31 protein-coding genes and 1 pseudogene (1 of these 32 running past the window's edge) are annotated in these 57,671 nt (G+C 70.9%); 19 read left to right on the forward strand and 13 right to left on the reverse strand.

The window, feature by feature from the left end; all coding sequences use genetic code 11:
* Window positions 1–80 precede the first annotated feature (80 nt).
* Complete coding sequence (locus G6048_RS08945; RefSeq protein WP_165338923.1) at window positions 81–1,322, reverse strand: ROK family transcriptional regulator; 1,242 nt, start codon at window positions 1,320–1,322, stop codon at window positions 81–83.
* A 169-nt stretch (window positions 1,323–1,491) separates the two neighbouring features.
* Between G6048_RS08945 and G6048_RS08950 the strand changes: the two genes are divergently transcribed.
* The 7 genes from G6048_RS08950 (at window position 1,492) to G6048_RS08980 (ending at window position 12,594) form a co-directional block, all read left to right on the forward strand.
* Window positions 1,492–2,841 carry an extracellular solute-binding protein gene (locus tag G6048_RS08950; protein WP_165338924.1) on the forward strand — a complete coding sequence of 450 codons (1,350 nt, stop codon included), beginning with the start codon at window positions 1,492–1,494 and terminating at the stop codon, window positions 2,839–2,841.
* Entirely contained in the window at window positions 2,838–3,845 is a 1,008-nt protein-coding gene (locus G6048_RS08955) for a carbohydrate ABC transporter permease (protein ID WP_165338925.1), read from the forward strand. Before G6048_RS08950 ends, G6048_RS08955 begins: the two co-directional genes overlap by 4 nt.
* Entirely contained in the window at window positions 3,842–4,741 is a 900-nt protein-coding gene (locus G6048_RS08960; protein ID WP_165338926.1) for a carbohydrate ABC transporter permease, read from the forward strand. The genes G6048_RS08955 and G6048_RS08960 overlap by 4 nt, the downstream gene beginning before the upstream one ends.
* A 34-nt stretch (window positions 4,742–4,775) precedes the next feature.
* Complete coding sequence (locus G6048_RS08965; protein WP_165338927.1) at window positions 4,776–6,305, forward strand: glycosyl hydrolase family 28 protein; 1,530 nt, start codon at window positions 4,776–4,778, stop codon at window positions 6,303–6,305.
* On the forward strand, window positions 6,302–9,634 hold the full coding sequence (locus G6048_RS08970; RefSeq protein WP_165338928.1) for an alginate lyase family protein: 3,333 nt from the start codon (window positions 6,302–6,304) through the stop codon (window positions 9,632–9,634). The genes G6048_RS08965 and G6048_RS08970 overlap by 4 nt, the downstream gene beginning before the upstream one ends.
* Window positions 9,635–9,662: 28 nt before the next feature.
* Entirely contained in the window at window positions 9,663–10,907 is a 1,245-nt protein-coding gene (locus G6048_RS08975) for an alginate lyase family protein (protein ID WP_165338929.1), read from the forward strand.
* 94 nt (window positions 10,908–11,001) lie between these two features.
* On the forward strand, window positions 11,002–12,594 hold the full coding sequence (locus tag G6048_RS08980) for a carboxylesterase/lipase family protein (RefSeq protein ID WP_165338930.1): 1,593 nt from the start codon (window positions 11,002–11,004) through the stop codon (window positions 12,592–12,594).
* On the opposite strand, the gene G6048_RS08985 is transcribed toward G6048_RS08980, so the two are convergent.
* Both G6048_RS08985 and G6048_RS08990 read right to left on the reverse strand, forming a co-directional pair.
* On the reverse strand, window positions 12,476–14,350 hold the full coding sequence (locus G6048_RS08985) for a glycoside hydrolase family 127 protein (RefSeq protein ID WP_165338931.1): 1,875 nt from the start codon (window positions 14,348–14,350) through the stop codon (window positions 12,476–12,478). The genes G6048_RS08980 and G6048_RS08985 overlap by 119 nt on opposite strands.
* Complete coding sequence (locus G6048_RS08990) at window positions 14,347–15,468, reverse strand: LacI family DNA-binding transcriptional regulator (protein ID WP_165338932.1); 1,122 nt, start codon at window positions 15,466–15,468, stop codon at window positions 14,347–14,349. Before G6048_RS08990 ends, G6048_RS08985 begins: the two co-directional genes overlap by 4 nt.
* Window positions 15,469–15,758: 290 nt before the next feature.
* Between G6048_RS08990 and G6048_RS08995 the strand changes: the two genes are divergently transcribed.
* The 3 genes from G6048_RS08995 (at window position 15,759) to G6048_RS09005 (ending at window position 17,915) form a co-directional block, all read left to right on the forward strand.
* On the forward strand, window positions 15,759–16,868 hold the full coding sequence (locus tag G6048_RS08995) for a maleylacetate reductase (protein WP_235989549.1): 1,110 nt from the start codon (window positions 15,759–15,761) through the stop codon (window positions 16,866–16,868).
* A gap of 81 nt (window positions 16,869–16,949) precedes the next feature.
* Window positions 16,950–17,378 (forward strand): protein kinase domain-containing protein, encoded by a 429-nt coding sequence (locus tag G6048_RS09000; protein ID WP_165338933.1) that lies wholly within the window; start codon window positions 16,950–16,952, stop codon window positions 17,376–17,378.
* A gap of 210 nt (window positions 17,379–17,588) precedes the next feature.
* Window positions 17,589–17,915: an STAS domain-containing protein gene (locus G6048_RS09005; protein ID WP_165338934.1), complete on the forward strand. Its 327-nt coding sequence runs from the start codon at window positions 17,589–17,591 to the stop codon at window positions 17,913–17,915.
* A gap of 47 nt (window positions 17,916–17,962) precedes the next feature.
* Here G6048_RS09005 and G6048_RS09010 read toward each other — a convergent pair whose 3' ends face one another.
* From G6048_RS09010 to G6048_RS09020, 3 genes are read right to left on the reverse strand one after another with little or no spacing between them, the layout of a single operon-like run.
* Complete coding sequence (locus G6048_RS09010) at window positions 17,963–18,820, reverse strand: ABC transporter ATP-binding protein (protein ID WP_165338935.1); 858 nt, start codon at window positions 18,818–18,820, stop codon at window positions 17,963–17,965.
* Window positions 18,821–18,823: 3 nt separating this feature from the next.
* A complete protein-coding gene (locus G6048_RS09015) occupies window positions 18,824–19,936 on the reverse strand; it encodes a FecCD family ABC transporter permease (protein ID WP_165338936.1) in 1,113 nt (370 codons plus the stop codon).
* A 2-nt stretch (window positions 19,937–19,938) separates the two neighbouring features.
* A complete protein-coding gene (locus G6048_RS09020; protein WP_165338937.1) occupies window positions 19,939–20,964 on the reverse strand; it encodes a FecCD family ABC transporter permease in 1,026 nt (341 codons plus the stop codon).
* 189 nt (window positions 20,965–21,153) lie between these two features.
* Here G6048_RS09020 and G6048_RS09025 point away from each other — a divergent pair, with 189 nt between their 5' ends.
* The 3 genes from G6048_RS09025 (at window position 21,154) to G6048_RS09035 (ending at window position 41,805) form a co-directional block, all read left to right on the forward strand.
* Window positions 21,154–39,924, forward strand: coding sequence for an amino acid adenylation domain-containing protein (locus tag G6048_RS09025; protein ID WP_408056125.1), 18,771 nt, complete (start codon window positions 21,154–21,156; stop codon window positions 39,922–39,924).
* A gap of 61 nt (window positions 39,925–39,985) precedes the next feature.
* Window positions 39,986–40,213 carry an MbtH family protein gene (locus G6048_RS09030; RefSeq protein ID WP_165338939.1) on the forward strand — a complete coding sequence of 76 codons (228 nt, stop codon included), beginning with the start codon at window positions 39,986–39,988 and terminating at the stop codon, window positions 40,211–40,213.
* 5 nt (window positions 40,214–40,218) lie between these two features.
* Window positions 40,219–41,805, forward strand: a complete 1,587-nt coding sequence (locus tag G6048_RS09035) for an amidohydrolase (protein ID WP_165338940.1) — start codon at window positions 40,219–40,221, stop codon at window positions 41,803–41,805.
* Between the two features lie 167 nt (window positions 41,806–41,972).
* Here G6048_RS09035 and G6048_RS09040 read toward each other — a convergent pair whose 3' ends face one another.
* From G6048_RS09040 to G6048_RS09055, 4 genes are all read right to left on the reverse strand, one after another.
* Window positions 41,973–43,040, reverse strand: coding sequence for an iron-siderophore ABC transporter substrate-binding protein (locus G6048_RS09040; protein WP_165338941.1), 1,068 nt, complete (start codon window positions 43,038–43,040; stop codon window positions 41,973–41,975).
* The gene (locus G6048_RS09045; RefSeq protein ID WP_206341370.1) at window positions 43,040–44,902 is read right to left on the reverse strand and encodes an ABC transporter ATP-binding protein; all 1,863 of its coding nucleotides are present in this window, start codon (window positions 44,900–44,902) and stop codon (window positions 43,040–43,042) included. The genes G6048_RS09040 and G6048_RS09045 overlap by 1 nt, the downstream gene beginning before the upstream one ends.
* Before the next feature lie 38 nt (window positions 44,903–44,940).
* Window positions 44,941–46,650, reverse strand: coding sequence for an ABC transporter ATP-binding protein (locus tag G6048_RS09050; RefSeq protein ID WP_165338943.1), 1,710 nt, complete (start codon window positions 46,648–46,650; stop codon window positions 44,941–44,943).
* Between the two features lie 153 nt (window positions 46,651–46,803).
* Window positions 46,804–48,186 (reverse strand): lysine N(6)-hydroxylase/L-ornithine N(5)-oxygenase family protein, encoded by a 1,383-nt coding sequence (locus G6048_RS09055; RefSeq protein WP_165338944.1) that lies wholly within the window; start codon window positions 48,184–48,186, stop codon window positions 46,804–46,806.
* A gap of 85 nt (window positions 48,187–48,271) precedes the next feature.
* Here G6048_RS09055 and G6048_RS09060 point away from each other — a divergent pair, with 85 nt between their 5' ends.
* Entirely contained in the window at window positions 48,272–49,219 is a 948-nt protein-coding gene (locus G6048_RS09060) for a methionyl-tRNA formyltransferase (RefSeq protein ID WP_165338945.1), read from the forward strand.
* A 266-nt stretch (window positions 49,220–49,485) separates the two neighbouring features.
* Window positions 49,486–50,598, forward strand: coding sequence for a Gfo/Idh/MocA family protein (locus G6048_RS09065; protein WP_165338966.1), 1,113 nt, complete (start codon window positions 49,486–49,488; stop codon window positions 50,596–50,598).
* A gap of 5 nt (window positions 50,599–50,603) precedes the next feature.
* Here G6048_RS09065 and G6048_RS09070 read toward each other — a convergent pair whose 3' ends face one another.
* Complete coding sequence (locus G6048_RS09070) at window positions 50,604–51,605, reverse strand: glycoside hydrolase family 43 protein (protein ID WP_235989552.1); 1,002 nt, start codon at window positions 51,603–51,605, stop codon at window positions 50,604–50,606.
* A 162-nt stretch (window positions 51,606–51,767) separates the two neighbouring features.
* Between G6048_RS09070 and G6048_RS48590 the strand changes: the two genes are divergently transcribed.
* The 4 genes and pseudogenes from G6048_RS48590 to G6048_RS49320 all read left to right on the forward strand — a co-directional run bounded on the left by G6048_RS48590 (window position 51,768) and on the right by G6048_RS49320 (window position 54,494).
* A complete protein-coding gene (locus G6048_RS48590) occupies window positions 51,768–51,926 on the forward strand; it encodes a hypothetical protein (RefSeq protein ID WP_206341366.1) in 159 nt (52 codons plus the stop codon).
* Between the two features lie 269 nt (window positions 51,927–52,195).
* Window positions 52,196–53,524: an enolase C-terminal domain-like protein gene (locus tag G6048_RS09080; protein WP_165338947.1), complete on the forward strand. Its 1,329-nt coding sequence runs from the start codon at window positions 52,196–52,198 to the stop codon at window positions 53,522–53,524.
* 261 nt (window positions 53,525–53,785) lie between these two features.
* Window positions 53,786–53,923 (forward strand): annotated as a pseudogene (locus G6048_RS51765) (DUF6531 domain-containing protein); the annotation flags it as partial.
* 31 nt (window positions 53,924–53,954) lie between these two features.
* Entirely contained in the window at window positions 53,955–54,494 is a 540-nt protein-coding gene (locus G6048_RS49320) for an RHS repeat domain-containing protein (protein WP_165338948.1), read from the forward strand.
* Window positions 54,495–54,501: 7 nt separating this feature from the next.
* On the opposite strand, the gene G6048_RS09090 is transcribed toward G6048_RS49320, so the two are convergent.
* Together G6048_RS09090 and kstD are read right to left on the reverse strand one after the other, a co-directional pair.
* Entirely contained in the window at window positions 54,502–55,839 is a 1,338-nt protein-coding gene (locus G6048_RS09090) for a PP2C family protein-serine/threonine phosphatase (RefSeq protein ID WP_165338949.1), read from the reverse strand.
* Between the two features lie 286 nt (window positions 55,840–56,125).
* Window positions 56,126–57,671, reverse strand: the 3' portion of a protein-coding gene (gene kstD, locus G6048_RS09095) for a 3-oxosteroid 1-dehydrogenase (protein WP_165338950.1). 263 nt of this gene lie beyond the right edge of the window; the window shows 1,546 of its 1,809 coding nt (coding positions 264–1,809); its start codon lies beyond the right edge, outside the window; the stop codon is at window positions 56,126–56,128.

Here is a 57,671-nt window from a genome sequence, read left to right on the forward strand (position 1 = left end):
ACGATGAAGTGGGTGTTGATGATGCCGGAGACCGACATCCAGCCGCGCGCGATCTCCTCCACGCACAGCGCGTAGGCCCTTCACGCCGTCGCCCCCTTGGCCGCCACCTGGTTCAGGGCCGCCGCCAGGTCCGGAGTCTCGCTCAGGACCAGGGCCGCGCCGCCGAGCGCGCCGACTCGGGCGCCGAGGCCTGACTCGGGTGGCACGTCGCGGCCCAACTCCGCCTGGACCACGTCCACTTCGCGGACCAGGGCGAGGGCGTAGCGGCGGATCGCCGTGCGTATCGGGGTGAGCAGGAGTTCGCCGGCGCGGGACAACTCGCCGCCCACGATGATGCGTTCGGGGTTGAGGAGGTTGCACAGGTTGGCCAGGGCCTGGCCAACCACGGTGCCCACGTCGGCGAGCACCCGCTCGCCCGCGCGGTCTCCGGCGAGTGTGCGGTCCAGCATCTCGTCGAGGGTCAGGGTCTCGCCGAAGACGGGGCGCAGAGCGGCGAGTACGGCGGGGATGCCGGCGCGCAGTACGAGGCAGCCGCGGTTGCCGCAGCGGCAGGCGGGGCCGTTGACGCTCACCGAGACATGGCCCAGCTCGCCCGCGGCGCCGACCGCCCCGCGGTACAGGCGTCCGTCGAGGATCAGCCCTGAGCCGATGCCGCTCGACAGGCCGAAGTAGAGCAGGTTCGCCACCGAGCGGCCGGCGCCCCAGCGGGACTCGGCGACGCCTTCGAGGCGGGTGTTGTTCTCCACGGTGACCGGCAGCCCGAGCGCCCGCTCGAACTCGTCGGCGGCGTGCACATCCGACCAGGGCTGCCCCGGCAGGGAAACCCCGACCACTCCGGTGCCGCGGTGAATGGGCCCCGGGACTCCGACGCCGACACCGAGGACCTGCCCTCGGCCCAGACCCTCCTCGTCCAGAAGCCGCTCAAGGATCGACGCACCGGCCGCGATCCGCTCGGCCGGCCCGGTGTCGGGATCCAGAGCCGTACCGGCACTCGCGACCTCCCGCGCGGCGAGGTCGCCGAGATGCACCCACACGCCGTCGAAGGTGTGGTTCATTCCGGCCACGACCGCCGCACGCGGATTGACCGACAGCAGATCACCGGCACGTCCGTCGAGGTCAGCAATCGGTTTCCGCTCGGTCTTCGCGACCAGACCGCGCTCCAGCAGCTCGTGGGTGATCGTCGACACCGTCGTACGGGACACGCCCGCCAGCCGCGCCAGGGCGGCCCGATGCAGGGGACCTTGATCGAGCAGCAACGCCAGGAGCTGCTCCTGGTTGGTTCGCCGCAGACTCCGGAGCGACCCTCCGGCCTTCTGGCTCATGTCGCCGAGGTTACCCAGTCTTTTCGAAAGTTCGTCAAGACTCTTGACGCAGATTCCAGACAGGAAGAAGCTCTGCCCACTGCTCATAGCAACCGGTTGTCCAGAGCCGCTCGGCTCCGTGCCGGCTCCCGTCGGCCTGCCCAACTCCCAGCAAGAAGGTGAGGCGTACATGCACGCACACCCTGGTGCTCCTCCCAGCCGCCGCCGATTCCTCGCCCTCGCGGCGGGCGGTGCCGCGGCCGGAGCGGCGGCCCTGAGCGGCTGCGCGCTGTCGACGGCGGGAGCCGCACCCGGCGGCAGCGAGAGCGTCACGATGATGGTCAATCTCGACGATGTCTCCCCTGAGCTGGTCAAGCAGGCTCAGAAGGAGATCGGCGTCAAGATCACCATCGTCGCGTACGACATCACCCGGCTGATCGCGATGCTCACCAACGGCAACCCTCCGGACCTGGTCCGCGGCCTCGGCGCCCTGGACGCGCCGTACTTCGCCGCCCGGGACGTGGCCGAGAACCTCGACCCGTACTTCGCCAAGTCGACCGTCCTCAAGGTCGACGACCTGGACCCGGCCAACGACCTGTGGCGGTTCGACGGCACCACGCAGGGCAAGGGCCCCCGCTACGGCATGGCCAAGGACTTCTCCCAGGACGCCATGTTCTGGTACAACACCGCACACTTCGACAAGGCGGGCGTCGACTACCCCTCCGACACCGATCCGATCACGTACGAGGAGTGGCTGGACAACGCCAAGCGGCTCGTCCAGCGCAAGAACGGCCAGACCACCGTCTACGGCGGCAGCTACAACGGCCTGGGCCTCGGCATCCTCTTCACCAACCTGACGGCCGCCGCCGGAGGCAGCCTCTTCTCCGACGACTTCAGCCGGGTCGACTTCACCAGCCCCGAGGCCCGCAGGGCCCTGACCTGGTACGTGGACTACGCCAAGACCAGGGTCGGGCCGAGCCTCATCCAGCCCAACCCGGACGCCTGGGACGGGCCCACCTACGTCGCGAGCCGGATGGCCATGTCCGGCAGCGGCTACTGGCTGGGCGGCATGATCAACGCCGAGGCGAAGGTGGCGGAGGTGTCGCGCCTCGCCCCGGCCCCGGTCTTCGAGGGCGGTCCTCGCATCAGTGCCTGCCAGGGCGGCACGGGCATGTGGATGCCGAAGAAGGCGCGGAACAAGGACGCCGCCTGGCGGGTCTTCGAGTGGTTCTTCGGCGAGGCGCCGGCCAAGGCCCGTGCGGAGGGCGGCTGGGGGATACCGACGCTCAAGTCGCTCCAGTCGCTGATGCCGGACAAGGAGGACTACCAAAAGCGGGTCCTGGAGGTGCAGAGGGCCGAGCTGAAGCACTTCTCGGTCACCCCCTTCACCCCCTACATCAAGACCGAAGCCATCGACGCCATCATCAACCAGATCATCCCGGCCGCGATGAACGGCCAGCTCTCCGTCGACACCCTCGCGGGACGCCTCAACTCGTCGGTCAACGAGCAGATGAAGCGCGGTAAGGAGCAGGTGGGATGACAGTCGGCCAGATCCCCGAGATCCCCCAGGTCACCGGGCAGCCCCGGAAGGTCGCGCGCACCGGCGCCGTACGCTCCGGTGACCTGCCCCGGACCTCCATGACCGCTCGCCGGCACCGGGCGTTCTACATGTTCACCTCGCCCTGGATCATCGGCTTCCTGCTGCTGACCATCGGCCCGATGGCGTACGCGCTGTGGCTGAGCTTCACCACATTCGACGGCATCTCCCCCAACTGGAAGTACGTCGGGTTCGGCAACTATCAGGAACTGCTCTCGGACTCGGTCACCTGGGACTCGCTCGGGCGCGCCGGCCTGTTCGCCATCACCTCGGTACCGCTGTCGATCATCGCGGGAATGGGGCTCGCGGTCCTGGTCAACCGGCCGCTCAAGGCGCGCGGCCTGTGGCGCACCCTGCTGTATCTGCCCGCCGTGGTGCCGCCCGTGGGTGCGGGCCTCATCTTCAAGCAGCTCTTCAACCGGGACTCCGGCGCCACCAACGGCGTCCTCAACATCTTCGGCATCGACGCCATCGCCTGGCTCGACGACCCGTACGCCCGCTACGTGATCCTGATGGCGGTGCTCTGGGCCGCCGGCAACATCATGATCATCTCGTTGGCCGGGCTCCAGGACGTGCCCCGTGAACTCCACGAGGCGGCCCGGATCGACGGAGCGAGCGCCTGGCGGACCTTCCGCAGCATCACCGTGCCGCTGCTCTCGCCGGTCCTGCTCTTCCAGGCCGTGACCGGAATGATCGCCTCGGTACAGACGATCATGCCCATGCTGCTCGCCGCGGACGCCAGCCCCAAGGGCGTCACCTCGATCCCGCAGTCCAACTACATGTACATGATGCACGTGTTCGCCGAGTACTTCGCTCTCGGCCGCTACGGCTACGGCTCCGCGCTCCTGTGGGTGCTCTTCGTCCTGATCCTCATCGCGACCGGTCTGATCTTCAAGTTCACGTCCGGTGTGGTGTTCTACAACGTCGACCCGGAGGCGAAGAAGTGACCGCCACTACCGTGACCTCCCAGGCCGCCCAGACCCCCGAGCCCCTCAACACCCCTGATTCCGGGGGCCGGGTACGGGTGCGCGCCTCCCGTCTCGTGCTCTACACCGTGCTGGTCGTGATCACCGGTCTGATGCTCGGCCCCTTCGGCTGGCTGGTCATCACCGGCCTGAAGACCACGCCCGAGCTCGCGGCCTCCCCGGTGCACTGGCTGCCTGAAACGTTCCAGTGGCACAACTTCGCCGACGCCTTCACCAAGATCGAGTACCTCGGCTACACCCGCAACTCCCTCATCATCTCCCTGATCTACGCCATCCTCGTCACCCTGAGCTCCGCCTGGGTCGGCTTCGGATTCGCACGCCTCAACGCCCCCGGCAAGAAGATCCTCTTCGGTGTGCTGCTCGGCTCGATGATGCTGCCGCAGATGATCACGCTCTTCCCGACGTACCTCATCTTCGCGAAGATCGGCATGGTCGACACGTACTGGCCGTGGGTCCTGTGGGGTATGGCCTCGGCCCCGTATCTCGTCTTCCTCTTCCGGCAGTTCTTCGCCGGGATGCCGCGGGAGCTGGAGGAGGCCGCGATCGTCGACGGCGTCGGCTACGCCGGGATCTTCTGGCGGATCTTCCTGCCGCAGTCCTGGCCGGTCCTGACCGCGAGCTTCGTGATCGCCTTCACCTGGAGCTGGGGCGACTTCATCGCCCCGATGCTGCTCCTGTCCAGCGACAAGACCACGCTCTCCGTCGCCCTCATGACCTCCTATGTGACAGAGGCCGGGATGCCGGTCAACAACCTGCTGGCGGCCGGCTCCGTGATGTACGTCGTCCCCATCCTGCTGATCTTCCTCGTCGCCCAGCGCGGCTTCGTCGCCGGGATGTCCACGACCGGACTGAAGTAGTCCCTCTTACCGAACCTTTTGCAAGGAGTTACGTATGAACGCGCCCCTGTCACGCCGAACCACCCTCCAGGCCGCCGGTGTCATCGCTGCCGCCGGCTTGGCCGGCAGCATCGGCGGCACCGTACAGGCTGCCGCGGCGGAGAACGGCGCCGCCGGCGACAGCGTGGTCATCCACCCGACGCTTCCGAAGGTGCCTGTCAACAACGCCTTCACCGTCAAGGTCCGGCCGCTCGGCGGCACTTGGCAGAAGCTCGGCGTCTACCTCGCCAAGCTCGCACTGATCGACCCGATCACCGGCAGCAACAGAGCCCAGAACTCCTCCTGGGCCGCCTTCGACTTCTCCGGCACCGTCGAGGTCGAGGTCGCATACAACCCGGGCGGCGGCGAGAAGGTCCGCATCCGCCCGGACTCGTACGGCATCAAGCCCGAGGTGCTCGGCAGCACCGCGCGCTTCACCCTGGACCGGCCCCGCAACCTCGTCGTCCAGATCGACGACAAGATCTTCGACTGCCTGCACCTGTTCGCGAACCCGATCGAGCAGGACGTGCCCGCCGAGGGCGACAAGAAGGTCATGTACTTCGGGCCCGGTCTGCACACCCACCCCGACCGGACCCTGAAGGTGCCCACCGGCACCACGGTCTACCTGGCCCCAGGCGCCGTCCTCACCTCCGCCGTGATCTTCGAGGGCGTGGAGAACTCCCGGCTGATCGGTCGCGGCGTGGTCTACGACTCCACCGGCGGCGCGGTCTTCGTCCGCAAGTGCGAGAACGTCACGATCGACGGCGTCACGATCCTCAACCCCCGGTACGAGAACATCAGGGTCGCCGAGTCCAAGAACCTCACCATCAAAAATCTGCGTGCCTTCAGCCACCAGGGCTGGGGTGACGGCATCCAGCTCTACTGCTCCGAGAACGTCACGATCGACGGCTGCTTCCTGCGCACCTCCGACGACAGCGTCGCCCTCTACACCCACCGCTGGGACTTCTACGGCGACACCCGCAACATCACCGTCAAGAACTGCTCCCTCTGGGCCGACGTCGCCCACCCGATCAACATCGGCGTGCACGGCAATTCCGACACCCCAGAGGTGCTGGAGAACCTGCGCTACGAGAACATCGACATCCTCGACCACCGCGAGCCGCAGGTGACCTACCAGGGCGCCATCGCCTTCATGGTCGGCGACAGCAACCTCGTCCGGGACGTCACGTTCGACAACATCCGCGTGGAGGACTTCCGCTGGGGCCAGCTCATCCACATGCGGGTCGAGTACAACCCGAAGTACAACACCTCGGCAGGCCGCGGCATCGAATCCGTCTACATCAAGGACCTCAGCTACAACGGCAAGAACGCCGACCTCTCGATCATCGCCGGCCTCGACGCGGAGCACGCGATCAAGGACGTCACCTTCGAGAACCTCCGCGTCAACGGCAGGGTGATCGCCGACAGCACGGGCAAGCCGAGGTGGTACCTGGCCTCGGACGGCGTGCCCATGTTCGTCAACGAGCACGTGACGAACCTCAAGTTCCTCACCACCGCCGAGGCCGAGGCGGCCGCCGCGTCATGATCACACCTGCTCCGAGCCGCCGGAACTTCCTCGGCGGCACGGCGGCCCTGCTGCTGGTGGCGGGCGCGAGCGGACTGCTCGCGCCCGGCACCGCCCGGGCGGCCGGCCACCAGACCAGTCGCACTCAGTTCACACACCCCGGCCTCCTGCATACAGTCGACGACATCGCGCGTATGAAGGCCGCCGTCGCCGCCAAGGAATCCCCGATCCACGACGGCTACCTCGCGCTCGCCGCCCACGCGCGCTCGAAGCCCACCTACGCCATCCAGAACGCCGGCCAGATCACCTCCTGGGGCCGTGGCCCCACCAACTTCCAGAACCAGGCGGTCGCCGACTCGGCCGCCGCCTACCAGAACGCCCTCATGTGGTGCGTCACCGGCGAGCGCGCCCACGCCGACAAGGCGCGGGACATCCTCAACGCCTGGTCGAAGTCGCTCACCGCGATCACCGGGGCCGACGGCCCGCTCGGCGCCGGACTCCAGGCGTTCAAGTTCGTCAACGCGGCCGAGCTGCTGCGGCACAGCGGCTACGACGGATGGGCGGAGGAGGGCATCGCCCGCTGCGAGCGGTCCTTCCTGGACGTCTGGTATCCGGCGGTGTCCGGATACATGCTGTACGCCAACGGCAACTGGGACCTGACGGCCATTCAGACGATCCTCGCCATCGGTGTGTTCTGCGAGGAGCCCACCCTCTTCGAGGACGCCCTCCGCTTCGCCGCGGTCGGCACCGGCAACGGCAGCGTCCGCAACCGCGTGGTCGCCGACTCCGGTCAGGGCCAGGAGAGCGGCCGCGACCAGGGCCATGAGCAGCTCGCCGTCGGCCTGATGGGCGACGCCGCGCAGGTCGCCTGGAACCAGGGCGTCGACCTGTGGGGCTTCGACAAGAACCGCATCCTCGCCAACGCCGAGTACGCCGCCCGCTACAACCTGGGCAACGACGTCCCCTTCACCGCCGACCTGGACCGCACCGGCAAGTACATCAAGACGACCGTCTCGGACCGCGTCCGCGGCAACATCCCTCCGATCTACGAGATGTACTACGCCCACTACGCCGGCGTCCGCGGTCTCGACCCCCCGAACACCAAGGCCGCCGTCTTCCGCGGCACCGGCGGCGCCCGCGTCGTCGAGGGCAGCAACGACGACCTGCCGAGCTTCGGCACCTTCGCCTACGCCGGCACCAAGGCACCCGCCCCGACCGCGCCCACGGCTCCGGCCGGTGTCACGGCGGTGGGTGAGGACAAGGCCGTCACCGTCAACTGGCTGCCGTCCGCCTGGGCGAGCGAGTACACCGTCCAGCGGGCCACGAGTCCCGGCGGCCCGTACGAGCGCGTCGTCTCCGGCCTCGACAAGCCGGTGTACACCGACAGCGACGTCCGCGCGGGAGACACGTACTACTACAAGATCGCCGCCTCCAACTCTCAAGGAAAGAGCGGCAGTTCGGGCTGGGCGTCGGCCGCCGCCGGCCTTCCCGAGCCCTGGTCGACCCAGGATGTCGGGGATGTGAAGCGCGCCGGTTCCGCTGTCTTCGACGGCGAACGGTTCGTCCTGGAGGCGAGCGGCACCGCCGACACGTACCGGCTCGCGCACCTGCCGCTGCGCGGCGACGGCACCATCACCGCGCGCATCGTGTACCCGCTCAGCTCGCAGTACTCCAAGATCGGTGTCACCCTGCGCGACTCCCTCGACGCAGGCGCCGCGCACGCCTCGATGCTCATCCAGGGGCTGCCCCTGCACACCTGGAGCGGTGTGTGGACGGTCCGCCCGAAGGCCGGGGCGTCCGTCTCCGCCACCGGCAGCACCCCCGTGCCGCCGACCCAGCAGCAGGCGATCACCACCGGCGCGGCGTTCCCGATCTCGAACCTCGGCACCCTGCCCGAGTCGGCGACCCCGCTCGAAGCCCCATACGTCGAGGGTGCGGGCGACGGCTACCGGATGCGCATGCCGTACTGGGTGCGCGTCACCCGCAAGGGCCGCCGCTGCACCGGAGCCATCTCCCCGGACGGTATCCGCTGGACCGAAGTCGGGTCCACGGAGGTGGAGTTGGGGCGCACCGCGTACGCGGGAATCGCCCTCACCTCCTCCCTCGGCGTCGACGAGGAGTACGCCGAGACTGGCACCGGCGCCTTCGACAACGTCACCGTGACCTCCAGCTCCGGTGAGGTCTGGTCCGTGCCGCGCTCCACCCGCACCGCCGGCGACCTGCGGGCGACCGCGGGCGCAGACGCGGTGGAACTGGCCTGGACCGACCTCGACCTCTCCGCCCGGTACAAGGTGCTCCGAGCGACCGACGCCGACGGCCCCTATGTGACCGTCGCGACCGCCGTCGGCCCGGTCGGCTTCGGCACCCGCATCCGGTACGCGGACGCCACCGGCCGGCCCGGAACCACGTACCACTACGCCGTCGCCAAGACCAACAGCGGCGGACGCGGCCCGCTGTCCGAGCCCGCCACCGCGAAGATGCCGCGTCCCTCGGTGCCGGAACTGACCTCCGCAACCGGCGCGTTCGCGAACAAGGGCGTCGCCTTCCGGTATCTGCTGCGGGCCTCGCACGAGCCCGTACGCTTCACCGCGAGCGGCCTGCCCGACGGTCTGCGCCTGGACAAGCGCACGGGCTGGATCTCCGGAACGCCCACCGAGACCGGCGAGTTCACCGTCACCACCAGCGCGGGCAACGCCGTCGGTGACGGGACCGGCACGCTCAAGCTCACGGTCGGCACACCGCCGCCCGGCCCCTGGACGTACGGCGACCTCGGTGACGTGGTCCTCGACGAGCGGGAGTTCGGGACATTCGGTGTGGTGGCCGTGCGAACCCCCGGCAGCACGGCGTACGAGGACGGGACCCTCGTCGTCCGCGGTGCCGGGACCGACCTGACCGTCAACAACCAAGGGATGACAGGTCAGTTCGTACGGCGGCCGGTCACCGGTGACTGCGAGGTCACCGCCCGGCTCGTCTCCCGCGAGGGCGCGAGTGCCGACCGGGTCGGGCTGCTGATGGCCAAGTCGCTGTCACCGTTCGACCAGGCGGCCGGAGCGATCGTCACGGGCGGGACCGCCGCCCAGCTGATGCTCCGTACGACCGTGGCCGGACGCTCGGCGTTCACGGGCAACGGCACGGTCACCGCCCCCTGTCTGCTGCGGCTGAAGCGCGCTGGGACCGCCTTCACCGCGGCCGTCTCCACCGATGACGGCGCCACCTGGACCGCCCTCGCCACGGGCGAGGTCTCCGGCTTCGGTGACGCCCCCTATTACGTGGGCCTCGTGGTCTGCTCCCGCGACCCCCTGGCCCGCAGCACCGCGCGATTCAGCGAGGTGAGCATCACCCCCCTGTAGATCCCCCACGGGATTGGAGATGCACCACATGAGCCGCACATCCCCCCACCAGCACCTCCAGCAAAAACCGGAAGTGAGCCGCCGCGGTCTCCTCAAGACCGCCGGCGGTCTCACCGCCGCCCTCGCCGTCGGCGCCTCGGCCACCGCCCTCACGGGCTCGGCCGAGGCTGCCCCGGCGACCTTCACCCACCCGGGCATGCTGCACGCCTACGGTGAACTCAACCGTGCCAAGGTACGGGTCCGCGAGGGCGCCCAGCCGTGGCTGTCCGGCTGGCAGCGCCTGACCGCCAACGGCCACTCCGCGAGCACCTGGCAGCCCAACCCGCAGGCCACGATCATCCGCGGCGGCGACGGCCAGAACTACGGGATCCTCTTCAACGACATCCACGCGGCCTACCAGAACGCGCTGCGCTGGCAGGTCGGAGGCACCCGGGACAACGCCGAGTGCGCCGTACGGATCCTCAACGCCTGGTCGTCCAGACTCACCTCGGTCACCGGCAACGCGGACCGCTTCCTGGCCGCCGGGATCTACGGCTACCAGTTCGCGAACGCCGCCGAACTCATGCGCGGCTACGGCGGGTTCGACCTCGAGCGGTTCAAGAGGATGATGCTCAACGTCTTCTACCCGCTCAACAACCAGTTCCTGACCAACCACAACGGGGCCTGCATCACCAACTATTGGGCGAACTGGGACCTGTGCACCATGAACTCGATCCTCGCGATCGGGATCCTGTGCGACGACGGCGCCAAGTACGACCAGGCCGTGAACTACTTCAAGAACGGCGCGGGCAACGGAGCCATCCGCAAGGCGGTGCCGTTCCTGCACCCCGACAACCTCGCCCAGTGGCAGGAGTCGGGCCGCGACCAGGGGCACACCATGATGGGCATCGGCCAGATGGGCGCCTTCTGCGAGATGGCCTGGAACCAGGGCGACGACCTGTACGGCTACGACGGCAACCGGTTCATGAAGGCCGCCCAGTACGTCGCGAAGTACAACCTCGGCGAGAACGTCCCCTTCACCACGTACACCTGGGGGACAGGGACGAACTGCGCCCAGCGGTCCCACACCGTGATCGCCTCCGGGGGCCGCGGCCACGTCAGGCCGGTGTGGGACATCCTCCACTACCACTACGCACGGCGACGGGGCCTGTCCGTTCCGTACATCACGCGCATGGCCGAGCGCGTCCGTCCCGAGGGAGGAGGCGGCGACTACGGCTCCACGAGCGGCGGCTACGACCAGACGGGCTTCGGCACGCTGATGTACGCCAAGTAGCCGCCCACCAGCGACGCACGCCGGAATAACCGGAGGAGGTGTGGTGCTCTGAAGTGAACGACGGTTCACGAGCGTGCGAGGAGCTGGTGCTCGGATGACGGCAGACCGGACGCAGCCAACGGTCAGGACCCCGTACGGGGACGTACGCGGCAGGTACGAGGACGGGATCGCCGTCTTCCGCGGCATCCCGTACGCCGCGCCGCCCTTCGGCCCCCGCCGGTTCCGGCCGCCCGTGCCGCCCACACCCTGGGACGGTGTGCGCGACGCGGGCGCGTTCGGGCCGACACCGCCGAAGCCCCCGTACTCGGAGGCCTTCGCCCGGCTGCTGTCCGACCCGGTCGTGCCGGGTGACGACTGCCTCAACCTCAATGTGTGGACGCCGGAGCCGGGCCGAGGGGCCCGGCTGCCGGTGCTGGTGTGGATCCACGGCGGCGCACTCACCCGCGGCTCCTCGGCCGTGCCCGTCTACGACGGACGGGCCTTCGCCCGCGACGGCGTCGTCATGGTCTCGATCAACTACCGGCTGGGCGTGGAGGGCTACGGCCTCTTCCCGGACACCCCGCCCAACCCGGGCCTGCGCGATCAGTTGGCTGCCCTGGAGTGGGTGCGCGAGGCGATCGCCGAGTTCGGCGGCGACCCGGACCGGGTGACCGTCTTCGGCCAGTCGGCCGGGGCGATCAGCACCGGAGCCCTGCTCGCCGCCCCGCAGGCACAGGGCCTTTTCAGACGGGCCGTCCTGCAGAGCGCGCCGCCCGAAGCCTTCGACCGAGACAAGGTACGGCGCATGGTGCGCAGGATGGCGGCCCGGCTGAAGATCCCGGCGACGGCCGAGGCCTTCGCCGCCGTCGACCGCGAGCTGCTGCTGCGCACCCAGGTCGAGGTAGGCCGACTGAGCAGCCCGGTCCTCGGCGGGCCCTCCTTCGGCATCGTCGTCGACGACGACCTCGTCCCGCGGGACCCTATGGAGGCCCTGGTCGAAGGGGGTGCCGCGGCGGGCGTCGAGCTGCTCATGGGCTGGACCCAGGACGAGTACCGGCTGTGGCTGGTGCCGGGCGGGCTCATGGAACGTGTCGACCGGCTCGGCCCGGTCGCCCTGGCCGGTGCCATGGCCCGCTGCCACTGCGGCTCCGAGGTCCCGCGCGGCTATCGCGCCCTCCACCCGGACGCCCGCCCCGCCGAACTCCTCGGCCAGATGGTCACCGACCACCTGCTGCGCATCCCGCTGCACCGGCTGGCCGACGCCCGCCCCGGCTCCTCGTACGTGTACGAGTTCGCCTGGCCCTCGAACCTCCCCGACCTCGGCGCCTGTCACGCCCTGGAGCTCGGCTTCGTCTTCGACACCGGGGACGTCCCGGAGTCGGCCAAGCTCGCGGGTGACGGAGCCCCGAAGGAGCTGGCCGACGCGATGCACTCCGCGTGGGTGCGGTTCGCCGCCGAGGGCGACCCGGGCTGGCCCGCCTGGGACGCCTCGCACCCGGTGCGCGTCTTCGGCGCGGACGGGCCGCCCGTGGTGCACGGTCCGCGTGACCGTGAACTCGCCCTGTGGGACGCCGAGTCGGCGGGAGAACTCACTCCTCGGGAATCCACACCCGCATTGCGCCCTCTTCCCGGTTCGCCCAGGCGTAGTACGGCACCGCTGTCAGCCGTACGCCGCTTCCGTCGCTCCGGCGGCGCCCGTCGGCCGTGACGACGGCGACTCCGCCAAGGAGCTCCGGCTCCTGAGCGACCGCCGGCTCGGAGCCGTACGGCAGGGTCACGTCGTCGAGCCGGACCCCGGGCTGCTGGTCGACGCCCTCCAGACAGTGCACGAGCGGGCCCCGCTCCACGGCCACACAGCCGCGGACCGCGTCGACGCGCGGGTCGGGCCGGGTCAGGCGGACGCTCATGTCGAGGTCGAGGGTGAGCGTGTCGCCCGCGGACCAGCGGCGGCGCGTCCGCAGCCAGCCGTCGCCCGTCTCGGTGGGGGCGCTCCCGTCGGGTGCCGAGGCCTCGAACTGCGTGCACCAGGACGGGATCCGCAGCGACAGCGACCAGTCACGGTCCGCCGGAGCCTCCTCGACGGTCACGGTGATCCGGCCGTCCCACGGATACGCGGTCTCCACGCGGACGACGCCCTCCCCGGCGGCGTACACCCCCGTCGCGTACTGGTGCAGCTGCAGACCCTCCGCGTCGCCGCTCGCCACATAGTGGGGGAGCGAGGCGAGCAGCCGCATCACGTTCGGCGGGCAGCAGGCGCAGCGGAACCACGGGGTGCGGCGGGCCGTCTGGTCGCCGCCGCGGTCGGCGTACTCCTCGCGGACCTGGAGCGGGTTGACGTACAGCCAGCTGTCGCCGTCGAGGCCGACGCCGGACAGGAAGCCGTTGAAGAGGGTGCGCTCGACGAGGTCCGAGTACTTCGCCTCGCCCGTCAGCAGGGCCATCCGCCACGACCACTGGACGGACGAGATCGCCGCGCAGGTCTCGGCGTACGCCCGGTCCGGCGGCAGCTCGTAGGGGTCGCCGAAGGCCTCGCCCTCGTGGCGCGAGCCGACCCCGCCGGTCACATACGTCTTGGTCGCCACCATGGCGTTCCACAGGCGCTCCAGCGCGGCCCGCAGTTCCGGGTCGCCGGTCTCCGCCGCCAGGTCGGTCGCCCCCGCGAGCAGATACAGCTGCCGTACGGCATGGCCCTCGACCGTGTTCGCCTCGCGCACCGGAACGCGGTCCTGCCAGTAGGCCTGGCCCATGTCGCGGTCGTGGCCGCGGTCGACGCCCGCGTTCAGCACGGCGTAGCCGCGCCGGTCGACGAAGTAGCCGGCGAGGTCCAGCCAGCGGCGCTCACCGGTCTCGCGGTACAGCTCGACCAGCGCCGTCTCGATCTCGGGGTGCCCGCACACCCCGTCGATCGCCTTCTCCTTGCCGAACGTCGCGTCGATGTGGGCCGCGAACCGCTCGGCCACCTCCAGGAGTTCACGCCGGCCGGTCGCCCGGTGGTGGGCCACGGCCGCCTGAATGAGATGGCCCGCGCAGTACAACTCGTGGCCCCAGCCCAGCTCCTGCCAGCGCAGCTCGGGATGCGCGACCTGGTAGTACGTCTGCAGATAGCCGTCCGCGTCCTGAGCGGCCCCCAGGAGAGCCGTCAACTCATCGATGTGTGCGGCCAGTTGGTCGTTCTCGGGGTTGTCGGCGAGCTGCCAGGACGCCGCCTCCAGCCACTTGTGCACATCCGAGTCCTGGAACTGGAAGTCACCTATGAAGGTGCCCTTGCCGTCGGCCGCCGCCCGCAGATTGGCGAGGTTGCCCGCCTCCTCCAGCTTCGACGGGCCCTGCGGGATGCTCACCTCGGCATTGGTCGACCGTCTGGCCGCCCAGAAACCGCCGGTGATCCGGGCCGCGGCCGCCGGGCGCAATGCCGTGTGCGCACCGTCGGTGAGGCGGATCGGACCGGTGTTGTTCGTTGTCACGTCAACCCTCCAGCAGGAGCTTGCGAGGAAACCCTGGCGCTTGCGTCCGGAACTAACTGCCCAGGCACCGCCGCCACCGAATCCCGCACCACCACATGCGTTCCCAGCAGGAGGTGCTCGTTCGGGGCGTCCGGTGTCCTGCCGAGGGCCGTGCGGACGGCGAGGCGGCCGAGTTCCTCGTAGGGGACGTGGACCGTGGTCAGCGGCGGATGCAGATCGCGGGCGAAGGGGATGTCGTCGTAGCCGACGAGGGAGACGTCGTCCGGGACGGACAGGCCCGCCTCGTGCAGGGCGGTGAGCGCGCCCGCCGCGACCATGTCCGTGGCGGCCATCACCGCCGTGAACTCCAGCCCTTGGGACAGGGCCTGGCGGATGCGGCGGTGGCCCGAGTCGCGGGTGAAGTCCCCCGCGAGGAGCAGCTGAGGGTCCGGTTCCTCGCCGCGTGCGCGGTGCGCGGCCAGATAGCCGCGCTCGCGGCCCTGGGCCGTGGTGTTCTCCGGCTTGCCGCCGAGGAACAGGATGCGCCGGTGGCCCCGGGCGAGGAGGTGGGAGCACAGCGCGTACGCCCCGCTCTCGTTGTCGTACTCGATCACCGTCACCGGGGTGCCCGGATCAAGCGGCGGCCGGCCGCACAGCACGAGCCGTGAGCCCGCCGAGGCCAGCGAGTCGGCGATACGGGACATCCGTGCGCGGTACTCGGCGGTGTCCGCGGTGCCGCCGACCAGGATCACGGCGGCGGCACGCTGGGCCCGCATCGTCTCGATGAACTCCAGCTCGTGCTCCGTGTCGCCGTCCGTGCTGCACACCAGGCACAGATGCCCGAGCCGGGTCGCCTCGCGCTCCACGCCGTGCGCCATGTGCGCGAACGACGGGCCGGTGATGTCGTCCAGTACGAAGGCGAGGGTCGGTGTGCCGACGCCCGCGATCGCCTTGGCCCGGGCGTCGGCGACATAGTCCAGCTCGCGGACCGCCCGCATCACGCGCGTACGCGTCGCCGTGCTCACCGGGTAATCGCCGGCCAGCACGCGCGACACCGTCGAGGCGGACACCCCCGCCCGGGCCGCCACGTCCCGGATCGTGCTCCGGCCCCCGCCGTCCCCGTTGCTCTTCCTCGTCATCCCCGCCCCTTCGACCGCTCAGTGGCTCGGGAACTGCGGCAACACTCGTGGCAACCGGTTCCCAGACCGGAGGCTAGCGGTGGGGTAACCGGTTGTCACGCCGTTTCCCACCGTAGAACCGCCCCGCACCACGCACATCTTCGCGGCCAACAGCGATTATCCGCACCCGGACGCGGTATTCGCAGGGAAGAGACGCAGTATGCGAAGAGTACGCGCAGGGAAGTGCAGCCAGCAGCCACGTCGTACGCACCCGCACACCCGGGAGCGCCCCTCATGAACGCCACGATGCCATGAACGCCACGAACAGCAGGAACGCGATGAATGTCCCCGATTTCTCTTACGAGAGCCGGCCGATACGGGTCGTCTTCCGGCCCGGTGCCGCGACGGCCGCGCCGGCCGACGAGGCCGTACGGCTCGGTCTGCGGCGGTTGCTGGTGGTGTGCGGCAGGCAGGGCGCGGTCACCGCGCGTGCGGTCGCGGACTCGCTGGGTTCCCTGTGCGCGGGGCTGCACGCCGAGGCCCGTATGCACGTCCCTGTCGAGGTCGCCGACCGGGCCGTCGAGGTGGCGCACGCGGCGGGCGCCGACGGCTGTGTCGCGGTGGGCGGCGGCAGCGCGATCGGCCTCGGTAAGGCGATCGCCCTGCGGACGGGCCTGCCGCTGATCGCCGTGCCCTCCACCTACGCCGGCTCCGAGATGACCTCCGTCTGGGGCCTCACCGAGCACGGCGTCAAGCGCACCGGACGCGCCCCGGCCGTCCTGCCCCGCAGCGTCGTCTACGACCCCGAGCTCACCCTGAGCCTGCCCCCGGCCCTCTCCGTGACCAGCGGCTTCAACGCCGTCGCCCACGCCGTCGAGGCGCTGTACGCCCCCGACACCTCGCCCCTCGTCGCGCTGATGGCCGAGGAAGGCGTGCGCGCGATGACGTCCGCGCTCCCACGGGTGGCGGCCGATCCGGAGGCCATCGGGCCACGCAGCCGTGCCCTCTACGGGGCCTGGCTCTGCGGCTCCTGCCTCGGCGCGACGACCATGGGCCTGCACCACAAGTTGTGCCATGTACTGGGCGGCACCTTCGGCCTGCCGCACGCCGAGACGCACACGGTCGTCCTCCCGCACGCCCTCGCCTACAACGCACCCGCCGTCCCCGAGGCGATCACCGTCCTCAACCGCGCCCTGGGCACGGACAACGCCCCGCACGCCCTCTGGGAGCTGGCCGGACGCCTCAGCGCACCCCGTTCCCTCGCCCGACTCGGCCTGACCGACGACGACTTGACGGTGGCAGCCGGGCAGACCGCAGCCGAGGCGTACCCCAATCCGCGGACGGTCACGATGGGCGGGGCCCTGGAGGTGCTGAGGGCGGCATACGCGGGCCGGTCTCCGCACACTGTGGCCGTGGCGTAGAACGCTCCGGCGCGTAAGCATCCTGGCCTGAGCGGCCGGGACTGGCGTGATCGGGACGGGTCCCGGAAGTCTCGCGTAACCATGTGCCCCTGGCGATCGGTTGAGCACGTCGTGTGTACGTGGGCTGATCACACGCGCTTTGAATCCTCCCCTCCCTACGGCATCGCCCACCGGATGGCGGGCAGCACGTCCCACACCCGGCCGCAGCGGGTGATCGGCACGCCCGGCTATCTCGCCCCGGAGCAGCTGTACGGGGGTTCGGCCACGCCCGCGTCCGACCTGTTCGCGCTCGGTACGACCCTGTATTTCGCCGTCGAGGGCAGGGAGCCGTTCGCCGAGGGGGCAGGCAGCGGCTACCCGCCGGCTCCCGCGCCGCCGCGCCGTGCCGGGCCGCTCGGCGAGGTGCTGACGCAACTGCTGTCCGCCTCACCCCTGCACCGCCCGGAACACGGCGCGGTACTGCGCCGACTGCGCGAGCTCACCGGAGAGACAGGCGGGACCCCCTCCTGACGCGGCCCTTTCCTGACGCACCGCCATGTGGAGCGAGCCGTTACGCCTGTGTGGGGCGAGGGGAGGGTTCGCGCAGCCGCGCGGCGCGCACTTCTGGCGGCCTGCGAGGTGGAGTAGCAAGGGCACCGCTGGCAAGCGGGATTACGGCGCTCGCACCGCGACACAAGCGCCACTTGGAGCACAACACCCTTGGAAATCACGGTCATACGGATGCGCCTGCTGGCGGAGGCGCCGTTCCGGCTGTGGATGGCGGTCAGCGGCACGCTGGGCGCCACCACGCAACGGCAGCTGAGACAGCGGCTGCACGATCAAGTCGACGAAGGACACCGGGAGTTCTTCCTCGACCTACAGGAACTCCGCTGCGCCGAGGGGCTCTCGGACGGCGAACTGCGCGCGCTGTTCCCCAAGGACCCCGCCGTGCGCTTCCACCTCATCGGAGCCCCCGAATGCATCCGCGAGTGCGTCGCCGGCGACCCGGCGTTCACCCTGTACGCCGATCCGGAATCGGCCTGGTGCCAGTGGGGCAGGGGCGCCTGATCCGGCTCGTACGCCTCCTTCTCATGTACGAGCCCATGTACGAGTTCTCACGTACGGGCCGGCTCACCCGCGTCGGCCCCGTGGTGGCGCCCCATCGGAATGACCAGGGGTGTGCCGCTGACCGGGTCCATGGTGATCTTGCAGTTCAGGTCGAAGACGTCCGCGACGGTCTCTGTGGTGATGACCTCGGCCGGCGGGCCCTCGGCGACGATCCGGCCGGACTTCATGGCGACGACGTGGTCGGCGTAGCGGCAGGCCTGGTTGAGGTCGTGCAGCACCATCACGACGGTGCGCATCTCGCGCCGGTTGAGGTCGGTGATCAGGTCCAGTACGTCGATCTGGTGGGCCAGGTCCAGATACGTCGTCGGTTCGTCGAGGAGCAGTACGGGCGTGCCCTGGGCGACCGCCATGGCGATCCAGGCGCGCTGGCGCTGCCCGCCGGAGAGCTCGTCGACGGGACGGTCCGCGAGGTCGGTCATGGCGGTGGCGGCCAGCGCCTGGTGGACGGCCTGTTCGTCGGCCTTGGACCACTGCCGCCACCAGGTCTGGTGCGGTGAACGGCCGCGGTTGACCAGGTCGATGACGGTCAGTCCCTCGGGGGCCACCGGGCTCTGCGGCAGGATGCCGAGGCGCTGGGCGAGTTCCCGGGACGGTATGGACTGCAGGGCCCGGCCGTCCAGGTGGACGGCGCCCTCACGGGGTGCGAGCAGCCGGGCCAGGGCGCGCAGCAGTGTGGACTTGCCGCAGGCGTTGGCGCCGACGATCGCGGTGATCCGGCCGGGCGGGACAGCGAGGTCGAGGCCGTCCACGACCAGGCGGTTGTCGTACGCCAGGCGCAGTCCGCTCGCCCGCAGGTCCGGGTCGCTCCCGGGCGAGGCGTCCGCCGACTTGGGTCCAACCGACATGGATCAACCTCCTGAACCCGCGCGGTTCACGCGGACGAGCAACCAGAGCAGGACCGGCGCGCCGAGCACGCCGGTGACGATTCCGACCGGCAGTTCCGGGCCGGGGACGAGCGTACGGGCGATGAGATCGCTGCCGAGGACCATCAGGGCCCCGGTCAGTCCCGAGGCGACCGGGGGCGGCCAGGCGGTGCCGGCCAGCCGCTGGGCGATCTGCGGCGCGGCGAGCGCGACGAAGGCGACGGGGCCCGCGGACGCGGTGGCGAAGGCGATCAGACCGACCCCGGTGAGCAGGATGGACAGGCGCACCAACTGCACCCGGGTACCGAGGCCGGTGGCCACGTCGTCACCGAGCTGGAGGGTACGCAGCAGCCGCCCGAGCAGCAGCGACGCCGGCAGCAGCACCGCCAGCACGATCGCGAGCGGGGCGACCTGGTCCCACGTACGGCCGTTGAGGTTGCCCACCAGCCAGCCGACGGCGGCCTGTGCCTCGAACCGTCCGCCCTTGGCCACCAGATAGTCGGTGGCGCTCGTGCAGATCCAGGCCACGCCGATGCCGATCAGGATGATCCGGTAGCCGGTGGTGCCGCGCCGCCAGGCCAGCGCGTACACGATCAAGGCCGTGGCCAGCGCGCCGAGCAGTCCGAGGGCCTGGGTGCCGAGGCCGCCGTCCCAGCCCAGCACGATGCCCGCGACCACGGCGGTGCCCGCACCCTGGGTCAGGCCGATCATGTCGGGGCTGGCCAGCGGATTGCGGGTCATGGTCTGGAACAGCGCGCCGGAGACGGCGAACGCGATCCCGGCCAGCAGTCCGACCAGGGCCCGTGGCAGCCGCAGTTCCTGGATGACGAGGACGGTGCCGGGGTCGCCGGCGCCGACGAGGGCGCGTACGACGTCGGCGAAGGCGATCGGGTAGTCGCCGATCGTCAGGCCCCAGCAGAACAGCAGGAAGGTGGCCGTGGCGAGCACCGCGTTCAGCGCCACCAGGCGGGGGCGGAAGATCCCGGAGACCGGCGGTGCGGCCAGCCGGAAGGTGCGGTAGGAGCGGACGCGTGCGGGGGCGGGCGAAGTTCCGGAGTCCAAGGGGGACTTGGTGAGGGTGGACTTCGAGTTGGCCATGGTCACACCTCCGCGAGCCGGCGTCGGCGGACCATGGCGATGAAGAACGGGCCGCCGATGAAGGCGACGACGATGCCCGCCTGGACTTCGGTCGGCCGTGCGACGAGCCGGCCGACGATGTCCGCGGCGAGCAGCAGGCTCGGGGCGAGGACAGCCGACAGCGGCAGCAGCCAGCGGTGGTCGGGGCCGATCCCCGCCAACTGGGCGAGGACCCGGGCGACATGGGGGACCACCAGGCCGATGAAGACGATCGGGCCGATGACCGCGACCGCGGCTCCGGTCAGCAGGGTGACCGCGGCGACGCCCTGCAGCCGGATCAGGCCGAGGCGTCGGCCGAGTGAGGCCGCGACGTCCTCGCCGAGGGCCAGGCTGTTGAGGGCCGGCGCGCAGGCCAGGGCCAGAATGAGGCCGGCGGCGAGGAACGGCAGGATCCGCAGCACCGTGGCGCCGTCCTGGTCGGCCATCGAACCGGCGGTGAAGAAGCGGTAGCGGTCCAGCGCGTCCGGGTCGGTCAGGACGATGGCGCTGGTGAGCGAGCTGAGCAGAAAGGTCACCGCGATACCGGCGAGCGCCAGCTTCACCGGCGTCTGGCCGGAACGCCCAAGGCCGCCGAGGAGGTAGACCACGACGCTCGCCGCGAGCGCGCCCGCGAAGGCGAACCACACGTACCCGTAGAAGGAGCCGAACCCGAACACCCCGACCGCCAGCACGATGGCGAAGGACGCGCCCGCGCTGACCCCCAGGATCCCGGGATCCGCCAGCGGATTGCGGGTCAGGGCCTGCATGAGGGCGCCTGCCAGACCCAGGGCGGCGCCCGCCGCGAGGCCGAGTGTGGTGCGCGGCACCCGTGCCGACCAGACGATGTTGTCCACGAACCGGCTCGGCGCGTCGCCGAACAGTGTCCGGATCACCTGGCCCGGCGGGACACTTGCCGCGCCCAGCGCGAGCGACAGCAGACAGAGCACCACCAGAACAGCGCCGAGCAGCGCCACCAGCAGTACGGGGCGAAGTCTCGTGCCCCGCTTCACCGTTCGGTCTCCACGGACCCGACTCCCTTAGGTTAGGCAGACCTTAATCCTAGTCGTGAGCTTGGCCGCCGCAGGGATTGGGTCTTTTGGTTAGGTAATCCTTACCTTAGTATGACCTGCGGTCCTCCGGCAGAGCCGGTTTCGCACACCCGGGAGGCACGGTCAGCTGTGTCCGGTTTCGTAGAGCGTGTGTCTGGCATCGACGACAACGAAGTACAGGCTTTTTGGAGTCGACGGCTCGACCCGCTCCCTCAGGAGACAGCCCTCCCGGTCGATTTCCCGTATCCCTTGCGGCCCGGCGGGGAACACGGGGCGGTGAGCCGCCCGTTGGGCACCGCGGCCGACGAGGCGACGCTGCTGTCCGCGTACGTCGCGGTGCTGCACCGCTACAGCGGCGCGCGGGACATCACCGTCGGGTACGACGGACTGCCGGTTCGCGTCGCCCTGGACGGCGGTACGGAGTTCACTGAGCTGGTGCGCCGGGTGGCCGAGGCCTGTGCGGAGGCCCGGGACCACCGGGTCGAACTGTCCACGCTCATCGCCCAGTTGCGTCCGGAGCCCACCCGTGGCGGCGGTCTGCTGTTCAACACGGGCTTTGGGGACAGCGGATCGGCCGGTCCGCTGGACGTCACGCTCGAAGTCACCGCCGGCGAAGTCTCCGCGGGTGAAGTCGCTGCGGGCGAAGTGCGCGTGACCTACCGTCAGGACCTGTTCGAGGCCGCCACCGCCGAGCGCATCGCGGACCACTACGCGACCCTGCTGGCCGACGCCCTCACTCGGCCGCACACTTCCATAGGCGAACTGGAACTGCTCGCCGCCGACGAGCGCCGGCGCATCGTCGAGGAGTGGAACGACACCGAGCACGACGTACCGGCCCGCACCTGGCCGGAGTTGTTCGCCGAGCAGGTGCGCCTGCGCCCGGACGCCGGCGCCCTCGTTTTCGAGGACACCCGGCTGACCTACGCCGAGCTCGACGAACGCGCCAACCGGCTGGCCCACGCCCTCATCGCGCGCGGCGCCGGACCCGAACGGGTCGTCGCGCTCGCGGTGCCCCGCTCGGCCGAGCTGATCATCGCCGAGGTCGCCGTGCTCAAGTCCGGCGCCGCCTACCTGCCGGTGGACACCGACTACCCGGCGGACCGCATCTCCTACATGCTCACCGACGCGGCCCCCGCCTGCCTGGTCACCACCACCGAGGCCGCCGCCGACATCCCGCCGAGCGACGGCGTGGACCGCCTGATCCTCGACGAGCCCGACACCGTACGGGAGTTGGGGCAGCGCCCGGCGCACGATCCCACCCCCGAAGCGCTGTCCACCGGCAACGCCGCCTACGTGATCTACACCTCCGGCTCCACCGGCCGCCCCAAGGGCGTGGTGCTCTCACACGCGGGCGTCGCCAAGCTCGTCGCGACACAGACCGAGCGCTTCGGCATCGGCCCGCACAGCAGGGTGCTCCAGTTCGCCTCGCCCAGCTTCGACGTGGCGTTCTGGGACCTGTGTCTCGGGCTGCTCTCCGGCGGCCGGCTTGTCGTCGTACCGGCCGAGCGCCGGGTGCCGGGCGCGCCGCTCGCTGAGTACGCGCACGCCCACGGCATCACCTTCATGATCCTCCCACCGGCCCTGCTCGCCGCCATGCCCGAGGACATCGAACTGCCGCCCGCCACCCTCCTCGCCGGCACCGAACGCGTCTCGCCCGAACTGGTCGGCCGCTATGCGCGCGGCCGGATGATGTTCAACGCGTACGGCCCCACAGAGGCGACCACCAACTCCACCCTCGGCCTCTGCGACCCCGACACCCCCGCCGGCACCATCGTGCCCATCGGCGTCCCCGACCCCGGCACCCGCGCCTACGTCCTCGACGCCCGGCTGAAGCCCGTCCCTGCGGGCGTGGCGGGCGAGCTCTACCTCGGCGGCGCGGGACTGGCCCGCGGCTACCTGGGGCGGCCGGACCTGACGGCCGAGCGGTTCGTCGCGGACCCGTTCGGGGCGCCCGGCGAGCGGCTGTACCGCACCGGCGACCTGGTGCGCTGGAAGGCCGACGGACGCCTTGAGTTCCTCGGCCGGGCCGACTCCCAGGTGAAGATCCGCGGCTTCCGCATCGAACCCGGCGAGGTCGAGTCCGTACTGCGCGGCCACCCGGCCGTCGACCAGACGGCGGTCGTGGTGCGTGAGGACCGGCCCGGCGACCGCAGGCTGGCCGCCTATGTCGTGCCTTCCCTGGACGCCGAGGCGGCCGGGGACGAGACCGAGCAGGTCCAGGAGTGGAAGGACCTGCACGAACTGCTCTACTCGGCGGCCGGATCCGAGGGCCGCCAGGACAGCTCAGCGGGCTTCCGCGAGAACTTCGCGGGCTGGAACAGCATGTACGACGGCCTGCCCCTCCCCGTCGACGAGATGCGCGAGTGGCGTGACGCCACCGTCGCCCGTATCGAGGAACTGACGCCCCGCCGGGTGCTGGAGATCGGCGTCGGCAGCGGACTGATCCTCTCCCGTGTCGCGCCCGGATGCGAGGCGTACTGGGGCACCGACCTCTCCGAGGAGGCCGTACGCGCCCTGCGCACCCAGGTCGAGGCGGTGCCGGAGCTGATCGACCGGGTCCGCCTGAGCGCCCAGCCCGCGCACGACACCTCCGGGCTGCCGAAGGGGTACTTCGACACCGTCGTCATCAACTCCGTCGCCCAGTACTTCCCGAGCGCCGACTACCTCGCCGAGGTCCTGGCTGCCGCGTCGGAGCTGCTGGCGCCCGGCGGTCGGCTGTTCGTCGGCGACGTCCGCAACGCCCGTCTGCTGCGCTGCCTGCGCGCGGCCGTGGAGACCCGCCGCGCCGCCGCCGCGGAGGACAAGCAGGCCCTGCGCACCGCCGTGGAGCGGTCGGTGGCCTGGGAGGGGGAGCTGCTGCTCGACCCCGACTTCTTCGCCGCGCTCGACGGCTTCGACGCCGACATCCGCGTCAAGCGCGGAGCCCATCACAACGAGCTGACCCGGTACCGCTATGACGTGGTGCTCACCAAGCGGGCCGCCGCCGCTCCTGCTCCGGCTGACGGCGACGAGATTGCGTGGGCCGACCTCGGTGGCCTGGACGGCCTCGACGCCCGCCTGAGCGAGGGGCCTGACGTGCTCCGGGTTGTGGGCGTACCGAACGTCCGGCTCGCCGAGGACCTGGCCGCGTTGGCCGCACTGGACGACAGCAGCCGCACCGCCGCACCTGCCGACGCGCCGGACCCGGAGGAGTTCCACACCCTCGGTTCGCGGCACGGGCATCGGGTCGCCGTCACCTGGAACGGCTCCGCCGACGACGGCAGCCTCGATGTGCTGTTCGCCCTCGGTGACGCCCCGTACGACGGCCGCTTGTACCGCCCGTCCGGCACGGCGGCGCACGCCAACCGCCCCGCGCCCTTCCGCGACGTGAACGCCCTGATGAGGGCGCTGCGTTCGTACGCCGCCGACCGGCTCCCGGAGTACATGGTCCCGGCCGCCGTCGTCCCCCTTGACCGTCTCCCGGTCACCCCCAGCGGCAAGCTCGACTCGGCCGCGCTGCCCACCCCCGACTACGGCGCCCTCAGCTCCGGCCGCCCGCCGCGCGACGCCCGCGAGGAACTGCTGTGCGCGGCCTACGCCGAGGTGCTCGGCCTGCGCTCGGCCACCATCGACGACGACTTCTTCGCCCTCGGCGGCGACAGCATCACCGCCATCCAGCTCCTCGTCCACGCCCGCCGGGCCGGGCTGCGGCTCAGCTCCCGCGACGTCTTCCGGCACCGTACGGTCGCGGCCCTCGCCGAAGCCGCCGACGTACGGACCGACACGCAGGACACCGAGCAGGACACTCCGCTACTCCGGCTCACGGAAGCCGAACTCGCCGAGCTGCAAGGTGAACACCCGGTCGGCGTCCAGGAGTTGCTGCCGCTGAGCCCGCTCCAGGAGGGCTTCTACTTCCACTCCCTCGTCGACGGCGCCGATCGCGACGCGTACGTCGTCCAGCAGGCCCTCGAACTGTCGGGCCCGGTCGACGGCGAGACCCTGCGCCGGGCCGCCCAGCGCGTCCTGGAGCGGCATGCCCCACTGCGCGCCTGCTTCCGCCCGCTCGCCGACGGCCGCCCGGTGCAGATCGTCGCCGACCGGCTTGAGCTGCCCTGGCGCGAGGTGGACCTGCCCGCGCAGGACGCGGACGCCCGGCCGACGCTCGCCGACGCGGTCGCCGCCGACGAACGTGCCCGGCGCTTCGACCTCGCCCGCCCGCCGCTGGTGCGCTGCGCGCTCGTACGGCTCGGCGAGAACCGCAGCCGACTGCTGCTGACGTTCCATCACATCGTCGCCGACGGCTGGTCCCTGCCGGTGCTGCACCGCGAGCTGATGGCCTGCTATGGGGACACGCCGGCCGAACTGCCCGAGGTCGCGCCGTACGACGCGTATCTGCGCCGCCTGGCCACCGCCGACCGCGACGCCGCCCGCGAGGCCTGGCGCACCGCCCTCGCCGGTCTCGACGAGCCCACGCGGCTGGTCGAGGCGCCCGCCGACGGTACGCCGATCGAACCCGCGCAGGTGCGTGTCGAACTGTCCGAGCAGGTCACCGCCCGGCTTGCGGCTCGTGCTCGGGAGCTCGGGGTGACTCTGGGCACGGTCGTGCAGAGCGCCTGGGGTCTGCTGATCGGGCGGCTGGCCGCCCGGCAGGACGTGGTGTTCGGCACCACCGTCTCCGGCCGTGACGCCGAGGTCGAGGGCATCGAGTCGATGGTCGGGCTGTTCATCAACACCCTGCCCACGCGCTTTTGCTGGGAGCCCGCCGACACCCTCGCCGAGCTGCTCGGCCGGCTCCAGGACGAGCAGGCGCGGCTGCTGGACCACCAGCACCTCGGCCTCGCGGAGCTTCAGCGGGTCGCCGGGCTCGCGGGCAGCGGCGAACTCTTCGACACCCTGGTCGTTTTCGAGAACTACCCGTCCGCGACCGGACTCACCGACCCCTCCGGCACCGTCCACGTCACGGGCCACGAGTTCCACGACGCCGTGCACTACCCGCTCGCCCTGATCGTGAAGCCGGGCCGCCGACTCGACCTGCGCCTCAAGCACCATGCCCAGCGGCTCGACGCCGAGAGCGTGCACCTGATCGCGGACCGGCTCACCCGGATCCTGGACGCCCTCGCCGCCGACCCCGGGCAACCGGCGGCCAACCTGGAACTGCTCTCCGCGGAGGAACTGTCCCTCGCCCACCCGGCCGGCGAACGACGCGACGTGCCCGAGACCACGCTGGCCGCCGCCTTCGAGAGCCAGGCCGCCCGCACCCCGCAGGCAACGGCCGTGGTGTACGAGGACGAGACGCTCACGTACCGCGAACTCGACGTCCGCGCCGAGGAGTTGGCGGCACGGCTCCGGGCCCGGGGCGCCCGCCCCGGCGCGGTCGTCGCGGTCGCCGTACCGCGCTCGGCGGAACTCATGGTCGCCCTGCTGGGTGTGCTCAAGTCCGGCGCCGCCTACCTCCCGGTCGACGTGGACTACCCGGCCGACCGCGTGACGCACATGCTCACCGACTCCGGAGCGGCGACGGTCGTCACCACGACGGCCACCGCTCCCCGGCTGCCCGAAGTCCCCGGGCTCACACCGTTGTTGGTGGACACCCCGGCCGAGTACGTGCCTGAAGCCGCGTCCGTCTCCGTTCCCGCGCGTCCCGACGACCCGGCCTACCTGATCTACACCTCCGGCTCAACCGGCCGTCCCAAGGGCGTAGTTGTCACCCACCGTGCCATCATCAACCGCCTGGCCTGGATGCAGGGCGAGTACCAACTTGCCCCCGACGACCGCGTGCTGCAGAAGACCCCGGCCAGCTTCGACGTCAGTGTCTGGGAGTTCTTCTGGGCACTGTGCGAGGGTGCCGCAGTCGTCCTCGCGCGCCCCGACGGACACCGAGACCCGGCGTACCTGGCCGAGCTGATCCGCGAACAGGGCGTCACCACCCTGCACTTCGTGCCCTCGATGCTCGAAGCCTTCCTGCAGTCGGAGGAGATCACCGCCGACCCGGCCTGGGCCGCCTCCCTGCGCCGCGTCTTCAGCAGCGGCGAGGCGCTGCCCGCCGCCGCCGCGTCCCACTGGCACGAGCTCACCGGGGTACCGCTGCACAACCTGTACGGCCCCACCGAGGCCGCCGTCGATGTCACGTACCACGCGTACGACGGCGCACCCGGTACCACCGTGCCCATCGGCCGCCCGGTGTGGAACACGGGCCTGCGGGTGCTGGACTCCTGCCTGCGTCCAGTGCCGGAAGGCACCCCTGGCGAGCTGTACTTGACCGGCGTTCAGCTGGCGCGCGGCTACCATGCCCGGCCGGGACTGACCGCCGAGCGGTTCGTCGCCGATCCGTACGGCGGGCCGGGCGAGCGCATGTACCGTACGGGCGATCTGGTGCGCCGCCGCGCCGACGGAACCGTCGAGTACCTGGGCCGCACCGACCGTCAGGTCAAGATCCGCGGCAACCGCATCGAACTCGGCGAGATCGAGGCCGCGTTGGGCCGACAGCCAACCGTCTCTCAGGCCGCCGTGACCGTCGCGGGCAGTGCACTGATCGCGTACGTCGTCCCCACCCGCGACGCCCGGCCGGAGCCCGCCGAACTCCAGGCCGCCCTCGCCGATTCGCTGCCCGCGCCCATGGTGCCCGGTGCCTATGTCGTCCTGGACGCCCTGCCGTTGACCCCCAGCGGCAAGCTCGACCGGGCCGCACTGCCCGCGCCCCAGACGGTACGCGCCGAGGTGCGGGCCCCGCGCGACGAGCGCGAGCGCGCCCTCACCGAGATCTTCGCGGCCGTGCTGAAGCTGGACGAGGTCGGCATCGACGACGACTTCTTCATGCTCGGCGGCGACAGCATCACCTCGATCGGCGTCTCCAGCCGCGCCCGCAGGGCGGGCCTGGAGCTCAACCCCCGGGACGTCTTCGAGCACCGCACACCCGCGGCCCTCGCCGCGGCGGCCGTCCCCGTGGCCTCGGCCCGCACGCTGACCTCCGCGTTCTCCCTGACCGCCGCGGAGACCGAACGCGTCCACCGGCTCAGCCCGTACCCCGTCGAGGACATCTGGCCGCTGGCCCCGCTCCAGGAAGGGCTGTTCTTCCACTCGACGTACGACGACAGCGCCCTGGACGTCTACACCGTCCACGAGTCGTTCGACTTCGCCACGCCCCTCGAAGCGGACCGGCTGCGCACCGCGGCCCGCGTCCTGCTGGAACGCAACCCCAGCCTGCGCGCCGGGTTCACCAGCGAAGGCCTGCGCCAGCCGGTGCAGTTCATCGTCCGCGACCCGGAGATCCCGCTCCACGAGGTCGACCTGTCCGGGTTGCCCGTCGTCGAACAGGACGTACGGCTGCGGGAGTTGATGGACGAGGAGCGCACCCGCCGCTTCGACCTGACCCGGCCGCTGCTGTTCCGGATGCTTCTCGTGCGGCTCGGCGAGGAGCGCGGTGACCGTCTGGTCGTCGGACGCCATCTGCTGCTGTGGGACGGCTGGTCGGCTTGGGTCTTCCTGGACCAGCTCTTCGCCCTGTACGAGTCCGGGGGCGACGCGAGCTCCCTGCCCGCGCCCGGCTCGTACCGCGACTACCTCACCTGGCTGGAGGCCCAGGACACCTCCGTCGCCACCCGTGCCTGGCGCTCGGCGCTCGCCGGTCTGGACGAGCCCACCCTGCTCGCCGCCGCCGACCAGGGCCTGGAGCCGGACATCCCGGAGAGCCTGGACGCCGCCCTGCCCGCGGACCTGGGCGAGCGGCTGCGCGACACCGCACGCCGGCACGGACTGACCCTCAACACGGTGCTCACCGCCGCCTGGGGCCTGACCCTCGCGAGCGCGACCGGCCGTACCGACGTCGTCTTCGGCACCACCGTCGCGGGCCGGCCGAGCGAGGTGCCGGACATCGAGAACGTCATCGGCATGTTCCTCAACACCGTCCCCGCCCGCATCGCCTACGACCCCGCCGAGCCCGTACTCGGCCTGCTGCGGCGCGTCCAGGACGAACGCCTTGCCGTGATGCCGTACGAGTACCTGGGTCTGGGCGTCCTCCAGGCCGAGACCGGCCACCGCCGGCTGTTCGACACGCTCTTCGTGCTGCGCAACAGCGACACGGAGGAACGGCTCGCCGAGCTCGCGGACCGGCACGGCGCCCGAGCCGTCGCCAACGTCGACGCGACGCACTATCCCGTGAACCTGGTCGTCACCCCGGGGCAGCGCATCCAGGTCACCCTCACCCACCGGGCCGACGTCATCGGTGGGCGGCAGGCCCAGGACCTGCTCGACCGCTTCACGCTGCTGCTGGAGCGGCTGGCCCAGGACCTGGACGCCCCGGTGGGCGGCCTCGACCCGCTGCTCCCCGCCGAGCACGCCGAGTTGGAGCGCGAGCGGGCCGCGAGCCGTGTCCCCGACCCCGAGGACACCATCGCCGACCTCCTCGCAGCACAGGCCGCCGCCACTCCCGAGGACACCGCGCTCGTCTTCGGCGACACGACGCTGTCGTACGCCGAACTCGACACCCGTATCAACCGCATGGCCCGGCTGCTGCTCGCCCGCGGTGCCGCGCCCGAGAAGGTCGTCGCCCTCGGGCTGCCCCGCTCCCTGGACATGGTCGTCGCCCTGTTCGCCGTACTGCGCACCGGGGCCGCGTATCTGCCGCTGGAGCTGGACTACCCCGACGACCGGCTCAGGGCGATGCTCGACGACGCCCGGCCCGCGCTGATCCTCTCCACCGAAGCGGTCGCCGCACGACTGGAGGGGGCCGCCCCCGACAGCCCGCGCGTGCTGCTCGACGACCCGGCGGTGACGGCCGAAATCGCCGCGTTCTCGGGCGACTTGACGCGCCAGGTGTTCAGCCTGGAGCACCCGGCGTACGTCATCTACACCTCCGGCTCCACCGGCCGACCCAAGGGCGTCGTCACGCCATACCGCGGCCTGACCAACATGCAGCTCAACCACCAGCGGGAGATCTTCGAACCGGCCATCGCCTCGGCGGGCGGCCGTAGGCTGCGCATCGCACACACGGTGTCCTTCGCCTTCGACATGTCGTGGGAGGAGCTGCTGTGGCTGGTCGAGGGGCATGAGGTGCACATCTGCGACGAGGAGCTGCGGCGCGACGCCGAGGCCCTGGTCGCGTACTGCGAAGCTCATCGCGTGGACGTCGTCAACGTCACCCCCACCTACGCCCATCTCCTCATCGAGCAGGGACTGTTGGAGGGCCACCGGCCGCCGCTGGTGCTGCTCGGCGGCGAGGCCGTCTCCGAGACGGTGTGGAACCGGCTGCGCGACACCGAGGGCACGTATGGCTACAACCTCTACGGGCCGACCGAGTACACCATCAACACCCTCGGCGGCGGCACCCTCGACAGCGCGACCCCGACGGTCGGGCGTCCGATCCGCGGGACCCGCGCCCACATCCTGGACGACTGGCTGCGACCGGTTCCGGACGGCGTGCCCGGCGAGCTCTACATCGCCGGCATCGGCCTGGCCCGTGGCTACCTAGACCGGCCGGGACTGACCGCCGATCGCTTCGTGGCCGACCCGTTCGGCGAGCCGGGCGAGCGCATGTACCGCACCGGCGACCTGGTACGCCGTCGCGCCGACGGCAACCTGGACTTCCTGGGCCGCACCGACGACCAGGTCAAGATCCGCGGCTACCGGGTGGAGCTGGGCGAGATCGAGACCGCGCTTGCCCAGCACCCCCGGGTGGCCCAGGCCGCCGTCCTCGTCCGCGACGACCGGCTCGTCGGTTACGTCGTCCCCGACCGGCCCACCGGCGGCGACCGGGACACCGCCGAGCGTGAACAGGTCGGCGAGTGGCAGGAGATCTACTCCGACGAGTACGAGGAGATCAGCACCGCCGTCTTCACCGAGGACTACGCCGGCTGGGATTCCTCGTACGACGGGCAGCCCATCCCCTTCGACCACATGCGGGAGTGGCGCGAGGCCACCGTCGAGCGGATCGGTTCGCTGCGGCCCCGGCGGATCCTGGAGATCGGCGTCGGCTCGGGCCTGCTGCTGTCCCAGCTCGCACCGCGGGCCGAGGCCTACTGGGCCACCGACTTCGCCGCCCCCGTCATCCGCAAGATCGGCGAGGACCTGCGCCAGGACCCGGAACTCGCCGCCAAGGTCACGCTGCGCGCCCAGCCCGCCGACGACCTCAACGGGCTGCCCGGCGACGGCTACTTCGACACGATCGTCATCAACTCCGTCATCCAGTACTTCCCGAGCATCGACTACCTGACGTCGGTGATCCAGGGCGCCATGGAGCTGCTCGCCCCCGGCGGCGCGCTCTTCGTCGGCGACGTACGCAACCTGCGGCTCGCCCGCACCTTCCAGACGGAGATCCAGCTCGCGCGCGGCGTGAGTGGTGACGCTCTGGGCAGGGCCGTCGAACGCGGACTGCGCCTGGAGAAGGAACTCCTCGTCGACCCCGACTACTTCACCACCCTCGGCTACGGAGTCGACCTCCGTACGAAGCGCGCCCGCCATCACAACGAGCTCAGCCGCTACCGCTATGACGCCGTGCTGTACGCGGGCGATCCCGCCCTGCGGCTCGACGACGTCCCGGCTGTCGACTTCACCGGGGACCTCGACCTGGCGGAGCTCGTCGCCACGGCCCCGCTGCGTCTCGCCGGTGTCCCCGACGCCCGTATCGGAGCCGACGGGGGAGTGGACCCGCAGACGCTGCACGACCTCGGCGCCGAACGCGGGTGCCGCGTGCTGACCACGTGGTCCCGCGAAGTGGGCACGTACGACGCCGTGTTCCTGGCCGATGACGGCAAAGAGACTGCTGGGCTGACTGCTGGCCTGTATCTCCCCGGCGGCGGGGAAGCCCCCTACGCCAATGAGCCGACCGCCGCGCGCGACGCGAACAGCCTGGTCCGGCAGCTCCGCGAGGACCTCAAGCAGCGGCTGCCCGACTACATGGTCCCGGCCGCCTTCGTCACCCTCGACCGGCTGCCCATGAACGACAACGGCAAGCTCGACGTGCGCGCCCTGCCCGAAGCCGAACCGGCCGTCGCGCTCGGCACCGGACGAGGACCGCGCACTCCCGAAGAGGAGGTGCTCTGCCGGCTCTTCGCGGAGGTCCTCGGCCTGCCCGAAGTCGGAGCCGAGGACGCCTTCTTCGATCTCGGCGGCCACTCCCTGCTCGCCACCAGGCTGATCAGCCGGGCCCGCACCGAGCTGGGCGCCGAACTGGCGATCCGCGACCTCTTCGAGGCCCCGACACCGGAGCTGCTCGCCGCCCGCGCCGACGGCGGACGCCCGGCACGCCCGGCCGTCGTGCCCGTCGTCGACCGTCCCGAGCGCATCCCGCTGTCGGCGGCCCAGCGCCGCCTGTGGCTGGTGGAACAGATCACGGGCAGCGGCGTCGCGTACAACTTCCCGCTGGTCTTCCGGCTCCGCGGCGAACTCGACCTGGACGCGCTGCGGACCGCCCTGCGGGACGTGGCCGGCCGGCACGAGGCGCTGCGCACTGTGTTCCTCGAGGAGGACGGGGAGCCGTATCAGCGGATCGTCCCAGCGGCCGAGAGCGAGCCATCGTTCACCGTCACGGACTGCCCGGATGGAGACGCCCTGCCCACTCTCATCGAGACGGCCCAGCGCCGCCCCTTCGACCTCAGCCGTGAACTCCCGCTGCGCTGCGAGGTGTTCCGGATCGCTCCGGCCGACCATGTCGTGGCCGTGGTCCTGCACCACATCACCACCGACGAGTGGTCCGACCGGCCGTTCCTCAACGACCTCACCACCGCTTACCGGGCTCGTCGCGAGGGCCGCGAGCCGGAGTGGGCACCGCTTCCGGTGCAGTACGCCGACTACACGCTCTGGCAGGACACCCTGCTCGGCGGTCGGCTCGGGGAGGAGCAACTCGCCCACTGGACCGATGCCTTGCGCGATCTCCCGGAGGAACTGACCCTGCCACTCGACCGGCCCCGCCCGGCCGAGCCCACGGGCCGCGGCGGCAAGGTCCGCTTCGAACTGCCCACCGACACCGGCAGGGAACTGCGCGAGCTGTCTGCCGCCACGGGCACCAGCATGTTCATGCTGTTCCAGGCCGCCACCGCCGCCTTGCTGCACCGGCTCGGTGCCGGGGATGACATTCCGCTCGGCGCACCGATCGCGGGCCGTACGGATGACGCGCTCGACGACCTGGTCGGCTTCTTCGTCAACACGCTTGTCCTGCGCACCGATCTGTCCGGCGGTGACCTCACCTTCCACCAACTCCTCGCTCATGTACGGGAGTCGGCGCTGGAGGCGTTCGAGCACCAGGACCTGCCCTTCGACCAGGTGGTCGAGGTGGTCAACCCGGCGCGCGTGGCCGGGCGCAACCCGCTCTTCCAGGTCATGCTCGGATACCACTACCGGCCCGACGGTGACCCGGACGTGCTCGGCATGCCGACCGAGTGGTTCGACATGGACACCGGCATGGCCAAGTTCGACCTCCACTTCACCTTCGTGGACGAGGCGGGCCGGGACCGTCTGGTGCTGCTCCTGGAATACGCGGCCGACCTGTGCGACGAGACGACCGCGGAGCGGCTGGCCCGGCGTCTGGTACGGCTGCTGGAGCAGGTGGTGGCCGATCCGGACCAGCCCGTACGGGACTTGGAGGTCCTGGAGGAGTCCGAGCGGCAGTCCGTCCTCGGCCGGTGGAACGACACCGCGCACGATGTGGAGCCGACCACCCTGCCGGAGCTGTTCCGCGCCCAGGCGGCCAGCACACCCGACGCGCTCGCCCTCGTCCTCGGCGAACAGCGGCTGACCTACGCCGAGTTGGACTCGCGCGTCGAGCACACCGCGCGGGTGCTGGCCGGCATGGGCGTGGGCCCGGAGGGCACGGTGGCGGTCGCGCTGCCTCGATCGGTGGACCTCGTGGTGGCGCTGCTGGCGGTGCACCGCGCCGGTGGGGCGTACCTGCCGCTGGACGCCGACTACCCGGAGGATCGGCTCGCCCTCATGGTGGAGGACGCGCGTCCCGTGTGCGTGATCCGGGACGCCCTGCCGGATGGACCGGCTGGCGAACTGCCGCTGGGCTACGACCCGTTGAGCCCGGCGTACGTCATCTACACGTCCGGTTCGACGGGCCGTCCCAAGGGTGTGGTGGTGCCGCACCAGGGCATCGTCAACCGTCTGCAGTGGATGCAGGCCGCGTACGAACTCACCGGTGATGACCGGGTGTTGCAGAAGACGCCGTCCAGCTTCGACGTGTCCGTGTGGGAGTTCTTCTGGCCGCTGATCACCGGGGCGACTCTCGTCCTGGCCCGGCCGGAAGGCCACAAGGACCCGGCCTATCTGGCCGAGTTGATCCAGGAGCAGCAGATCACGACGGTGCACTTCGTGCCGTCGATGCTCCAGCTGTTCCTCGAGGAGCCCTCCGCGGCGCGGTGCACCGGTCTGCGCCGTGTGATGTGCAGCGGCGAGGCCCTGCCCGTACCGCTGGCGAACCGCTTCCACCAGGTGCTCTCCGCCGAGCTGCACAACCTCTACGGCCCGACCGAGGCGTCCGTCGACGTCACCGCGATCGAGGTGCGACCGGAAGCGGAGAGCGTGCCGATCGGCCGCCCGGTCTGGAACACCGGCGTGTACGTCCTGGACGCCGGGCTGCGTCCGGTACCTCCGGGCGTCCCCGGCGAGCTCTACCTGGCGGGTGTCCAGCTCGCCCGGGGTTACCTCGACCGTCCCGGCCTGACCGCCGAACGGTTCGTCGCCGATCCGTACGGCGAACCCGGCGCCCGTATGTACCGCACGGGAGACCTGGCCCGCTGGACGGCCGACGGCACAGTCGAATACCTCGGCCGCACCGACGACCAGGTCAAGATCCGCGGCTTCCGTATCGAACTCGGCGAGGTCGAGGCCGTGCTCGCCCGGCACGAGGCCGTCGCCCACGCCGTCGTCGTTCCGCATGACCAGCGGCTCGTGGCGTACGTCGTCCCGGCGCCGGACCGGACCCCCGAATCCGCCGCCTTGCGCGCCCATACCGCGGCAGCTCTGCCCGAACACATGGTCCCCGCAGCCTTCGTGGCCGTCGACGCCCTGCCGCTCACCCCCAACGGCAAGCTCGACCGCAAGGCCCTGCCCGCCCCCGACTTCACGGCGGATACGGGCAGCGGCAAGGGGCCGCGCACCCCGCGCGAGGAGATCCTCTGCGGACTGTTCGCGGACGTGCTGGGCCTGGAACGGATCGGTGTCGACGACGACTTCTTCGCGCTCGGCGGCCACTCGCTCCTGGCCATGCGGCTGGTCAGCCGTGTACGGGCGGCTCTGGGAGTCGAGCTGGCGCTGCGCACGGTGTTCGAGGCCCCGACGGTGGCCCGGCTCGCGGAGCAGACGGCGGGTGCCGCCGACGAGCCCGCGCGCCCGGTCCTGACCGCTGCCTCCGACCGCCCCGAACGGCTGCCCCTGTCCTTCGCACAGCAGCGCCTGTGGGTGCTGTATCAGGTGGAGGGCCCCAGCCCCACGTACAACATCCCGATCGTCTGGCGGCTCTCCGGAGCGCTCGACACGGACGCGCTCCAACTCGCCGTCGACGATCTGGTCGCCCGGCACGAGCCGCTGCGCACCGTCTTCCCCGAACAGGACGGCCACGCCCACCAGTTGATCCTCGAACCGGAGCAGGCCGGAATCGAGGTGGAAATCACCCGCACCAGCGAGGAGGACCTGGACGGGCGGCTCGCCGAGGCCGCCGCGTACGGCTTCGAGCTCGACCGTGAACCGCCGCTGCGCGTCCGCCTGTTCCAGGTCGCCGACGATGAACACGTACTGCTGCTCCTGCTCCACCACATCGCGGGCGACGAGTGGTCCGACGGGCCGCTCACCCGGGACCTGACCGACGCCTACGAGGCACGGGCCGCGGGCCGTGCCCCGGACCGGGCACCGCTGCCCGTCCAGTACGCCGACTACGGCCTGTGGCAGCGGGCGATGCTCGGCGACGAGAAGGACCCGGCCAGCCTGGCCTCACGCCAACTCGCTTTCTGGCAGCGGAACTTGGCGGGGCTCCCCGAGGAGCTCGCGCTGCCCGCAGACCGGCCGCGTCCGCTGGAGGCCAGCTACCGCGGCGGGTTCGTGCACATGCCGCTGGACCCGACGTTGGCGTCAGAGCTGCGCGAACTGGCCCGCAAGGGCAACGTCAGCATGTTCATGGTCGTCCAGGCCGCTGTGGCCGCGCTGCTGACCAGGCTCGGCGCCGGTACGGACATCCCGATCGGCAGCCCGATCGCCGGTCGTACCGACGAGGCGCTGGAGGACCTGGTCGGGTTCTTCCTCAACACGCTGGTCCTGCGCACCGACACCGCGGGCGACCCCACCTTCCGCGAACTGCTCGGCCGCGTACGGGAGACGGACCTCGCCGCCTTCGACCACCAGGACGTGCCGTTCGAGCGGGTGGTGGACGCGCTCAGCCCCGCTCGTTCGCTCGCGCGGCACCCGCTGTTCCAGGTCATGGTCGTCTACCTCGCCGCGGGCGGTGACGAGGACGGCTTCGCCGGGCTGCGCGCGCGGCGGGAGGAGATCGGCCAGACCACCGCCAAGTTCGACCTCTCCTTCGACTTCGTGGAGCGGGCCGACGGCGAAGGCGTCGACGGAGTCCTGGAGTACAGCACCGACCTGTTCGACCACACCACCGCCGAGGCCTTCGCCGAACGGCTCATCCGCCTGCTGCGCGCGGTCGTCGCCGACCCCGACACCCCGATCACCCGCATCGACGTCCTCGGCGCCGCCGAACGCCGACGGATCCTCACCGAGTGGAACGACCGGCCCGTACTCGCCCCGCCGACCACCGTCCCGGCCCTCTTCGAACGGCAGGCCGAACTCTCCCCGGACGCCCCCGCCGTGGCCTCCGACGGCATCCGGCTGACCTTCGCCCAGCTGAACGCCAAGGCCAACCGGCTCGCCCGGCTGCTCCTCGCGCACGGCGCCGGACCCGAGCGGATCGTCGCCTTGGCACTGCCCCGTACCGCCCGCACCCTGCTCGCCATCCTGGCGGTGCAGAAGACCGGTGCCGCCTATCTGCCGCTCGACCCGGACGCCCCGACGGGCCGCACCCGCGACATGCTCGACGACGCCCGCCCGCTGCTCGTCCTCACCACGAAGGACCTCGCCCCGCTGCTGCCCCCGGACGGCCCGCCGACCGTGCTCCTCGACGACCCGCGAACCACGGAACTGCTCGCGGCCGAGAGCCCTGCCAGCCTTCTCGACACCGACCGCACCACCCCACTGACGCCGCGCCACCCGGCGTACGTCATCTACACCTCCGGATCCACCGGCCGCCCCAAGGGAGTTGTCGTCACCCACGAGACCGTGGGCAACCTCTTTCACAGCCACCGCGAGACGCTGTACGCACCGGCCAAGGCCGCCACAGGCCGGCGGCATCTACGGGCCGGACACGCCTGGGCGTTCTCCTTCGACGCCTCCTGGCAACCGCAGTTGTGGCTGCTCGACGGCCACTGCGTCCATGTGGTGTCCGACGAGACCCGCCGCGACCCCGAACTGCTCGCAGCGGCCGTCATCGAGCACGGCTTCGACTTCCTGGAGGTCACGCCGTCGTTCTTCGCGCAGATGGCGGAGACGGGGCTGGTCCGCGAGGACGGCAGCTGCCCGCTCGCCGTCGTCGGCGTCGGCGGCGAGGCCGTACCGGTGGCGCAGTGGGAGCGGCTCGGGCAACTGCCCGGCACCGAGGCGTTCAACTTGTACGGGCCTACCGAGTCCACCGTCGACGCCCTCGTGGCGCGGGTCCGCGACAGCGACCGGCCGCTCGTCGGCCGACCCGTGGCGGGCACGCGGGCGTACGTACTCGACGACCGGCTGCAGCCCCTACCGCCCGGCGTCACGGGCGAGCTGTACCTGGCCGGCGGCGGACTGGCCCGCGGCTACCTGGACCGCCCCGCGCTGACCGCCGAACGCTTCGTCGCCGACCCGTTCGGACCGCCCGGCTCGCGGCTTTACCGGACCGGCGACCTGGCCCGCTGGACCGCCGACGGACAGATCGACTACCTCGGCCGCGCCGACGACCAGGTGAAGATCCGCGGCTTCCGTATCGAGCCGGGCGAGATCGAGTCGGTGCTCTCCTCCCATCCCGACGTCGCCCAAGCCGTGGTGACGGTGCGCCAGGAGGGTCCGCGAAAACTGCTGGTGGCGTACGTCGTTCCAGTCGCCGGACAGCTCCCCGACACCGGGCGGCTACGGGCGCACGTCGGTGGGCAGTTGCCGGACTACATGGTCCCGGCAGCCGTCGTACTCCTGGACCGGCTGCCCGCACTGGCCAACGGCAAGCTGGATCGGGCCGCCCTGCCCGCCCCGGACTTCAGCGCCGTCTCCACCGGCCGGGCTCCCGGCACGGAACTGGAGAAGACCCTGTGCGGCGTCTACGCCGACGTACTGGGACTCGACCAAGTCGGCGTCGACGACGACTTCTTCACGCTCGGCGGCGACAGCATCGTGGCCATGCAGCTCGTGAGCAGGGCTCGCGCGGCGGGTGTGCGGATCACCCCGCGCCTGGTGTTCCGGCACCGTACGGTCGCCGCTCTCGCCGAGGTGGCCACGGCTGCCCGACCCGAGGCAGCCGGTGCCCGACCGGCCGACGACGGCATCGGCACCGTGCCGCTGACGCCGGTCATGCACTGGCTGCGCGAACTCGGCGGCTCCTTCAAGGGCTACCACCAGGCGGCCCTGGTCCGGACGCCCGCCGCCCTGGATCGGCCGAAGCTGGCCGCCGTGCTGCGGGCCCTCGCCGACCGGCACGCCATGCTGCGCGGCACGCTGGTCCGCACAGCAATGGATGACTGGACCATCGAGGTCCCGGGCCCGGACGCGGTGGACGCCGAGGAGTGGATCGAGCGGGTCGACGTGCGCGGGTTGGACGGCGAGGCGCTGCGGACGGTGGTCGCGGAGCACGCCCTTGCCGCCCGCGCGACGCTCGACCCGGATGCAGGCGCCATGGTGCGGGCCGTGTGGTTCGACGCAGGCGGTGAGCCGGGCAGGCTGCTCCTGATGGCCCACCACCTCGTCACCGACGGCGTCTCCTGGCGCGTCCTGCTGCCCGACCTGGCCGCCGCCTGGCAGGACGTCGCAGCAGGGCGCCCAGCGGAACTGCCGCCCGTCGACACCTCCTTCCGCACCTGGTCCCGCAAGCTGACCGAGCTGGCCCAGGACCCGGCCCGCGAGGCGGAACTCCCCTTCTGGACCGGCGTGTTCGAAGGCGCCGCGCCCTTCCCGCTGGACCGGCCGCTCGACCCGGACCGCGACACCGTCGGCACGGTACGGGAGCTGGCGCTGCGCCTGCCCGCCGACCAGACGGGCCCGCTGCTCTCAGCCGTGCCCGCCGCCTTCGGCGCGAACGTCAACGACGTCCTGCTCACCGGTCTCGGCCTCGCCGTGGCCGACTGGCGGCGACGCCACGGGGACGGCTCGCAGGGCCCGGTCCTCGTCGACCTCGAAAGCCACGGTCGCGAGGAGGAGTTGGCGGGGGACGCCGATCTGTCGCGTACGGTCGGCTGGTTCACGAGCGTCTTCCCGGTCCGCCTGGACACCGGCCCGGCCGACCTGGACGACGCGCTCCAGGGCGGCCCGGCCGCGGACGAGGCGGTGGCCGCGGTACGCCGGCACCTGGGCTCACTGCCCGCGAACGGCGTCGGCTACGGCATGCTGCGCCACCTCAACCCCCGTACGGCACCTGTCCTCGCCGCCTTCGAGACACCGGCGATCGAGTTCAACTACCTCGGCCGCTTCGGCATCCCCGAGGACACGGACTGGTCGTACGCCCCGGAGGAGGACGTCGCGGACATCGGCGCCGAACCGGAGATGCGGGAGGGCCACGCCCTCGGCATCAACGTCGTGACCGAGGACCGCGCCGACGGCCCCGTCCTGGCCGCCCACTGGTCCTGGCCCGAAGCAGTGTTGTCCGAGGAGGCGGTCCGCGATCTCGCCGAGACCTGGTTCCGCGCCCTGAAGGCCCTGGTCACCCGCACCCAGCACCGTCCCTAGCCCCTAATCCCTGGCCATCTGGCCCCTTGCCCCCGAGCCCGGCACCCAGGAGGATCACCGCATGAGCAGCGGCAACACCAACCCGTTCGAGAACCCCGACGGCGTCTACTCCGTACTCGTCAACGACGAGGGCCAGCACAGCCTCTGGCCCGACTTCGTGGACGTCCCGGCGGGCTGGACCGTCGCCCACGGCCCGGGCCCGCGTCAGGAGTGCCTCGACTACATCGAGACCCACTGGACCGACATGCGGCCCACGAGTCTCGTCGAGCGGATGGAGCGGACCGGCTGACCCCGATGCTCAGCACCAGACTCACCAACGCGCACATCCTGACCATGGACCCGGACCATCCCATCGCCCACGACGTGGGCATATGGGAGGGCCGGATCGTAGGCCTGGACGAGGCGGTGACCGGGCTGCCCGCGCGCCGGGTGGTGGATCTGCAGGGCGCGACCGTGCTGCCCGGGTTCATCGACAGCCATGTGCACCTGGCGTGGACCGGTTTCAAGGCGGCCACCCCGAGCGTGGCACCCTGCACGTCGGCCGAGGACGTGCTCGGGGTCGTCGCCGCCACCGTGGCGTGCACGCCGGCCGGCGGCTGGGCGCAGCTCGTGGGGTACGACCAGCGGGCCCTCGGCCGTCATCTGACCGCCGCCGAGCTGGACAAGGTCAGCGAGGGGCGCAAGGTCTACCTGCTGCACGACTCCGGACACGGCTGTGTGGTCAACACCGCCGTACTGGACCTGCTGCCCGCCCATGTGCCGCACGAGGACGGCTTCCTCGCCGAGCAGGCCATGGGAGCCGCACGGGCGCTGCGACTGCCGTACTCCCAGGAGGAGTTGGCGGAGGCGATCGGGCGCGCCGCCCGGGTCTGTCTGGCCGAGGGTGTGACGGCCTGCGCCGAGGCCGGCATCGGCGGTGCCTTGTTCGGACACAGTCCCGTCGAGCTGGGCGCCTACCAACTTGCGCGAGATCAGGGGAAGTTGCCGCTGCGGGTGCAGCTCATGGTGGCCGCGGACCGGCTGAAAGCGGTGGCCGCGCACGAGGACGACGGCATCCCGCGCGCACTCGACCTCGGACTGCGCACCGGGTTCGGGGACGAATGGCTCTCCGTGGGCGCGCTGAAGATCTACACCGACGGCGGCATGATGGCCCGTACGGCCGCGCTCAGCAGCCCGTACGAAGGCCTGGACCACGCCGGCCAGTTGCAGGACGACCCCGAGGTGCTCGCGGACACGATCGTGGACGGTCATCTCGGCGGCTGGCAGCTCGCAATACACGCCATCGGCGACCGTGCGGCCGACGTCGCCCTGGATGCCCTGGAACGCGCGCATCACCTCCGCCCGCGACCGGGCGCGCGGCACCGCATCGAACACGCGGGACTGATCCGGCCCGACCAACTGTCCCGCATGGCGCGGCTCGGCGTGAGCGCCGTGGTGCAGCCGAACTTCCTGCGCTACTTCGGCGACGACTACGCGGCGATCATGGGCGAGGAGCGCGCACCCTGGATGTACCGGGGGAGGGGCTTCCTGGAGCACGGCATCACGCTGGTGGGCAGCTCCGACCGCCCCGTCGCGGACGGATCGCCGCTGCGGGCCGTCCAGTTCATGGTCGAGCGCGCTTCGGAGTCGGGACAGCTCATCGGCCCGGACGAGTCCGTCACCGTCGACGAGGCCCTGCGCGCGTACACCGTCGGCGGGGCCTACGCCTGCCACTGGGACTGCGTCGCGGGCACTCTCACCCCCGGCAAGCGCGCCGACCTGGTCGTCCTGGGCGACGATCCGAGGCGGGTCGACACCTCGCGCATCGGCGACATAGAAGTGGTGACGACGTACGTCGACGGCCGGGAGACCGGCGACTGGCCCGGACGACGCCGCTCGTGAACGGGCCGGACGAACGGCTCGATGTCGTGCATAGGCCGCGCCCCTCAAGGAGGCCGCAGGCCTTCCTCTAGGGGCGCGGGCTGTGTCAATTTGCGGCTCCGCCGCGATGGGGGAGCGATCAGCCACAACGAACCCGTACCTTCAAACGCCCGCGGAGCAGCCGGCGTTCAGGAAGCAGGCTGCTCCACCTTCGTGGCGGTGTCGCCGTCAACCGCGGCACCCAGCTGCGGCACCAGCCGCTCAAGCATGTACGGCAGGCTCAGCACCGACACGAACGACACGGAGTTGCCGTAGTCGCTCGTCTCCGGGACGAAGACCTCCCGGTCCTGCTTCGCCACGTTCAGGTCGGCGTACAGGGCGTCCTTGTTGAGCTTGGCCTCGTCCTTGGCCACATCGGAGACGATCCACACAATCGCGTCCGTGTCCAGCAGATCGGTGCGCTCCTTGCTGATGTTGGCGCCGAACTCGTCGCCGATGACCTTGTCCAGATCGGTCGGCAGCTTGAAGCCGAGATCGGTGAGCAGCCGGGAACGCGGGTCCTGGCTGCCGAAGACGAACATGCCCTCGTACGGGGTGGCCATCACAGCGGTCTTCCCGGCGAACTCCGGGTTCTCCGCGGCCGCCTTCGCGAAGTCGCCCTTGACGCCCTCGACGAGCTCCTTCGCCTCAGTCTCCTGGCCGAGCGCCTTGCCGATGATCTCGGTCTGCTCCTGCCACGGGACGCCGAAGTCGTTGTACGCCTTCGGCTGGGCCACCACCGGCGCGAACTTCGACAGGGTCTCGTACTGCTCCTTGGTCAGACCCCCGTAGACCGCGAGGATCAGGTCGGGCTTGAGCGCGGCGATCTTCTCCGTCTGCGGACCGGTGCCGGTGTCCGTCAGCACGGTGGGCGCCTTCTCGCTGCCCAGCTTGTCGGCGGCCCAGGGACCGATGGCGCCCTTGTAGCCGCCGAGCCACTCGGTGGTGCCGACGGGCACCTTGCCCAGGGCGAGCACGGCGTCCTGGTCGGTGAGGCCGACCGTGACGATCCGCTTGGGCTCGGCCTTGATGGAGGTGCTGCCGTACTTGTGGGGGATGGACACCGGGAAGGCGCTGTTCGCGGATTCCTTGTTCCCCGCGTTCTCTGCGGATCCCTCGGAATCATCTCCCGAGCCGCAGGCCGTGGCGGTGGTGAAGAGCAGTAGCGCGGAGACGAGCGCCGCGGCGAGGCGTGTGCCTCTGAGAGAGCCGAGCATCAGTGGTCCTTCATGGTGGTGGTTGTGTCGGGACGGTGCTGCTGCGTGGGGGGCTGATCGACTGTGCCGCGCGTACCGGACCAGGCCTCCCACAGGGAGGCGTAGGTCCCGCCCGCCGCGCACAGCTCGTCATGGGTGCCGCTCTCCACGATCCGGCCGCCGTCCATGACGACGATCCGGTCCGCGGCCGCGGCCTGGGTGAGGCGGTGTGCGACGACCAGCGCCGTGCGGCCCTCGACCGCCCGGTCGGCCGCCCGCTCCAGCAGCCGGGCTCCGGTGCTCCCGGCCTCGGCCGTCGCCTCGTCGAGCACGGCCACCGGGGGATCGGCCAACACCAGCCGCGCCAGGGCGAGTTGCTGGACCTGGGCGGGCGTGAGGCGGTGTCCGCCCTCGCCCACGACCGTGTCCAGGCCCTCGGGCAGCGTTTCGACCCAGTCCAGGGCCTCCACGGTGGCCAGGGCCGCGCGTAGCTCCTCGTCGCCTGCGTCGGCCCGCGCCAGGCGCAGATCCTCCGCGAGCGAACCGGCGAAGACGTGGGTCTCCTGCGTGACCAGTGCGACCGGCAGACCGTCGCCGTACGTTCCGGCGCCGGTCAGGTGTATCGAGCCGGACGTCGGTGCGTGTACGCCCGCGATGAGCTTGGCCAGGGTGGTCTTGCCCGCGCCGCTCGGGCCGACCAGGGCCACGCGTTCGCCGGCGCGGAGCGTCAGGTCCACCTCGTGCAGGACGGGACGGCCGGGCTCGTACGCGTGGTCGATGCCGGTCACGGTGACGGTGCCGTCCGCAGCCGTGCCCGGCTCCCGCCGCTTGTGAGGATTCGCTGCCTCTTCCGGCTCGGGGTCCGGCTGGTCGGCGACGCCGACCAGCCGGGCGAGCGCGGCGGTCGCCGACTGCGCGTCGTCGAGCAGCACCAGCGCGGCGTTGATCGGCGCGAACAGACTGTGGAAGTACAGGGCCGCGGCGGTCGCGGTGCCGATGGACACAGAGTCGGCGCGCACCAGCAGGAACCCGGTGACGAGGACCGCGGCGAGGCCGATGAACTCGCCTACGTGCAGCCGGTTGTAGAACCCCAGCACCAGCTTCACTCCGCGCAGCGTCAGCTCCACCGCCGCCGACGAACGCCGGGTCACATGCTCGGTGTGCTGCTCCTCCAGCCGGAACGCCCGTACCGTGCCCGCCCCGGAGATGGAGTCGAGGAGCTGCTGCTGCTGAGTGCCCGTCGCGATGCGCTGGCGGGCGTAGAGCGGCACGGCATGGCGTACGTACCAACGGGCGGTGTGCGCCTGGACGGGGACCGCGAGGAGAGCCGCGAGCAGGAAACGCCAGTCCAACGCCGCCATCGCGCCCAGCGTCAGCACGATGGCCAGCAGGGAACGGGCCAGTTCGGGCAGGGCGTTGCGCACCGCCTCGGCCACCACCGAGACGTCCCGGGTCACCCGGGCGGTGAGGTCTCCGGCGCCCGCCTTCTCCACCTGTTCCAGCGGCAGCCGCAGCGCCTTCTCCACGAACCGCTCGCGCAGTTGCGCCAGCAGGGTCTCGCCGAGCCGGGAGACCAGCGTCAGGCCCAGCGCGGTGGTGCCGCCCTGGGCGAGGGCGACCAGCACCAGGAGGACGACCGGAGTCGTCACGTCCCCGGGCGGGCGCCCCTCGGCCACCACGTCCACGATGCGGCCAAGCAGCGGCTGGACGAGCAGCCCCACACCGGTGGCCGCGACCATCACCGCGAAGCTGCCGAGGGCCAAACCCCGGCGCGGACGCACCAGTTCGCGGACAGCGGCACGAGTGCGGGCGCCGGTCGCGGTGGGCAGCAGTTCCCGGGAGTCGGGCGCCTGCTCGTCCGTATCGGGGCCTGCTGCGGTCATTGCTTCCTTGTTGTCGTTCGCGTTCGCCGAGGTGTCGCTCATGACAACACCGCCGCGCGGTACGCCTCGTGACGGCGTACCAGTTCGGTGTGCGGGGCCGTGTCGGTGATCCGGCCGTCGTCGAGCAGCACCACCCGGTCGGTGACCGCGAGCAGCGCGGGGCTGGTGGTCACGAGCACCGTGGTGCGGCCCTTGCGGATCTCCCTCAGGCCGGCCGCGATTCGGGCCTCGGTCACCGCGTCGACCGCGGTGGTCGGATCGTGGACCACCAGGACGGGCCGGTCGGCCGCCAACGCGCGGGCGAGAGCGACCCGTTGACGCTGCCCGCCGGACAGGGACCGGCCTCGCTCACTGACCTTCGTGTCCTCCCCGTCCGGCAGGGTCTGCGCGACCTGGGCCACCCCGGCCGCGGCCATCGCCTCCTCCGTATCGACGGATACGGAGTCGGCTCCGGAGATGACGGCTGCCGTGACGTTCTCGCGGACGGTGCCCTCGAAGAGGTCCGCGTCGTGCTCGGCCACCAGCAGGCTCGTACGCAACTCGGCGGGATCCAGGTCGCGCAGGGGCACGCCGTCCAGTTCGACCGTTCCGGCTTCGGGGTCGGTCTGCCGGGACAGGCAGCGCAGCAGGTCGGCTGCGTGTGCGGGGTCGGTCGCGACCACGCCGAGGAGTTCGCCGGGTGCGATGTCCAGGTCCATCTCGCGCAGCCCGCCATGGCTGAGCCCGCTCAGCCGGACCGCGCCGCGCACCTGCTGCGGCAGGCTCCGCCCGCCGGACGAGACGGCTTGCGGAGTGGCCAGCACCTCCGCGATCCGGGCGGCCGAGGCCCGGCCCTGCGCGAACTCGGCGTTGACCCAGGCGAGCGTCTCCAGGGGGCCGAGCAGGAAGAGCGCGAGCCCGACCGCCGACACCAGCTGGCCCAGGCTGATGCTGCCTTGAGCGGCCAGTCGGCCACCGACCAGTGCGACTACGGCGATCAGACAGCCCGTCAGCGCCAGGACCATGCCGTTCTGGAAGGCCTGCGCGCGAGCGGCCCGCAAAGTCGCTTTCAGGGAGTCACGGCTGGTGGTGCGGTAACGGGCGATGGCCGTCGACTCGCCGCCGATGCCCTTCAGGATCCGCAGTCCGGCCACCAGGTCGGCGGCCACGGCCGAGGCGTGCGCCGCCCGCTCCTGCTCGGCCTCGCTGCGGCTCTCCAGCGGCTTGCTCAGCAGATGCCCGAGCCAGAGCAGGATGGGTGTGCCGAGCAGCACCACCAGGCCGAGCAGCACCGACGTACGCAGCAGGACGACAGCACACGTGAGCAGACCCATCAGTGCCGAAATCCCGAACATCAGCGCCAAGTTGACGACGCCGACCCGCTTGGCGTCCTCGGTCGCGATATTGGCCAGCGCTCCGGGCAGCCGTCCCTCCTCAGCTCCGCCGCCGGGGTCCAGGACCCTTCGTACCAGAGTGATGCGCAGCGCGTGCTCGGCCTGTACGGAGGCCCGTTCACCGGACCAGGCGCCGATGCGGAAGCTCAACGCCAGTCCCACATAGACCACGGCGAGGATCGCCAGCCAGAGGAACAGGGCGCCGGCGTCGGAATCGGTGACGGCCTGGTCGATCACGATGCCGATCAGGACCGGCACCAGTGCCTCGCCGATCTGGTGCCCGGAACCGAGGAGAGAGCCGAGCGCGACGAAGCGTCGCTGACCTCTGACCGCGTCCCTCAGGACGTCCCGTCCCGACGGATTTGAAGGACCCACCCGTACCCCTCCGGGATCGGACAAAGAGAAAAACCTAGGTGAGGCTACCCTAAGTCGATGTGTCTGCCCAGCCCGGGATGCGCATACGACCGCCCCGGGCGCCGGGCGACGGCACGCGCGCGCGTGCCGTCGTCACGACGATGAACCGCCCTTTCAGGCAGAGGAATTGACAGATGAACGGGCAGAGGCGTCGACCCGGGGACCGATACCCGCCTCCGCGTCGCTCGCACGGTGGGTGAGCAGGGAGTCGAGGATCTCGCCCGAGCGCACGGCGGTGGTGGACAGCAGGGTCGAGGTGAGACCGTGCGTGTGCTCGGTCGCGCCCTGCAGATAGATGCCCGCGGTGACCTCGGGCGCGGCCTCCACGCGATGGTCGCGGCCCACGCGTACGGCGTCGTTGTCGTCCCGCAGGCACAGTTTCGCGGTCCTGCCCAGGAGTTGGTCGAGGTCCCTGGGCCGGTAGCCGGTCGCATGGACCAGCAGGTCGGCGGAGAGCACCTCCCGCTCGCCGGTGGGGAGGAACTCGAGGGTGACGTCCAGGCGGTCGTCCAGCGTGGCTACGTCCCGGATGCGGGAGACGTTGCGCATCGTCAGCCGTTCGTGGCCTTGGACCTTCTCGCGGTACATGGTCGCGTACAGCGACTCGATCAAGTCCATGTCGACCACCGAGTAGTTGGTGCTGCGGTGGTACTCGACCAGGGACTGCTTCACCTCGGGCGTGGACTGGAAGTAGACGTCCACGGCCTCGGGGTCGAAGATCCGGTTGGCGAAGGGGCTGTCGTCAGCGGGGGTGTACCCGTACTTGGCGAAGACCGCGCAGACCTCCGCCTCGGGGAAGGAACGGTGCAGATAGTCGACCGCCTCCGCTGCGCTCTGACCGGCTCCGAGGACCAGGATGCGGCCCACCGAAGTGCCGGCGTCGCTCAACTCGCTTACGCGCGGCACCAGTTCGCTGTTGTGCCAGATGCGGTCCGACAGCTCGGTGCCCGGCGGGAGATGGGGCTCGAGGCCGGCGGCCACCGAGATGTTCCGGGCCCTGCGCACGACGGTGCGTTCCGGGTCACCGGGGACACGGCTGACGACATCGAACCAGCGGACCTCGCCGTTCTCGGCCAGTACCGGCTCTACGGACAGGACTTCGGCGCCGTAGTCGACCTGGTGGGCGATCCGGGCGGCGGCCCACTCGAAGTATTCGTGGAACTCGATCCGCAGCGGGAAGAGCGTCTTCGCGTTGAGGAAGTCCACCAGTCTGCCGCGCTCCCGCAGGAAGCACAGGAAGCTGAAGTCGCTGGTCGGATTGCGCATCGTGACAAGGTCCTTGAGGAAGGACACCTGCATCGTGGCATCGTCGATGAGCATGCCACGGTGCCAGCCGAAGGACGGCTGGCGCTCCAGGAACCGGGCTCGGAGGCGCTGTTCGGGGGCGGCTCGGGAGTTGTGTTCCTCAACTGCGATGGCCAGTGCGAGGTTTGACGGGCCAAAACCTACGCCGATCACATCGTGGATGGCGTCCGGTTCGTCGTGCAGTGCGTTCACCGCAACTTTCCTTCCCTTAGGCGCCACTGATGTTAAATAAGGTTAGCCTTACCTTGCAATGGTGTGTCCTAGGAGAGGATCGAGTATGCGGGTCGTCATGTTCGGCTATCAGACCTGGGGGCACCGCACCCTTCAGGCTCTGTTGGAGTCCGACCACGAGGTGGTCATGGCCGTGACCCACCCCAAGAGCGACCACGTGTACGAGAAGATCTGGGACGACTCGGTGGCCGATCTGGCCGAGAAGCACGGCATCCCGGTACTGCTCCGCAACCGCCCCGACGACCCCGAACTCCTCACCGCGCTACGGGAAGCGGAACCGGACCTGATCGTCGCCAACAACTGGCGGACCGTACTGCCCCCCGAGGTTTTCGACCTCCCCGCCCACGGCACGCTCAACATCCACGACTCGCTGCTGCCGGCGTACGCGGGCTTCTCCCCGCTGATCTGGGCGCTGATCAACGGCGAGCGGGAAGTCGGCGTCACGGCACACCGGATGAACGCCGAACTCGACGCGGGCGACATCCTGTTGCAGCGCGCCGTCCCGGTGGGCCCCACCGACACCGTCACCGACCTGTTCCACCGCACCGTCGACCTGATCACACCGGTCGTGACCGAGTCCCTCGACCTCATCGCCTCGGGCCGCGCGCAGTGGATCCCCCAGGACCGCAGCCGCGCCAGCTTCTTCCACAAGCGCTCACTCGAGGACAGCCGCATCGACTGGACGTGGCCCGCCGAGGACCTGGACCGCCTGGTACGCGCCCAGTGCGACCCGTACCCCAACGCCTTCACCTACCACCGCGGCGAGCGCCTGCGCATCGTCGAGGCAACGGTGTCGGAGGGCCGCTACGGCGGCACTCCGGGCCGCATCTTCATCCACGAGGGCGACGGCGTGGTCATCGTCGCCGGAGCCGAGGCCAGGAACGGCCGGCTGCGCGGCCTGTGCGTGAAGCGGGTCCGCACGGAGGACGGCACGGAGCACGCGGCGACGGACTACTTCCGCACGATGGGGGGCTATCTCACGGCGAGGCCGTGACCTCCGGTGCAGTACCGCGTCCCGAAAGGGGCGCGGGGCTGTCTCTATGTGCGGCTCCTCCCCCACTCTCGGCTGCGCTCGAGCGGGGGGACCCCCATCGCGGGCGCGACCAGCCACAACGAACCCGCAGCCGCGAACCGCCCTACCCCGCGGAGCGCGCCCATGGCCCATGAGGCAGAGTCGTGAACCGCAGGTTCTCGACCGGTCCGAGGAAGGGCTCCATCACAGTGAATACGTTCGGCATCGCCGTCATCGGTTTCGGCTGGATGGGCCGCGTGCACACCCAGGCGTACGCCCGCCTGCCGCACCACTTCCCGCAACTGCCCCTGCGCCCCGAACTGGTCACCGTCGCGGACGAGGTGCCCGGCCGGGCCGAGGAGGCCGCAGAGCGGTACGGCTTCGTCTCCGCGGCCCGCGACTGGCGGGACGTGGCCGCCGATCCGCGGGTGCGGGCGGTGAGCATCACCGCTCCGAACTTCCTGCACCGTGAGATCGGCGTGGCGATGGCCGAGGCCGGCAAGCACATCTGGATCGAGAAGCCGGTGGGCCTGACGGCGGAGGACGCCGGGGCCGTCGCCGACGCCCTCGGCAACGCGGGCCTCCAGGGCACGGTCGGCTTCAACTACCGCAACGCGCCCGCCGTCGAGGCCGCCCGCGAACTGGTCGCCGCCGGCGAGATCGGCACGGTCACCCACGTACGCATCCGGCTGTTCAGCGACTACGCGGCCCACCCCGAGGGGGCCCTGACCTGGCGATACGAGCGGGAGCGCGGGGGCAGCGGGGTGCGCGGCGACCTGGCCTCACACGGCGTCGACCTGGCCCGTTTCCTGCTCGGGGAGATCACCTCCCTCACCGCCGACACCGCCGTCTTCATCCCCGAGCGGGCCCGCCCCACCGGCGCCACCGCCGGTCACACCCTGGCTGCCGGCGGCGAACTCGGCCCGGTGGAGAACGAGGACTACGTCAACTGCCTCCTCCGTTTCGCCTCCGGCGCCCGCGGCGTCCTGGAGGCGTCCCGGGTCTCGGTCGGCGAGCAGAACAACTACGGCTTCGAGATCCACGGCACCACCGGCGCGGTGTTCTGGGACTACCGCCGGATGGGAGAGCTCGCCGTCAGCCGCGGCAGCAGCTACCAGGACCAGCCTGTGAGCACCCTGTACGTCGGCCCAGGCCACGGCGAGTACGCCGCCTTCCAGCCGGGCTCGGCCAACAGCATGGGCTACGACGACCTGAAGGTCATCGAGGCGTACCACTTCCTGCGCTCCATCGCCGAGGGCACCCCGTACGGCCCGACGGCGGCCGACGCCGTGGCGAGCGCGGCGGCGCTGGACGCCATGGCGCGCTCCGCCGAGCAGGGAACGTGGGTGGACCTGGGCTGAACGCGTCAGCCGCCGCCGTCGAGGTCGGTGCGCTGGCGGAGCACCCGTAGCTCGTGACCGAGGAGCTGCATCTCGTACAGCTTCCCGCGCGCGTTCTCGAACGGGCGGTGCAGGATCATCATCAGCTCGCCGTCGAAGGTGTGGAACAGCATGCCGTGCCCGCTGTCGTCGCGGACCAGAGGGCGGTGCTGTTCCCAAGGCCCTTGGACGTCACCGGACTTGGAGACGGCGTACGTCTGCACGTAGCCGCCGTTGATGGCGCCGTCCTGGGCCGCCACGTTCTTCTCGTACGTCGACCACAGCATCAGCAGGGAGTCGTCAGGCGTCCGGTACAGCTGCGGGCCGTCCGTGATGTAGGGCGCGAGCTGATGCGGTACGCCGCCGGGGATCTGCTCGCCGAGCCAGAATGCGTCCGATGCCTTGAACAGGAAGACCGGATCATCGGTCGTCCGGGTCAGGTCCGGAGCCAGCCGGACCGCTTCCATGGTTCCGTCGACGGTCTGCAGCCATTCGTGGGCGTACACCATCCAGGGCTGCCCGGCCGGGTCGATGTAAAGCGTGCCGTCGAGGGTCATCAGATGCTCGGGCGGGGTGGGTCGCGCCGGGTCGACGGCGGTGAAGGGCCCCAGCAGCGAGTCGGACACGGCGGTGATCGTGCCGCGCATGTGATTTGGGAGCTGGAACGGCGTGCCCCACTGGTTCGGTGGCGGCACGGGAAGCGGCTTGTCCTGGTCGTGGAGCGTGGTGAACAGGTAGAACCTGCCGCCCCATGCGTGCACCTCCGGCGCCCAACCGCCGTCGGTGGCCCACATGTCCCGCTGGTCGTCGGCCCGGAAGACCACGACGGGGCGCAGCCAGTCACGCAGGTCGCGGCTGCGGTAGACCATCGTGCCGGTGCCGTCGACGCCCGACACGGACGGGTCGTTGGACGTGTAGAGGTAGTACGTACGGGACTCACTGTCGGCGACGACGAACGGATCGTGCAGCGGCATGTCGGGCAGCCGCATCAGCTCGGTCGCATCGGGCTCAGCGGTCTCATCGGGATCGGCCACGGCCGCAGAATACGTTGACGGTTGGCCGCTCATTCCCTGGCGGGGCGGCTACTCCCACACCACGGCGTTCCGCCGCACCGGTGCCTTCGCGGGGCCGCATCGGCCGCGCTCGGCCCCGTGCTGCGGGCCACGGCTTGCGGCGACACCCTCGTCCAGGTCGGAAACCTGCCGGGCACGGCCGCGCCCGCAGTGCTCGGAGACCTGGTCACGCGCGAGATCACCTGGATCGGCAGATCGACGACGCGCTGGGCGCCCTGCGGGACGGCCTGGATGTGACACCGGTGATCAGCCACCGCTTCCCGCTGGACCAGGCCGCGCAGGCGCTGGCCGTCGCCGCGGACCCGACGAGCACCAACAGCAAGGTGATGCTGCGTCTGGCCGATGGACCGCCGGGCACCTGACCCCTCGGCCATTGACCTGATCGCGTTCACGAGCCTAGCCTCCATTCTCATACATGGACGTTGTCTTCATGTGAGGACACTGACCGGCGTATTGGCCGTCGAATGGGCCCCGGACGTCCTCGAACTGTGGAGCGGAGACCAGTCATGAGCCAGCCCACCGTCACCAAGTTCTCCGTCTTCCCGGTCGCCGGCCGGGACTCCATGGAGCTCAACCTCTCCGGCGCCCACGGCCCGTACTTCACCCGGAACGTCGTCGTCCTCGAGGACTCCGAGGGCCGTACGGGACTGGGGGAGGTACCCGGCGGCGAGAAGATCACGAAGACCCTGCGCGACGCCGAATCCCTCGTCGTCGGCGCGCGCGTGGGCGACTACAAGCGCGTCCTGCGGGCCATCGGCGACCGATTCGCGGACCGCGACCGGGGTGGCAGGGGCGGCCAGACCTTCGACCTGCGCACCACCGTGCACGCGGTCACCGCCGTCGAATCGGCGCTTCTGGATCTCCTCGGGCAACACCTGGAGGTCCCCGTCGCCGCACTCCTGGGCGACGGGAAGCAGCGCGATTCCGTACGGGTCCTCGGATACCTCTTCTACGTCGGCGACCCCGACCGCACCGACCTGGAGTACGTACGCGAACCCGGCTCGGCGGTGGACTGGTACCGGATCCGGCACGAGGAGGCCCTGACCCCCGAGGCGATCGTCCATCAGGCCGAGGCGACCTACGACCTGTACGGTTTCCGGGACTTCAAGCTCAAGGGCGGCGTCCTGCCCGGGAACGAGGAGGTCGAGGCCGTACGGGCGCTCAAGGAGCGCTTCCCGGAGGCCCGGATCACCCTCGACCCGAACGGCGCCTGGTCCCTGCGGGAAGCCGTCGACCTGTGCAAGCCGCTGGTCGGCACCCTCGCCTACGCCGAGGATCCGTGCGGAGCCGAAGGCGGCTACTCGGGGCGGGAGATCCTCGCGGAGTTCCGCCGGGCCACCGGGCTGCCCACGGCGACCAACATGATCGCCACGGACTGGCGCGAGCTGACCCACGCACTGGCCCTCCAGTCGGTCTCCATCCCGCTCGCGGACCCGCACTTCTGGACGATGCAGGGGTCGGTACGGGTCGCCCAGCTCTGCGACGCGATGGGGCTGACCTGGGGCTGCCACTCCAACAACCACTTCGACATCTCCCTGGCGATGATGGCCCACTGCGGGGCCGCCGCCCCCGGCGAGTACAACGCCCTCGATACGCACTGGATCTGGCAGGAGGGCCTGGAACGGCTGACCATCGACCCCCCGCGGATCGCCGGCGGCGAGGTCGCCGTCCCGGACACCCCCGGCCTCGGCGTCCACCTCGACAAGGACCGGCTCCTCGCGGCCCACGACCTCTACCGGGAGAAAAACCTGTCGGCCCGCGACGACGCCCTCGCGATGCGGTACCTGGTCAAGGACTGGGCCTTCGACGGCAAGCGGCCTTGTCTCGTGCGCTGAACGGGCAACAGGCCCTCGTGGCCGAGAACTTGTGGCGTTGCTGGTGCGGCTGGAGAAGCTCGTGATAGGCCAGAGGTGAACGGGGGCCGCCCGCACATCCGGGCCGCGGAGTGGGCATGCCCGCAGAGCCGAACGAGCCGACGACGGCGGAGTCGCTTCATGCCGAATGCCGAACAGTCCACTCAAGTCACCCGCCCGACAGCCGAGTTACTCGGTTGACATCCCGGCTACGGCTTCGCCGCGTCGGGTGTCGGCACAGCCATCGGGAACTACACCGAGGAGACAGCAGACCTCTCGTTTCCCGACGCGTTGCTCGGTCTGCTGGACTGGCGACGGACGTACAACTCGCTCAATTCGGAGGCCGGTTCGCTGGGACGCGGCTGGACCACCGCCTTCAGCTCGCGTCTGACGGACCCGTCCGGAGAGCGCCGTGGCCTTCCGCGACGAGGACGGCCGGGTGCTGGTCTTCACCCGCGACGAACGCGGCCGGTTCGTCCGCCCGCAGGATCTGGCCGCCGATCTGACGGAGGCGGAGGACGGCAGCCGCACTCTGCGATTCAACTCCGGTGAGCGGTGGCACTACACCGCGTCGGGCCGGCTGACGCGGATCATCCGCGAGAGCCGCCGTGTCGTCCTCACCTACGGCGAAGGAGACCGACTGCTGCGGGTCTCGCACTCGCTGGGCCGACACTTCACCCTCGCCTACGACGACGAGGGACGCCTCGCCTCCGTCACCGCCGACGACGGCCGCTCGGTCACGTACACGCACGGCGAGGGCGGCGTCCTGACGTCCGTGACCGCTCCGGGCGGGGGCGTGACCCGCTTGGCGAGCACCCCGGAGGGACTGCTCGCCCCGCCCCCGAGCTGCCGCGCTTCGGCTACCGCGGCGAGCTCGCGACCGGTTCGGAGATCTACCTCCGAGCCCGCTGGTACGACACCCGCCTGGGCCGCTACAGCACCCGGGACCTGATCACGGTTCAGGACGTGGGCCCGGGCGGGATGCGTACGGCGAGAAGGGCGAGGTCGTCGTGGCCGTCGCCGGGGCTGTGGTCGGCCAGGGTGCGGCAGAGCTCGTCGAGGGGCAGCCCGGCGTGGGCGGCGGTGGCGGCAAGCGTGTCCAGTCCGGCGTCCAGCGCGTGCTCGGGGTGTTCGACCAGGCCGTCGGTGAACAGCAGCACCGTGTCTCCGGGGCCCAGCGGATGAGTGTGGTCGGGGCGTGGCAGCCGGGTGTCGACGCCCAGCGGCACGCCGGGTTCGGCCAGCAGGTAGCGGGTGCGGCCGCCGGGGGTGACGATCAGGGGCGGCAGGTGGCCGGCCGTCGACCAGTGCAGGCGCCAGCCTTCGCCGTCGGGTTCGATGCGGGCCAGGCAGGCGGTGGTGACGGGGGCCTCGGTGATGGAATGCAGGGTGTCGTCGAGCCGGTCCAGGACCAGGCTCGGCGGGGAGAGCCGGTCGTACAGCAGGGCGCGGAGCATGTTGCGGGTCTGCGCCATGGCGGCCGCCGCCGTCAGGTCGTGGCCCAGCACGTCGCCGATGATCGCGGCGCACGCACCGTCCGGGAGCAGCAGGGCGTCGTACCAGTCGCCGCCCAGGTGGCGGTCGGGGGCGGTCGCCGGCCGGTACACCGCTGACGCGGTGAACGGGGTCAGGTCGGGCAGGGTGGGCAGGAGAAGGCGCTGGAACTGCTCGGTGGAGGAACGCAGCTGCTGATACAGCCGGGCGTTCTCGATGGCGATGCCGGCGGCCCCTGCCAGCGCGAGGACAACGGCCGCGTCCTGGTCGTCGAACGGTTCGCCGTCGCGCCGGTCGGACAGGTAGAGGTTGCCGTAGATGCGCCCGTGCACGCCGATCGCTACCCCGAGCAGGGTCCGCATCGGCGGATGCCCCGCGGGGAAGCCGACCGCGTCCGGATGGTGCGGTACGTCGTTCACGCGCAGCGGTTCGTGCTGCTCGATCAGGTGGGCGAGCAGTCCGTGGCCGTGCGGAGGGTGGACTCCTGCCAGGTCGTGGCGCTCGGTATCGCTCAGACCGAGCGGGATGAAGTCCTGAAGGCCCACCCGGTCCTCGTTGAACACGCCGAGGGCGCCGTAGCGGGCGTTCACCAGCTGCATCGCGGCACTCACGATCTGCCGCAGCACCGCCGGCAGCTCCAGCTCCCGGCTGACCGCGAGCACTGCGTCCAGCAGCGCCTGCATGCGTCCCTGAGCTCGGGTGAGTCGTTCGACCTGCTCCGCGATGCGATTCAGGTCCGCATCCCGGGCCGGGCCGAATCCCGTCGGCGGAGGCAGGCGCTGAAGGCTCTCGTCGCCGCTCATCGGCGCCTCACCTCTTCCCGGCCACCCCCGGGGTCCTGCGACCGGATACGGCCACATCGCACACCTTAGAACACCGGCAACCTTCCTGCCCCGCCGCGAGCGCCGGCGGCAAGGAGTGGGCCCGGCCTCGCGGGTGATCACCGGCCTGGTGCACGAAGAAAACATGCGCCAGGTTGTGCAACCGATGTGCGCTGTCTTTCGCCGGACGAGCTTGCCTCGCAGGTCAGAGTGGGTACGGGTACGCACGAAAGTGTCCTGGCGGGACAGTTCTGAAGCGGTTGACGGCTCATCTGCGCGCTGCGATGTCCCGTGCCGCGATGTATCCGAACGTCATCGCGGGTCCGATGGTCGAGCCCGCGCCCGCGTAGCTGCGGCCCATGACGGCGGCGCTGGCGTTGCCCGCCGCGTACAGCCCGGGGATCACCGAGCCGTCCGGGCTGAGCACCCGCGCCCGGGCGTCGGTGAGCAGGCCACCCTTGGTGCCGAGGTCGCCCGGAACGATCCGGAAGGCGTAGTAGGGGGCCAGCCACAGGGGTGCCAGGCCGGAGTTGGGGCGGACGGAGGGGTCCGTGTAGTAGTGGTCGTACGCGCTGTCGCCGCGCCCGAAGTCGGTGTCGTCGCCGCTCCTGGCAAGGGAGTTGAAGCGGTTGACGGTGGCGCGCAGAGCGGCCGCGGGTATGCCGATCGAGGCGGCCAGCGCGTCCAGTGTCCACGCTTTGTGGACGGCGCCCGACTCGTACCAGGCGTCGGGGAACACGAAGGTCGGCACTACGTCCTTGAAGAGGTAGCGGTTGCGGTAGTTCTGGTCGACGATCAGCCAGGCGGGGATGTGCGGGGCGTTCTGGGTGTCGCGGTCGTACATGGTGTGGACGACATCGCTGTACGGCGCGGCCTCGTTGACGAAGCGTGCTCCGGCCGCGTTGACGAGGAGCCCGCCGGGCAGGGTGCGTTCGGCGAGGCAGAAGTACGGCTGGTCGGGGAGCGGGATCGCCGGACCCCACCACGCGTCGTCCATCAACTCCAGCGCCGCGCCCGCCCGTTCACCGGCCCGGATACCGTCGCCGGTGTTCTCCTTGGCGCCGACCGTCCACTGGGTGCCGATCGGCTGCTCCTGGTACCGCTCGCGCATGGCCGCGTTGTGCTCGAAGCCGCCCGAGCCGACGATGACGCCCCGGCGGGCGCGCACCAGTCCGGGTGCGCCGTTCCTGGTGACGACCGCGCCGGTGACGGCGCCGTTCTCCTGGTGCAGATCGGTCAGCGGCGTGTTCAGCCACACGGGCACGTTCGCCCTGAGCAGCCCGGCACGCAGGCCCGCCGCCAGCGACTGCCCCATGGTGAGCGGCTTCTGGCCCAGCAGCGCCGCCTTCGTCCCCCGGGCCAGGCACTCGGTGGCCACGGCGAGCCCCTTCGCGCTGACCGCGGAGAGGACGAGCCACTTGTAGTCGGCGCTGAAGACGACCATGCCGGCCGGGACCGTCATGTACGCCGGGTTCAGCCGGGCCAGCTCCGCACCCAGGATGTTGCCGTCCAGCTGGTCGGGCTCGATGGAACGGCCCTGCGCCAGCCCGCCGGGCAACTCCGGGTAGTAGTCGCTGTAGCCCTCCATCCACCGGAAGCGCAGCGGACTGTTGGCCATGACGAAGGAGAGCATGGCGGGCCCCTGGTCGAGGAAGGCCTTCTGCCGGTCGACCGGGACGTCGTCACCGACCACGGCCGCGAGGTACGTGGCCGCCTTCGCCGGGGTGTCGGGCACCCCGGCGCCCAGGATGACGGAGTTGTTCGGGATCCAGATACCCGCGCCGGAACGGGCTGCCGAGCCTCCGAAGGTGCCC

The sequence above is a fragment of the Streptomyces ureilyticus genome (assembly GCF_011045025.1).
Taxonomy (GTDB): Bacteria; Actinomycetota; Actinomycetes; order Streptomycetales; family Streptomycetaceae; genus Streptomyces; species Streptomyces ureilyticus.

Excerpts from the sequence above, each read along its gene's own strand:
- G6048_RS08945 (WP_165338923.1), bottom strand. The coding sequence starts at position 1,322 with ATGAGCCAGAAGGCCGGAGGGTCGCTCCGGAGTCTGCGGCGAACCAAC.
- G6048_RS08950 (WP_165338924.1), top strand. The coding sequence starts at position 1,492 with ATGCACGCACACCCTGGTGCTCCTCCCAGCCGCCGCCGATTCCTCGCC.
- G6048_RS08955 (WP_165338925.1), top strand. The coding sequence starts at position 2,838 with ATGACAGTCGGCCAGATCCCCGAGATCCCCCAGGTCACCGGGCAGCCC.
- G6048_RS08965 (WP_165338927.1), top strand. The coding sequence starts at position 4,776 with ATGAACGCGCCCCTGTCACGCCGAACCACCCTCCAGGCCGCCGGTGTC.
- G6048_RS08970 (WP_165338928.1), top strand. The coding sequence starts at position 6,302 with ATGATCACACCTGCTCCGAGCCGCCGGAACTTCCTCGGCGGCACGGCG.
- G6048_RS08975 (WP_165338929.1), top strand. The coding sequence starts at position 9,663 with ATGAGCCGCACATCCCCCCACCAGCACCTCCAGCAAAAACCGGAAGTG.
- G6048_RS08980 (WP_165338930.1), top strand. The coding sequence starts at position 11,002 with ATGACGGCAGACCGGACGCAGCCAACGGTCAGGACCCCGTACGGGGAC.
- G6048_RS08990 (WP_165338932.1), bottom strand. The coding sequence starts at position 15,468 with ATGACGAGGAAGAGCAACGGGGACGGCGGGGGCCGGAGCACGATCCGG.
- G6048_RS08995 (WP_235989549.1), top strand. The coding sequence starts at position 15,759 with ATGAACGCCACGAACAGCAGGAACGCGATGAATGTCCCCGATTTCTCT.
- G6048_RS09000 (WP_165338933.1), top strand. The coding sequence starts at position 16,950 with ATGTGCCCCTGGCGATCGGTTGAGCACGTCGTGTGTACGTGGGCTGAT.
- G6048_RS09005 (WP_165338934.1), top strand. The coding sequence starts at position 17,589 with ATGCGCCTGCTGGCGGAGGCGCCGTTCCGGCTGTGGATGGCGGTCAGC.
- G6048_RS09010 (WP_165338935.1), bottom strand. The coding sequence starts at position 18,820 with ATGTCGGTTGGACCCAAGTCGGCGGACGCCTCGCCCGGGAGCGACCCG.
- G6048_RS09015 (WP_165338936.1), bottom strand. The coding sequence starts at position 19,936 with ATGGCCAACTCGAAGTCCACCCTCACCAAGTCCCCCTTGGACTCCGGA.
- G6048_RS09030 (WP_165338939.1), top strand. The coding sequence starts at position 39,986 with ATGAGCAGCGGCAACACCAACCCGTTCGAGAACCCCGACGGCGTCTAC.
- G6048_RS09035 (WP_165338940.1), top strand. The coding sequence starts at position 40,219 with ATGCTCAGCACCAGACTCACCAACGCGCACATCCTGACCATGGACCCG.
- G6048_RS09040 (WP_165338941.1), bottom strand. The coding sequence starts at position 43,040 with ATGCTCGGCTCTCTCAGAGGCACACGCCTCGCCGCGGCGCTCGTCTCC.
- G6048_RS09045 (WP_206341370.1), bottom strand. The coding sequence starts at position 44,902 with ATGACCGCAGCAGGCCCCGATACGGACGAGCAGGCGCCCGACTCCCGG.
- G6048_RS09060 (WP_165338945.1), top strand. The coding sequence starts at position 48,272 with ATGCGGGTCGTCATGTTCGGCTATCAGACCTGGGGGCACCGCACCCTT.
- G6048_RS09065 (WP_165338966.1), top strand. The coding sequence starts at position 49,486 with ATGGGCCGCGTGCACACCCAGGCGTACGCCCGCCTGCCGCACCACTTC.
- G6048_RS09070 (WP_235989552.1), bottom strand. The coding sequence starts at position 51,605 with ATGCGGCTGCCCGACATGCCGCTGCACGATCCGTTCGTCGTCGCCGAC.
- G6048_RS09080 (WP_165338947.1), top strand. The coding sequence starts at position 52,196 with ATGAGCCAGCCCACCGTCACCAAGTTCTCCGTCTTCCCGGTCGCCGGC.
- G6048_RS09090 (WP_165338949.1), bottom strand. The coding sequence starts at position 55,839 with ATGAGCGGCGACGAGAGCCTTCAGCGCCTGCCTCCGCCGACGGGATTC.